We start from the raw sequence: 57,671 nt of genomic DNA on the forward strand, positions 1-57,671 counted from the left end.
TCCACGCAAGACACTAAACTTCGATACACCGGCTGAACGATTCCATCAAGCTGTTGCATCGACCGGTTGAATCCACCGTGCGCTCCGTACGCGCTCCGCCCTCTGCAGCCAATGGAAATCTCCTTCGGCTCCTCTGATATAGCGCCGCCTCCATCTCTTCCAGAAGCCGACGTGCCTCCGGATGATGAATGCCGTGTTTGTCAATGGCGCGCGACACTGACAGCACACCGGCCTCTATGCCTTCACGAACCGGACCATTGATCGCCGTTCGTTGCAGCATCAACCTCGGCTGTTCACCTCCGATGCCATGCTCGTCCGCAATCTTGTAGCAAGACTCCCCCGCCTTGACCCGCTCCCCTGCCCTGCCCATGACAGCGATGTTCTCCAAAACAAAGAGACTTTCACTCTCGCGAATGCCATATTGACTCGCCACCTTATCGCAACGGTCTCCGTGCCTCACGCGCATGCCTGCGAGGCCACCGATCGACATGCGTTCAAGCAAGAGACGGGACGACTGCTGACGCAGCCCAAATTTCTGCGCAATTGTCTCGCAATTCTGGCCGCGACGGGCTTGCTTCCCTGCTGAACCTAGCGCAACTGATCGACGCTCGAGTTCGGCCACGGCCTCAGTCATTGTCACTTGATGCTGGCGAGCAACCAATTCGCACGATTCATTTTCTTCCACGCGCCTTCCTGCATGGCCCGGAATCGCCTCCCATTCCAATGCCAGCCGCGCGTCCTGGCTCTTGATTTGGTACTGCTGCGCTACGTCGCCGCACGGCGTTCCGTCTCTCACCGCCGTTGACGCCGGGCCATTGCAGGCGACAAGAATTTCCACATATTCCAACACTTCCGGGTCACGCAGTCCGAGTTCGCCTGCAATGTCGTGTGTCGCGTCACCTGCCGCCACGCGACGCGCTACGTCGGCACTTTCCGCAGCGATAATTTCCAGCTTGAGCCCTGCCAAACGCGATCCAACACCAAATCTACGCCTGATCTCATCGCATGAATCACCTTGCCTGACTCGCTCCCCCGCAGGCCCTTCTACAGAAAGCAGTTCCAAATCCACCCGATCAGCCTCCTGGCGAATGCCACAATCTTCCGCCACAACCTCGCATGATGCACCCTCTTTGACGCGTCGCGCCGCTTCGTTCCATCGAGGATTGGCAGACACCCTTTCATCACGCGTTCCGCACGACGATGTGCCAGTCTGGGTCATTGGCATTGCCATCCTACGCCTCGGAATGGCAATTGCTAACTCGCTGGCCCCGGCAGATCCGAAATCCGGGAATGACAAAGCTCGAATAGGTGCATTCACAACCCTCTTGAGCCTCAACGGGATTTCGACTGCTCCGGCACTCGAATGACCTTGCACGGCTTCATTCGAAGTCCGCGAAGAGATGAGTGAGCATTTTCTAGTGAAACGATTAACGGGTATCATTTCCATCACCTCAGAATGAGGAAAGGTATACTACATGCGAATATCCAGGCTACTTCAAAAAACCGTCTTACCCTATCGCGATCACCCCTACAACTACAGCGCATATTTTTAAGCACATCTATCATGTTTCGCCCTCATTTCACGAGTACCTCCAAAGCCTGACCTGGGGTTTTCCCTGCAAGGCGGGACACTTTGGCACTGTTAAATTAATGATGCGGCGGCCCACCGGAACTCCCGAGGCGAGCGGTATTTCAGTGCTTTATGTGAGTTGCCCCGAGAGCCCACCAGTTTGGAAACGCCAATCAACCCATTTGCACCAACGCTCAAACCCACAAGCCGGCATGCGCTTAAGCAAATGTAAAACTTCTACAAATTGGCTTCAAAGGGGTTGCGTGGTCCGACAAAGGTATTACGGCAGCAGCCGATTTTGTGGCATGGGCATGGAAATTATCCACCAGCGTGCGGCGGAAGCCCTGAGGGATGGTATGAAAGTCGCCTCCTCGCCGGCGGGATCGAAGTAACCTTGTCCTCGCCAGGCATCCCTTGCGGCTCGCCGCTCAGCGCGCCATTCCTTTTCGAATACCGCGGGACCGAGATACACGAGCGTAGAATGCAACAAATGAGCACCGCAGAAGTGCAACCAATCAAATACTGTGCGCGCCGTCGATGCACACAAATCAATGTCTCCAAAAAAGCAGAAATATTAAAGCCTCACCGAGACGAACATGTCTCAATGTAAAATATTCTCGCGATTTCATGCCTTCACCTGCCCGTCCGGAGTGGACCATGATCTTTCTAGATAATCAAAAAACGACATACCGAGTATCAAAAATCAGTCAATCAACCTATTTAAGGATTGCGAATGAACCCCGCATGTGCGAGCGCAACGATCCCCCAATCGCTCCTGATCCAACGCGAGGCCAAACCAGCAGGCACGGATATCGTGTCGCTATTGCGAGCAAACATGACAAATATCACTAACGCGCCCGCCCAGTTTGGTACAAAAGAGAACGCTCGGCCCGACGTCGTGACTCAGATCGTTTCGAGACCAAATGCCGTGCCCTCGCCCAAGATAGACGAGCATACGTCCAGGATGCTTGACGCACTGCTTGTAGATCCTGCCGATCGCGCGCAAGAGGATACCGGACAGAGCATCGGCCGGATTTCGGGCACTTTTCTCGGCACGCCGTATGGCCCCGGCACGCTAATTGGTTCGGCTACATTGCCAGAAGAACTGGTAGTCAATTTCTTGAGCATGGACTGTTTTACTTTTCTCGAGTATGTAGAGGCACTCCGGAGATCCATCACAAAGGAGAGCTTCATCTTGAGACTTATCGAAACCCGCTACGTTAGAAACGAAGTCAATTTTCTGCGCCGCAAGCACTTCTTCACCGATTGGGCTCACGTGACACACCCGATTGCGGACGACGTCGCCGGTAATGTGAGTAAACATTCACAAACGACCGAAAAAAAACTCAACCAGAAAGACATCGACGAAACATACATCCCGGGATTACCCGTGGTGGAACGCCCTGTCACATACATCCCTGCCAGGTTCATCGACCTTGACGTCGTCGAGCGACTGCAAACCGGGGATTACATCGGAATTTATGCACCACAGGCCGGGCTGGACGTTTCCCACGTCGGAATTTTCGTCGTGACTGATCACGGGCCAATGCTACGCCACACGTCCTCGATTGAGCATCGGGTCTCCGATTCACCTTTTATCGAGTACGTAGAGAAAAAAACCGGCATCGTGGTACTTCGCCCCCACCACGATTTCGCTTTAAGGCGAGGATATTCACAAACCTGAGGCGTCATGTGGGTGTTAGGTGACATTGCACTCCTGGAAAAAGAATCCCATGCTGACCTACATACGCATGGATCATTTTGCCGATCTTCTCGACCACATTCCCCCTAGCATGGCAATCGAAGCCATCGGTGGCGATGGCACCTGCGACACCAGGCCGTGCCATGCGCAGATTACAGCGAGCGGCGCTGTCCGGTCGATTCCACAGTGTGAAGGTCCCGACGTCGTGGCTAGACAAACGCCTGGCGCAGCTTGACGCAATGCCGCAATCAACGCTATCTCAAAAAGCATCAGCCGTACATGGAGGCAAGCGAGAGGCTACCACCAGCGCTCGCTAGCCGAGACCTCAATGTGACGGCTCAAGATCTTCACGAGCGCCTTCGTATGGGCTCGCGTGAGCGGCTCTCAAGCGACGACCGAAGTATCGATTCGTGCAGGTGTGCTCAATCGCATGGCGGCACACCCTCGAGAGCAATCCGTCCATATCGCCTGAGATCGAAAACGTGAGGTTCACCCTGCCCTCAGGAGCGATTTATGCAAAACCACCGATTAACCCGCCGATGCTCCCCTTCAATTGAAAAATTTTACAAATCGGCACCAAATACACCTTCGCTCATAGAAATCAATCAAGAAACATCACGCAGTTGGATATTTTTCGACACCATATTCCGATTCCGAAGGCTATTTCACCACCATTCAGCATATTCATTCGCTCACTCATCAACTCGAACATCTCAACGATCGCGACCATCACCCGAAATAGTTTATTGACACCTCGATCTCATGCCACTAGCCTTTCCGTACTCCAGCCGCTTGTCTAACAAACATTACTGCATAACCAAGATGCACCTCCAACACAAAGGAAGACTTATGCCAATCAATAACAAAATTTCAATTATCTTTGGTGGCAAATCCCCCGAACACAAAGCGTCACTCGAATCATTTCGACATGTCCGGGATGTCATTCAGTCCAGTCCTTCACTCGATATAGATTGCATTTACTACGTCAACCGAGACAACAAGGTAGTCATTGCACCCTATCGCGCCGAAGAAACGGTCGAGGACTATGCGTGGAAGACAGGCGCAGTACCCTACTGGAGAGCTTTGGAACAAATGGCCGCCAGGAAGACATACGTTTTAAATCTCCTGCATGGCAACTATGGCGAGGATGGACATATTCAAGGCGCGGCCTCCATGATGTCCATCCCCGGCAGCTTCGGCCCGGTCTTGCCAGCCAGCCTTTCCATGAGCAAAGCTCATATGAGCCAGTATGTGGCCAAAGTTCACCCTTTGGCAAAGATGCCACGAACCCTGATCCTGTCCGAAGAAGATCAAACCCCTGCCAGCAACCAGATCGAGGAAACATTTCACGGGTGTAACATCGTGTTGAAGCCTAATTCGCTGGGAGCATCGTTATTCACGAATCGCTATCAGGTGGATAATTACAGCATCAGCGAGATACAGGATAACCTCGACACAATCTTCGAATTCGATCGCCATGCATTGGCTCAAGATTATATTGCAGGAGACGAATATTCGGTAGGATGCATCCAGTTCAACGGGGTCGTGACGGCATTACCCGTGGTGAAAATCAAGACCGCTGGCAACTTCTTTGGTCATGAGCAAAAGCATCGACTCGGAAAAGCCAAGAAGACAGTCATTACGGATGACGTAGAGATCACACGAACAATGAAACAACTATCCCGCGACATTTTTGAAAGCGTCGGATTCAAAAATATGTGCCGCTTTGACTTTATCGTCACACCTCACGGCGATATCGTTTTTCTTGAGGCGAATCCGATCCCAGGATTGATGCGGAACAGTATTTTCCCAAAAATGCTCGAGGCCGCCAATATCTCGCTGGACGATGTGATTTTACAATTTCGCGAAAATTACTTCAGCGAACCAGGGAAAAAGAGCTACGCCAATTATTACATCGAGTAAAGGAGGTACGTACATGAATCGACTCGGATTGATCGGAGGGGTGAGCTGGGTATCGACCATGGAGTATTATCGCCGGCTGAATTTGCGCGTCCAGCAGGGCGACGGGTCACACACATCGGCCGACCTGGTAATGGTCAGCCTCAACTTCAAGGCTATCCTGACCTGTCAGAAGACCGGTGATGAAGATGGCGAGTATGCGATCCTCGCAGACGCCGCCCACATCATCGAACAAGCCGGCGCAAGCAAACTGCTCATCTGCTCGAATACAACTAGCCGTACTTGCGACCGTCTGCAGACGCATTTCAATCTCGAGGTCGTCAACATCATCGATTCGACCTTGGCACACATCCGGCGATGTGGCTACACGCGGGTGGGTCTGCTAGGAACAAGGTATGTCATGGAGGACACCTTTTATCGAAAGCGACTCGAGGATGCCGGCATCGAAGTCGTCACCCCCAAATGCGTTGACCGCAACGCGATTCATAACATTATTTATCAGGAACTGTGCCGTGGAATATTTTCGCCGATCTCGCGAGAGATTTTTGAGAATGTCATCAAGCAATTCGCGCAATCTGGCATGGATGCCGTGATTTTGGGCTGCACCGAGATTCCGCTCGTTTTTCCGCATCTTCCCTCTCATGGCGGCATCGCCATCATTGACTCGATCGACGCGCACCTCGACGCGGCGGTAGGTATCTCATCCCAATACATCCCGCACAAGGAACCCGACTTTGGACTGGCGTCAAACTCTGTGTTTCCTGGCGATCCTCGCGCTCGTCACTGTCCGGACCCTATTGCTCAAACGGGCGGTTGACTATGTTTCCCCCGACACAACAGCCTTCCTGGCCGGCGCTGGCACCCTTGTCAGTATTGCCGCGTGGGGCGGGGGGTATGTTGCATTTCACCACGTGCCGGTGTTCTCGTTCGATCGTGTCGGCGTACTTGTCGGTTTGCTAAAGGGGATATTGCTGGCATGCCTGATGCTCACTCACCAGCGATTGATTGGCCGAAGTCTGTCCGTCACCATCTATGCCTTTCCTATCGCGGTCGGTCTCATCGCCGTAATCGAAGCACGTTGCTTCGACACCTCGTTGTCGCCCGGCGCAATTGGCGCAATCGGCATACTGTTTGTTTCCGGGCTTGCGTTTTGCCACTATGGTCACTTGTCCACCATGACGCTGACCGACAAGCGGCGCTTCGCCCAGCTGATCCTGCTCATCGTCGCCTTTGGCGTATGCGACAAGATCGGCATCCCGAAAATAGGCTGGCCGTCGTACTTGCTTTTCACCGGAGTCGGAACCATCGCCGTCACATGGCCCGCACGGTATCGTCTGGCAGATCAATCGGTCCGCACAGCACTGTTCATTGGTGGGGTTTGGGCATTACCGGAACTGTTTTTCAACTATGCGCTTCAGGCATGGTTGCCGGTCGCCTACGGCTATTTGGCCATCGCCCTTCGCGTTCCCGTCCTGATGGTCATATCAGCACGAACCTACGGTGAGGGAAAAATGCGAGAACAACTTGTATTTGGTCTGATGGCGATGGCTGGCGTGGCCATGCTTTTCGTACGGTGAACAAAATGATAAAAATCGTCCCATATTTTTCGCAGTGGGAATCCAGATCCCTCGTCGGCAAGTTTCTTACGCGTGATATCTTGCCCGAAGACGACCCGCTATGGTATCAATCCGGCGCAGCAAGCGCCGCCGAGTATGCCCGGTGGAGTCCGAACATCTGCGGCATGGCATGCCTCAAAATGCTCCTGGCTTACCGCCTCAATATCACCGTGCCCCTGCTATACCTCGTCCGAGAAGCAGTCAAATTCGGCGTCTATCGCCCCGAACTTGGGGACAGCGGCATGCGGCTACTATACGCCCCCTTCGTCAACTGGGTGAACACACGCTACGCGCTAAATGCCGAAGTAGTCGAACGCACCCGCGCGATAGCAGTCGAGCCGTTGCTACGGACCGGCCACGTGCTAATCGCCTCGGTCCATCCGTCGATTCGACATGCGCCGACCATCACACCATCGGCGCGGGGTGGCCATCTGGTTCTAGCATTCGATGTCGATCGTCAATCCGACGAATGGGTATTTCACAATCCGTCCGGACTATCTGTCGAAACGCAGGAAAACGTCCGCTTGCCTCGACTTATATTTGAGCAATTCTTTGCCAATCGAGGCATTTTGATCGCCCCATAGCAAATGCCACCACGGGGCGATCCCCCCGCCAATGGCAGACTTGATCGCGCCGCGTAGCGAATTCTGACCTGATCTGTCGCATCGGTCAGGCGGTACCTATGGTGCCCAATCCTTCGCAAGAATGTACCCAACGCGATCGACGACTTGGCATTCCGCGTAGTCACAGGGGACGACCAGGTAGCGTCTGACAATTCATGGAGTCTAAACCATGATTCGTATAACTACATTTTTCAATCTTATCGTGGCAAGTGTCGTGGCTGCGATCCCATTCTTTTCGGGATGCGGCGGATCAGACGATCCCGGCCCAATCAGCGTACCTCAATGCAGCGGCGGGAATTGCCCGCCAAGCGGAGACGACACGACACCGCCGGTTCAGACGAGCCTATGTCCCGAAGCCCTTGACTACACAACGGAGTACACAGGTGGTTCGGGAAGTGGTGAGTATGTGAAGGTGCGATTCGATACTACAAAAAACACCTATCGGATGCAGTTTGTCGCGTCATCGGTGCCGACATCGCCCGGCCAGATCAATGCAACACGGGCCGGCCTCACCATCGAAGGCGCGTTCCATCATCCGACCAATCTGCCGACTGCCGAACAGAACCGATGCGCCTTTGTGCTTGACAGCGGCGCAACGCAAGATGGGCTCTACGCTGCTCACATCGATCATCGTGATCCTCCCATGCTGTTCGTCGGCCAAGGTGTGGTGGGAGGTGGCATACCCGGTGCGTCGATCCAGTTCAACGGTATCGAAATCCAACCTGATGTCATGATCGGTGCCGTGCCCATGCGGACATTTGACTTCTTCCCTTTCATTGGGTTCTCGGAAACCGAAACGGATTTTGCAAAGATTGCAGGAACTTACAACGAAGTCGGCTTGCATCTGTCGCCGACCGGCACCAGCTACCAAACCGCACAGCCGCAAGGCTGGCAGCCCGATGTTGTGAACTGGATCGAAACGTTCACCCCAGACGGAACGTGCACGCCCACGCCTGGCAGCGACTACTCGTGCCGAACGACCGGTACCGCATGGACCCTGCGTCGACGTATCGACGGCTCGGCTGATAACGTGTTTGTCAGTGAGGCCCAGCCAGGCCAACCATACGCTCTAGCCGGCCAGGGTCAACCGCTCGTCGTGAATAGCCCGAGCCAGGCGCACGGGATCATGATTGTCGGAAAATTGAAAGGCATGCGGATACCCATTGTCATTCGTGTCGGCTACTCGCATGTCCAACCGAATGACCCGCTCGGTTCCGTGGCAGATGCTGAAGTGGGTCTCTCGCTGCTGACGCCGGCACAGACCGTCGCACCCGGCGCGCTCAAAGGCGGCTTTATCGGTGCGACGAGCGCCTCGGCATGCGGCGTAGTCGCATACGACGGAGTGAGCGGCGCCCCAGCGCAAAGCGGTACAGCGTTTGACGGCACGAAACCACATCCGAATTTGCCGGGCAACTACAACGGCACATTCTTCCTGCCCGCTGCCGGCAATTGCACGGACGGCTCGGCCGTCTCGACATTGGAGACGAACTATACGTCGACGCTGTTTCAGGGTACGACAGCTGCGTTCATCGATCCGCAAACGTCAACCGAAACAGGCATGTTCTCGCTTGACTACTCGCAGTTGACACCGGGCAAGATCAAGGTGACGGCAATGCGTGACTTCAATGCCAAGAACGCCAACGGCAATGTATCGATCATCCATCAGGGTGATACCGGTTGGGCGGTCGAAATCGGCAGCGTCTATGCCATGGTCGTCAATGACAACCACGTCAACCCGTTCTTCACCGTCGGAGCATTCGTTCAGTAACGATCCGACATGATGTGTGACACGACATGTCCCCCACCTCCCAGTCAAAAGGATCTCCATGATCAAAAGACAATGGATTGCCGCAAGCCTATTCGCGCCGATGCTTGCGTCTTGTGGTGGTGCGGACGATCCACCTCCGACGCCGAGCGTCCCGCTTTGCGCGCAGCAAATCGATTACGGTACCGCATTCTTCGGCGGCTCGGGCTCGGGCGAACTCGTCAAGGTCCAGCTCGACACCACGAAGTTGACCTATCGGATCACCTACCTCGCGTCACCGGTGCCAGCGACGACGGGTACCGTGTCACCGACTCGCGACACCACACCCAATAATGTGTTGAGCGGCACGTTGACTGATGAGACCGCACTGCCTACGCAAAAGCTGAATCAATGCACGTTCCGACTCAATGCTGCCAGCCTCGATCCCGCACGACCAGCGCGTTTGTTTCTCGGGAAGGGCGTGCTGGGCGGTACGATTCCAGGCGCGACGATCCAATTCGACGGTGTCATTGGTGTCGGCCAAATCCCGAAGACAACATTCCCGTACTATCCGTTCATCAGTTTCTCACAACTAGAAACCGACCCATCAAAAATCGCAGGTTCATACAACCAGCTCGGCTACCACCAAGTGCCGTCACAGCGCTTCGCCTCGGTACCCGTCGATCAGTCTATGACGATTCACGCTGATGGCAGCTATGTCGAGACCGATAACCTCGGAATTAAGAACGGAGGCGTACCGCTCGCATCGTCGGCGACGGTCAACCAAAAGTTCGTACTGCGCGTCGACGCGCCCGTATTTCAGTCGCTGAACTACCAGCCGCAGATTCCTGCGACGCTCGTATCGGTGGCCCCAATCAAGGCCGGGCGCGCCATCCTGATCGTCGGCAAGCTGCACAATCAGCTCGTGCCGGTCTTCATCCGCACCGGCTCCGCCAACGCAGACCTCACTCAAGGGGCACCATTCTCGGACGATGAATCGGGCATCTCGATTCTGAGTCCGCGCAATGCGATCGCACCAGGCTCTCAAGACGGCGAGTACACAGGCGTCGACAGTCAGTTCGACTATCGCGCAACCGCTCTCGTTGGCGCACAGGCAACGCTGCTTGATCCATTCCATGCTTCGCAGGCCGGGCTCGCTCTGGCGCTTGATCTCGACTTCACGCAACAGGTACCGGGCCTGGTCACGTCTAGGCACGCGGATGCACCGGGTCCGTCGACCGGCAAGTTCGTGTTCACGGGGGGTGTATTCGGCTTCCTCGACACGAGCATCGCTGGCAATCCATATTTCACGATCGGTGCATTCGTGCAGTAACGCCTGCAAACGCAACCTGCGAGAATATTTCATGAAGAAACTGTTTGCCGCCGGTATCTCCGCTACGATTCCGATGCTTGCATCCGCTCAGCAGGCGGGCGACAACGTCGCGACACTTGGCTGGCTGCACGTGATGCCGCAGGGATCCGGCGGGCCATTCACGACCGATGTCGTGAACGCACCGATCAACGGTCCGCTACGGCTGCCGGGTTCATTCACGTCGCCCGGTACCGGCCTGGCCGTCAACAATGCGGACACGGTGGGTCTCACGCTCACGCGTTTCTTGACCGATCACATCGCGGTAACGTCGGTGCTCGGTCTGCCGCCGGAATTCGCGCTGACCGGGCATGGTGTCATTCGGCCATTCGGGCCGAGCGGCTCGCTCGGTAATGTCGACCTCGACAAACTGTCGAATCAACCAGCAGTAAAGAACGTGCGGCAGTGGAGTCCGGCGGTAATTCTGCAGTATTACTTCAACGCGCCAAATGCGCGTTTCAGACCATTCGTCGGGATTGGCGTTGCCTACAGCTGGTTCACGAACATCGAACTGAACAGCAACTTCGCGCACGACGTAGCCGAGAATCTCGGCAGCGTATTGGCCGCAGGCGCTGGCAAATCGGGACCAACGTCAGTCGAGGCGAAGGCGAAACCATCATTCACACCGGTTTACAACATCGGTGCGAGCTATGCGATCAATAACCACTGGGCGCTGACTGCAACACTATCGTACATGCCGCTCAAGACCTATGCATCGACGATCATCAAGGCGGCGGACGGCTCGACGCTCGCGACCACGCGAACCAAGCTCAGGGCGGATCCGCTGATCACGTTTATTGGCGTTTCCTACAAATTCTGACCCTCCGGGTGCCCGACGCCTGCTCTGTTGAGTTCCTCGCAGCCAGCAAACTTATTCGTTTTGCACGCTGCCCTTACGGCAATTCGCCGCCATTCATCAAAAGAGGCTAGTACTATGAAGACTCGCAAGCTCGTTTCACTTGTCACTGTGCTCGCACTGTCGCCCGCACTTGCCACACCTGCATCCGCCGTGGTTGTCACTCGTGCAGACGGTCAGCCGATGAATCCCAATGGTGAACCTTTTTCTGCATCTGGGATATCAACCCTCAGCAAGTCGACGATCAGCGCAAACTGCACGGCAACGTTCAATGGCACGATCACGGCAACTGGCATCGTAACGATCACGTCGACGCAGTTCACCGGCGACGGAACTTGTAAGTTGATCTCGGGCACCGCATCAAGTACATCTCCATGGACGGGACAAGCTGACAGTGCGAGGCAATTGTCAATCAATAACGCCAATGTAAATGTGGAACTGCTTGGGCCCTGTGGGCCGAGCAAGGTTGTGACGGAGTGGAGCAATCCGAACTCGTCACTGACATTCAACAACGCGGTGCTGACACCAGATTGCAAGGTGAGCGGCACGATATCGACATCACCCAAGTTCCACGTGCAATAACGATCCACACTCGCTCTACGCGTTACGGTGCCGGGCGTGTTCAAGCACGCCCCGGTACCGTCCTTGGGACCGTGCAAGGACGGGCCGACATGAGCCCATGTTAGGACACGTCCGTGTCATCACGTCTGCAAGCTCGACCGGATCATTTGATTCATCACGCACACCGTATGAAGTACGGCAAACGTCTGCGCCTGCGTGACCTTGGATGTCATCGCTCGATGCTGCATTCTAGGCGATTTCGTTAGAACGGGGAGGCGCCCTCCTGCCCATCGATATGCTGCCGGACTAGAATCATCCACGCGCGACATGTAACCCTCATCGATCAGCGCGCTTATCCTGCCACGTATCGCGCGCTCGGACATCTCCAGTGCCGATGCGATATCCGCTACCGTCATGCCATTTTTTCCCGCTCTTTGCTTCACGAAATCGCAAATATCCCAGTTCTGTTGGTTCATGTTCTTTCTCCATTTTTGCAGAATCACATCACGAATAGACTCGTAAATATCGGGAAACGTTCCGCAAACCACGATGACATATATGCAACTGACACCCGCAAAGACAGATCGCGCAACAAGCCCTGCCACCGCGAGAGCCATGCCCCAATCAGCCGACAAACCGGCACCTCACGAATCCTCCACGTTGACAGGCGACACTAGTCTCGCATTGATTCGCACTACTAAATGAAGCAACGTCATTCATCGGCGGGTCGATGCATCCCATGCGCACGGTAGTCGAACCGAAAACGTATGCATGATACTTACTCTCTCGATTAACGAAAGTCGGGCGCTCCATCAGCTGCGCCTCTTTCATTCTCGCTAGCGGCCTTGCGGTATGTCGGCTCAGACAGCCTCGACGTTCATATTTAACCTCTAAGATCCACTGACTGACGAGCTTCAGATCGGAGGCTAAAGAATTTAAACCGTTTCCACACCACTCGAGGCAGCGATCATGTTCCTCGTTCAATGGATCGTTGATTGTGACAAGAAAATCGACATAACAAAAATGCACCACCAACCTCCTCTGGCTTGCTGGCGCCCTGTCCGTCCAGGCATACGAGCCAACACAGTTCCGGATGGGACGCGAGCGCATTCTCGATCTTGATCCGATGCTACCAATTGCACCGTAATCGCATATGAAGGTGAACGATTTCAGCATCCCCAGCGTCTTCGCCAGCCTGATCAAAACCTCGTCCGCCATCGGTGGATCACTCAAGAGGTCAAACTCATCCGGGTCACCGTAGTTGGTATCGTCGCAGATGAATTCACGCGCACGACCGCCTTCCCGGCACATCGCCAGCAACAGCACGACGCACAGCCTATCTGAAATTCTGCATGCCCGCGCCGTGCGTTCCCACTGCCCACTCAAGCCCGCCAACAATTCGGCGAGTTCCAAATACGATGTTCCGGAACTCGACAACGGCGTTCGAGCGAGTGTTAGATCTGACGCAGAAGGCGCAACTTCGTGAAAGCCAGAATCGGAATTGCGTGCAGCATTTTCGGCACGCATCAGAATTTCCGCCGACTGACGAAAGGGCACTGCATTCCTTGATGCCGTGCCTGCACGCGCTACTTTTACGCGAAAATGAAAACCACAAAAATGCATTCCTGATTCGTGACAATTGGGAGCGTATTCTTCGCGACGCGGACGTGGAAGACTTTGGCGGCTTTATGATCTGAAGTATCCCGATACGACCGCTGCTTTCACGGGCTACTGCTGGCATAGCGCTCCCTTATCCAACCTCATGCTCCGTTACGGAACCTGAATTGTCGCGCGCCACGTTGCATCTCGCTTGCCGAGAACGCTCAATTGAGACTTCGCTCACGTGCTACCGACCGTTTGTACGCGGCACCCAACGGGCCAGCGCGAAGCGCTAGAAGTTCTGACTCGGCGGGGTCCCTCGCAACGTAAGGCATGTTGCTAACTGCGGCTGGGGCGCCGGGCGGCCACCTATACGCTCAAGCAACCAAAGAGGGGGCGGAGCCTGGGCGAGCAGCTGATGTCGGCCTCGTAGGAAGTGCCGCACTTCGGTTACGGGCGAATGTCGACCTGGCTGGCGATGGGCAAATCGCGCGTGTGGCGCATGTGGCAGGCCTTGCAGCTCAACATTCCGCGACGGCACCCTCGCCGTCGTCGTTGTGACAACGACATTCGCCAACCCGGTGCGACACAGCCCAATTCGGTATGGAGCTACGACTTTGTGCACGACCAGTTGGTGGATGAGCGGGCATTGAAGATGCTTTGCGTGATCGATGAATACACCCGCGAGTGCCTGGCGATCGAAGTCGGCGCCGGCTTACAGTCGCAGGATGTGATCTTGACGCTGTCGCGACTGATGCGGTTGTACGGCAAACCCGCGTTCGTTAGGTCTAGCTACGGCGCTCAATTTACCGCTGCCAAGGTCATGCGCTGGCTGCGATACGCTGCAATCGGTCCGGCCTTCATCGCGGCTGGCAGTCCGTGGCAAAACGGGTTCGTCGAGAGCTTCAACGGCAAGCTGCGTGACGAATTGCTGAACCGGGAATGGTTCCGCAGTCGTGCCGACGCAAAGGTGCTCATCGAACGCTAGCGGCAGTTCCACAACGAGCGCCGGCCCCATAGCGCGCATTACTATCAACCTCCCGCCACGGTCCGTCAAGCCTGGCTGGATTCCGATAATATCGACGCGAGACTCACTGCCTGATTGATCACAGAATTTCGCCGCAGGTCAAGGTCACGCTGAACCGCATGACTTACATCTATCCCGAAGTATCGTCCAAGGAGCGCATCGTTGTTCGCATATCGGCGCTGGCGAACCAGTCCACCCGCCCCATGCGTTGCCACGCCGCACGATCGATTGTGGCATCGTCACCCTCGGGGGGGCGATTACCCGGATCGTCGAATCCCCCCCAAAAATCAGCCGAGTCCGATCAAACTTTATCGACATTCCGATTCAAACGAACTCGGGCCGCTGCCAATATTCGTTCGCGGGCGGCCATTCTCGACTGCCCGCTCTTCTGGCCCTCCTGATCGCCCGCCTGTCGGGCAGTGTTTTTTCGCCAGCTTTTGGGTCCTCCCTTCTTGCACCTCCAGGACCGCAACGCACGGAAGGCCGTGGATGACCTCCACGGAGGGCCCACCCACATGATGGCGATACATGTCTCGGCACGACACCACCGGTTTCGCGGCGCCTGGCGGCCCGCATCGGAGATGGCATACCTCCATCTGAGGCTGCCGACGCGGGAAAGCAGCCCGTTGAGGGTATCGGACACCTGGATGGCTGGCGTTATTGACTCGAGGAAATCATGCGGCATGCTGGCGATGTCTGCCCAAAGATCTCTCGTGCCCAACTGTGCGCCGCTTTGCATGGCGTGCTCGGTGGCGGATTGGCGGCCTTCCTGGTGCACACGGTCTTGTCATGGAGACCCTCCCTCGCGATCGGCAGCCTCGCATTGATCGCCTTCATGGCAGGCTTAATGCTTCGCGGCTCGGCCGATACACCGCCAGCTGATGCCGGACATCGTCCTTCGGATGACCTGCACGCTCTGAAAGCGCGCGTGCCCCAATGGTTCGTGCCCATCGTCCTCGTCTTCTGCCTGACTACCGATCTCGCCATTGACACAGCGGCCGGGAATTGGAGTCCGCTGATCGCCGGCATCCAGGCCGTCTATCGCCTATTCGATGCGCTGCCGATCGACCATGGCGCCCCAAGCCCGGCGCCGCCGATTTCAATCCCGGTCGCATGAACGATGTGGGTAGGGCCCCAAGGCGCCTGTTCTGCCTCAGGCTACGCACCAAATCAGCCAATTCCGACGCCGAATACTCGAATTTCCGATGTTCGACACCCGGCTCGCCGCACATCATACGCCTGCGGGTCGCTCCTTTTCCGGCCTGCGAGTCGTAACTACGTTGGGGGATCTGCCGCCCGGAACATCGGGCGGCGCTACTACCCCCGGTCACGGACTCTCGATCTCGGCTCGGAATGACTGCTCTCCGTTTCCCATTGGTGGGCAATCTCTGCCAATGGCCCTCTCTCTTCCCGAAATTCCGCCTTGTAAACGGCAAAATTGCGCACACCGTCACTTTCCTGAAAAAGGTCACAAAATGGCATTTCAGCGTTCGGACGGAAAAAGCTTTGACTTCCTCACTGACTCCACCAATCCCCGAATACGGCGCAGCATGCGGAAAGGCCAGCCACATCATCTCGTCCTTGGTCTCTAGCAGGTGTTTGGAAGATAAGCTTTACTTACGCCTCGACCCGTTCACAGTGTTCAGAACAGCGATCATGGTGACAGATAGAAGAGCTTCAAGTCCTCCTTCCGGGCCATTACGAAATCCCGGATCCGTTTGTCTTTAAATGAGGGCTTATCCGCAGCGAGCCTCGAGCGACAGATAAAATCCAGAAACACGTCGGCAGTGACGGCTCATCGATCTCGAAGTTGTCAGCGAATGCGGCGACAGGCCAATACCTGTGCACACCTGGATCGTCACGTCGGACGCGCGCCGCAAACGAAAAAAGCAACGAGGCGTAAAGTTGAAAGTGAAATTCCGATCGTACTACTGAGGCCGAATGGCCCAGTTTGCGCCCATTGCGCGCGCGTTTGGATCGTGAACATCGAATTCTTGAGTGACCGTATCACACAACTCGCCGTTTATCACACGCTGTACCGCAATGCTGCTTTGGTCTTCAACGACAGCTTATCCCAAGTGAAATCGAGGTAAGCGAGCAACAAACCTGGCGTGCGGCGCGGCCTCCACAGATAGCGGATCCGCCGGAATGCGATGGTTCTCGGCAACCGCGTCCCAAACGGCCCCACGCATCACGCGTGCCCTCTCTATCAACATCGCGAGCTCAAGTTATGAATTCTCCGTCGTTGCATTGCGCAAATTGTCTGCCGCTGAAAACACAAGTGCGCGCTTTTCGTCGACAGGCCTCTCACTCTCATCAATCAAAGTCGCGATCCGGGTAAGATCGTCTGCCACCCGCATCTTGACGTGATTCATATCCTCAACGGAAAGCCACGGGGTTTCGGGGCGCTGCGCTTGCGGCGCTTCGGACGCGCATGCAATTTCGACGATGTCTGCGCGCATCCGATCCACTCCGGTTACGCTCTCGTCTACCGCACGGGCCAACTGTGCGGCAGTTTCGAAGTTGAAGGTGGGCGGTGAAGCGCGCGAAACACCGGGTGTGACCAACGTGATCCCTCTTCTTTGAGAGATTTCCCTCTTTCCCGGCTGCGCTTGTCGCGCTGCCAATTTTTAATCACATCGGCAATCACCGACTCAGCTGTCGCCTCACAACGACCGGCGTCTCGAGCAGTGTGGCCGACAGACACACCAACTCGAATAGCCAGATCACTCAGACGCACGGGGCAGAAATATCCTTGAACCTGAGATGCCATTCGTTACCCCCCCCAGCAGCGTTCGAGCGATGCGAGCGTTACCGTGAAATCAATGTCCGACTGGCTCGCGATTGCCGACGAACCGAAGGCCACCCGCACGTCGCATACTTGACGAAGTGCCCTTCTAGAAATACATCATACCCAAACAATCGCTCGCCCCAATTCCCTCCTTTTGAGTCCTCCGTATCACCCGGGTTTTGCCCAATGCGCTGCTTGCCAGGTGCGAATTGCTACATCTGCGATTAACCCATCGTACGATGCCGCGGACCAAAATACTCACGCGTACCCACCACGAGAACGCATGCCTTGACCTATCGCTCTGACAAAAAGATGTATCTCGCGAGCATTTTTTGAAAGTATCGATTCGACGGAGTTTTCATAATCCTCAATATGATTTTCGCGGCCTGTCCGGACTGACCAACAGACGGGGCCGCGCGCCGATCAACATGCCAGAAATCACTCAAGCGATGAACGACTACGAACAACTCCGAGCTCAAGCCGAAGCCCTTGCGCAAGAAGTAGAACGCGTGCGGCAGCAAGAACGAGATATCGCACTGAATGACGTGCGCGCCAAAATCGAACAGTACAGCCTGTGCGTCACGGAAATCTATGATCCGGGCCAACTACACGCTCTGCGCCACCGGTTGAATCCCCGCAAGATCGAACCGAAATATCGCGACCCGCTGACCGGTGCCACTTGGACGGGGCGCGGACTTGAGCCTCGTTGGATTCGCGGGCGCAATCGGCAAGAATTCCTGATCGGGTTAAGTCAGCATTTTGCTGCAGCATCCGGCAAGTGAACAACAAGGCGACACACCTCTCCTGCAACTTGGCGAGCGATACGTTCCGTACGCCGCGATCCAATCTGTCGCCCCGCAACCGCAAACGCGCCGTTCGCATCCACGGAGGAGCACATGAAACCTGACAACCGATTCTCGGTTATGGGCCGCGCATTTGCCGCAAGCATCCTATTGCTCACCTTGCAAGCCGCTCACGCAAACGGCATCTATGCCCCCTACGTCGATGTCTCGCTCTACCCAACACCGCAAATCGACCGGATCGGCATGACCCAAGGCATCCAGCAGTTCACCCTCGCCTTTGTTGTCTCAAACGGTCGTTGTACGCCATCTTGGGGCGGCGTACAACCGATCGGCAATGGCGCAACCAGCGATCTCCTGACCATTCTGACCCAATCCATCGCAAATTATCGGGCCCATGGCGGCGAAATTGCGATCTCGTTCGGCGGCGCAGGAGGAGTTTCCTTGATGCAGACGTGCACGACGGTCTCAGCATTGAAAGCGGCCTACCAGACCGTAATTGATACCTATCACCTGACCCATCTCGATTTTGACATCGAAGGCCCTGCGCTGACGGATGCGCCAGCACTTGAGCGCAATTTCCAGGCCACCGCCCAACTAGAAGCTGACTACGCGGCGCGGGGTGAATGGCTACATGTCTCGATTACGCTGCCCGCGATGCCGACCGGACTGACGCCCGCCGGGCTGAAGGCACTGAATATGGCCATCGCAAATCACACCACACTGGACACCATCAATGCCATGGCGATGGACCATGTTTGGCCGCACCTCGACATGGGCACGGCAACGATCAGCGCCGCCCAGGCCCTGTATGCCGAACTCTATACCGCTTACCGGTCTGCCGGCCAAGCCAAAACCGATCCCGAGCTGTGGCAACTCGTCGGCGTGACCCCTATGATCGGCAGAAACGACGCAGTTGCCGAATTTTTCACGATCGATAATGCTCAACACCTTCAAAAAGTGGCCATGGACAATCACTACGGTTTCGCCTCCAGCTGGTCGGTGAGTCGAGATCGCTCATGTCCAGATCACGCGACATACACTTCCCCAACCTGCTCGGGTATCGTCCAGGAACCCTATGCGTTCGCATCGATTTTCACCGCCATTAATGGCCATTGGGGAAACGGGGTTGTCCGTGATCCCGGTTATCGAGGCTCTGCGCCCACTGACACTTCAACGCGTGGTCTTTCAATCGGTGCGATACCGCAGTCACCCTAATCACCCATCTCGCGCAAACCGATCCAATCCGATGAAAGCTCAACGACGAACTTGGTCGGATGGATGCCCGACTCGCGATCACGTGGCCGAAGTGATATTCACTCACCGCACTTACTCCATCGTGACATACGACTTGATGACCTGTTATGCATCTCATATACCGGAGCGATGACCATCCGGCCGACATATTCACACCCGACAGACCCCTGCTCACTCAACTGGAGATCATTATGCCGCTCACCGCATTTGGCAAAGCCATCCGACGCGCCAGATTCGACACCGGGCATACGCAAATGTCCATGGCTGCCCAACTGGGTACCTCGCCCTCTTACCTGAGCGCCATGGAGAACGGCGCCAAGGTCATCACTACCAATTGGCTCCAGAGAATTGAGCGCTTCTTTGCAAAGCAAGGGCTGTACGACCTCAATCTGCCGAAACTCGCCGCGATTTCAAACCCATCCTTGCCACTCGATGGGTTGCCCACGTGTCAGCGGATGCTTGTTGTCGAACTCGCGCTGTACTTTTTTACCGAGGGCGAAATCAACGAGATCGGCCAGTTCGTCGAACAGATTCAAATCCGCCGGCTTGTATCAATGCCTGCTTCCCCGGCAGTCCATCTGTCAACCATCGGGAACGCCCCCTCCGCCCCAACTCAACAGCCTGTCCGGGAAGCCTCGTCGCGACCAGTAAATCACGCACAAGGTGACTGCGCATCCACAATCCCGATATCCCGTGAGGTTCCGGTCGTGAAGCCCGTTTCCGCGGCAATCGCAACACAAGCTCGAACACCCCGTCGTGACACGTCAGATCCATTTGTCATCCGCCGCCCTCAGGATCCCAAGGAGGTCGCGTAAGGCATTGGACTGCAACAGTTAACCAGATAGGCAATCTCCTTGGTCGCGCTCACGCAGCGTGCCGGCGCCGCGATCCGAAGGTAACACACGTCTACCAACGGATACGGCGCCCCACCATTAGATCCAGCCATGCACTTGTCGGAATGAAATTCGTCGATGTGGCCGACGGGCAGGCCGTGCAACCCATATTACCGCGCTTGATGACAATTCCGATACGATCAGCTCTCATACGGCACGCATGCGATTATGATGCTTGCAAGCTCGTCTCGACATGTCCGCCGATTTCCACCGAGGTATCGAATGGTCGACCGCAGCCTCAGCACACACCCGATAACCGAGCGCTTCAGCGCGACCCACTGAGTGAAGTCGGCGCTCATTGTACAAACATTATCCGTCGCTGCATCCCGCACCGCGGACCTTCCGATGCGTGCGTGGGCGAAAATCACTGCCGCACTTCTGTGAAATCGGACAAGCACAAGAACGCTAGACGGCAGCACTATCCGGGCGAGCGGATTAAGCCACACTCCGAAGTAGAGCGTGCCCCACCCATGAACAAATTTTGAAAGCACGGCACCATCAAGCATCCGAGATTTTTATCTTAAATTCTCATTAATCCACTTTACAAAAAGAAAATCCGCCCCTCGATGCTTTAATCGCCACCGCTTTAAATACAAAATACTTTAGGAGCTATGTGTCGCAATCCATCTCAAGCTTCCGCATGATCACGGACGGTTCGAGTCCGTGCGTCAGAAACTGAAGCCACGTGGGTGCCCGTACAAAATGCAGCACGTATATCGCGCGATCTCCAACCAATTCCCAACCAGAAGGCCGCTCCAGTTGCCGGTGATTTTTTGGATCACTTGGGATATGAACAAGGTGGTCGACGGACATGACAACGCACTCAGGTGATGACCGTCCTACTGTCGTCGAAGCAGCGCCGACAACGATGAATGGCAATTCAATGTCGCCGCATATCAAACCTCCCGTCGAAGGATGGCGCTTCGGAATTTTATCGAGGCGGCTTGGGAATTCGTCAAAAAGGCATTCTAAAATGTGAATGACAGCATGCAGTGATGTGCGGATACCCGCGCTCGGCGCGAGCGGTCGAACTGCTGATACACATGTAGCGTTCCGAAGGCTGCGGGCAGGCCAGTGAGAAATCGCACCGCCTGCCGCAGCGCTAACCGCTATTACCGCACCCCATCCACGCCACTGCCGAGCCGCCTACCGGCGCGCGGCTCGACATACACGGTTTCGCCTGCCCCCAAAACTCCCGGCACGCTCGCCATCCCGAGCCTGCTTGCCTGACTGGTTCGACAATGTGCGTCGATATCTTGTCATCGTCAACAAGCTCGGCACGGCGACCCACGCATCTTGTGCGACTCGTCGGCGCCTCCCATGTCCTCACTACCCGTATGATTCTCCATGCGCATGATCCCAAAGCAACGACGCAACAACCCAGAATGCGCGGCTATTCACTTTCCCCGGTCACGGGCAAATTAATGTAGCAGCACTGTCAATGGCAAAGTCATCACGCAGATCACTTTGCCGAAGACATTCACAACACCGTCTACACACAACTCATTTTTACAACCAACGAAAATCTGTCAACGACCAACACAAATCAACCAATTTTCAAAAAAACACCCCATCAAAGAAAACCAAATTAATAGATGCGTCGTCATCGAGCAATTCCACTATTCCAATTTTTGATCGCCTGCATTATGATGCACCCACTCGGCACCAGTCGCTTTCAGAAAACCCGAATCAACTCCCATGATCAAAATATGAATGAAACTTAACGCCCTGCCAGTTTATAACCAACTCGCCTCCACCCTAGCATCACTCATGCCCTCGAAGTATGGCCACTCACCCCGCGGGGGTCACAACGAAAATACTCGGCGACCGTGCGGTCATTTTTTTGAAAAAGAATTCCAACCTCACTTTGGAACAGCACATCGCCAATCACTCAAATATTGAGAATTTCTTATATTTTAGAATATTCACCTACGACGACGATTCAAATCACCTCCATGATTTCATGTACGGGCATTCGCCCCTGCACATATTCACCCGTATAACTTCCCCACTCGAGCCAGCATGTGCGGCCGCTCGCCCATCTCACGAGGCCTTCAATCATGAAATACTACCGACGTATCCCCTTCATCATCCGCCTTGCCTTGAGCGCAACGCATGTTTTCGCGGCCGATGGCACAATCACGTTTACAGGCACGATCAATAGTGAAACCTGCCAAGTGACCGTTAGCAATGTGCAAGTCGTATTACCAGCAGTTCAAGCGGCCACCCTGAAAGCTGATGGCGCGACAGCAGGCGACACGCGTTTCGATATTCAGTTGACGGGCTGCGATCCTCAAGCCAGCAATAGTGTGCGCGCAGCATTTGCGAGCGATACCCACATGGATCCTCAGACGGGGAATCTCATCGTCGATCATGGCGATGGAGATGCCAAGAATATCGAGATCGGGTTGCGCAACCTCGATCATTCGCCGATTCACGTGGGAGATCCAGCCGCCGCCCATGCGTTCCCGATCAATCAGGACGGGAACGCAAGGCTCACGTATATTGCCCAATACGTGGCGACCGGCGGCGCGGCAGAATCAGGCACGGTCAAGAGCGACGCCACCTTCACGTTGAACTATCAGTGACGCCGGGCGCGGAAGGTACGCTTGCTCTGTTTGCCAGTTCCAATACCCTATCCGCGCCCGATGGTCATTCCCAAACCAGCAATGTCAATGCCGCGCGTTTAGTCATTGTGCCTCGCACGAAAGAGATAACTAGCCCCCGTCGTCGGTTAACCATCTGATTGGTGCGTTCGCTTGCAAAATAGGCTCACACGCCTATCGTCGGCGCGTCCACCGACCACCTTTCCTTCGAGGACCGAACCTTAACCCTATGTGACTTGCTGGCCTCATCGCGACCACAGCCACAAGCGATCGTCGCACACGCACACCCCACGCTCGCCTCGCCAAAACAGGCTATTTTTTTGCGGAAAACAAGCACTATCCGATTTCTTTCCGCATATTCACCCCCTTTAATAGAATTGGCCGTGGCGAGTTCCACCCTCTCTTGTCACGACTTGGCCCGAGAGAGTAAATTTATTTGCCGCCCCCGACGGGCGGCATTTTTTATGCGCTGAACACGTGCAACATATTCGGGAGGTAAGCCGCCTGTCTAACCTGACAGTGGTGAATGAAACTTGTCAGGACAAACATAAGGGCGCCGGGCGCGGGCAACATGACGGCAGCGGCAGAGCTTTGCATGCGGACGTTTCCGGGATTCGCCTTCGGGCCCAGGGTGCCTAAGGCGTTACCTCTCATGAAGCAGATTCGGGAGGTGCCCAAGGCGATATAACCCAAGCGCTGACTTAGCGTCGCGCGGCCGCTCCCTTTAGGCAAACGTCCAGCTTGCCCCCGGACACTGCAAATTCAGCCATTGCCTCGCCAATTTCAGAAACATCCGATAGCACCCAACTCGATAGACGAACATACTTTGTATGTGGGCACTGCATGCTCACTACTCTAGACGCCCTCTAGATCTCTCAAGGCTATTGGCCGCCCCGTTGGGGCGGCATTTTTTTGTCCCGTCGACACGCGGCAACAGATCGCTCAACCAGCATCTAAATCATGCGAACCTTTCCCTCCTGAGTGCCACCTACTGGTCACATTCGGACCGCACCGAGCGACCCCAGCCCATCAAGCGAAATTCAACGGCTTCGCCTGACCTGCCCGGCATCCGTATCAGCTCCGCCAATACCGATTCAGACCACCTCGATCGGCGGCAGCGAGCATTTTTCAGGCAAAGCCGATGCCGGTGACGACATGGAATCAGACTTTTCCACCCGCCAATCCGAAACGGCTGATTTTTGCGCGCATTACAAATTTATAACATTGATCGACGGGGAAGGCTTGCTTGCAAGGTACAGCGCTCGATTCGGCGCCCAATCTCATTTTTCGACCAATCATATCGCAAAGTAGTCTCGCGTTTACCCTGACACCCTCAATCCCAATTGGGCTCATCATCGTTTATATAATCAAGGAATATTATGGAGACCGATAATCAGCCGAAGTTGCGCAGCCGCGATTGGACTAATCACTTGAGCGTGATGCGAACTATCCCATCGCTGGTTGCAATTGTAGGTGCACTTACCATTGCCGCCGTGATACCGGACAAACGGTCCGCGGATTCACCACCCAAGCTATACACGATCCAGGGCGACGTGTTTCCGATCGGCTGCACCACGCAACAAGCGCTGCAGCGTCTTGTCACATCCAGCAATCCGCAACATTCCGATATGACTCTGGGCGATGCGCGTGCGACCGCAAATTCCGGTCACTGCGTCGCATTCTCCGCGGGCGAGCGGGTTCGTCTGGTGGACGAGCGGCCAGGTGTCGGATTTGTCAAGCTTCAACGCAACGCCAACTCCCAGGCTTACTGGGTGATGAAGGAGTTAGTGGGCAAACCACAGCGGAGCTAAATCCCGCCCGTCATCCGGACAAGCGTGGCAGATCTCGGCAAAACGCCACAAACCTGAGCAATCGAATCAGGCTGGATTGGGCCCGCGAATCAGCGCGAGGCCCATCCAGATCGCGAATACCGCCACCTTGGCCACCCACGTGGGCGCTGCGTCGATCAACAACCAGAACGCCCCGTGCCAAATCAGCGGCATGTCATTCATCGATTTCCCCTTCCGATTTCCCTGTCGGCCAGCATCGCGTTACGAACCGCTGGTGCTGGCAACCGAGGTCGTGGATGCAGGCTGCGCCCCCCCCGGCACGGGCGTGTGATCGGCCTGCATCGCAGGCATTGCACACACCTGCGCCGTACCATGCCCCTTGCCGTCGGTGGTGAAACCAAAGCGGCACTGATCACCCGGTTTGTTCGACCAACGCACGGTCAGCGGGTCCTTCGGCGACACGCCACGCACATACACCGTGCCGCCCTGGCCGACCACCCCCACCTTGTTGCCCTTCACATCCAGCACATCCGCACCCATCGGCACCGGCTCGCCGTTGGCGCGCTTCACGCGCATCACCACCGGTGCCCCTATCTTAGTCGCGAACTTCGCCTCCACCACTGCCCCGGCACGTGGCACCACGTCCTCACTGGTTTCTTCCAGTTCGGCGTTGTCCGACATCTGGCTCGGATCCAGCACCAGCGTGTTCTCCCGGTACGGCGTCAGGAATGGCACGATTGCATAGCCCGAGCCATCGACCGTCACACCCGGCGTATTCGTGACCTCCGCGCCCTTGGCGCCGTCGGCCCTGACCAGGCCGATCGCGTCGTCGGCGCCCACGGCCTGCCCGAAGGTGATGCCGCCCTTGTGTACCACGGCCGAGCCTGACATACCGAAGGACAGCTGGCTGTTGCCGTCGCTTGCCGACGCCGATGCGTTGACGGTACCCTTGGCACCGTTGTACGTACCGTACGCGCCCACCGACTTCGACTGCTGGTCACCCGCCGAGTAGCCCGCGTTCAGACCGTAACTCCACTCGTTATTGTGACCTGCCGTGCCGCTCGCACTCGTATTGAACGTCGTGCTCTTCTTGCCTTGCGACACAGACATATCCAGATCCGAGAACAACGGATGGCTATCCATGCGGTGGCCGCCCAGCGGAATCGACACACTCGCGTAGATCTGGTTGTTCACGTTGCCGAATGCATCCCGCACGCGCTGCAGCGACAGACTGTAGCCACCCCAGTGCGTCGTGCCCGAGTAGCCGATCTGCATCTGCAGGTCATTGCCCGGACGATTCCAGTAGTCGGTGAGGCTGCCCATCGCGTAGAGCGATCCCGTTCCGATCGGCTGGTTGATGTTCAGTTGCACCCGGCTGCGCGAACGGTACAGATCCTGCGCCGGGTAAGACCCGAGGCTGGCGGCATTGCGGGCATTGACCGCGTCCTGCAGGCTATAAAAACCTGCCGTCGAGTAGCGATACGCGGCCACTGTCAGGTTCGTGTCCGTCTTCGGCAGGCTCTTCGCGTAGCTCAGCCGCCAACTCATCCCGGTCTGCGTCGGACCGTACGGGATCGACGTACGTGCTCCTGTCACGTCCAGCGCGAATGCGCCGTACGGAGTGTTCAGCGCCGCGCCCAGCAGGGCGGCCATATACCCCTCTGACGCCTGCACGCCCCCGTAGCCAGTGATCAGATTGTTGAGGCCCCGCCGATAGATGCCTTGGAATATGTATGGATGCGAATGCGGGCCTTCGCCGTAACCGCGATACTGACCCGCCGCAAAGCTGTACCGGCTTGCGCCGGCACGCAGCAGCTGTGGCACCGTCGCATAGGGCACCGAATACGTGCGTTTGGTACCGTCCGCCTCGGTGATCGTCACCCGCAGGTCGCCACCGTAGCCGGTCGGGTTCAGGTCGCGAATCGCGAACGGGCCCGGCGCGACTGTAGTCTGATAGATCACATACCCATTCTGGCGGATCTCGACCTTGGCGTTGCTGTGGGCAACACCCCGCACGACCGGAGCATAGCCCAGTTCCGAATCCGGCAGCATTCGCTCGTCACTGCCAAGTTGGATCCCGCGCAACGCAAAACTGTCGAACGTGTCGCCGGTCGTCGAACTGTCGCCCAGCGTCAGCGTCGACTTCCACTTGGTCAGGTCGCGCTGTGCATACGCATCCAGTTGTTGCCACTGCATCCCGCCATGTTCGTCGTAGTTCAGCGTTGAACGTTCACGGAACCGCCACGCGCCGACGTTGACGCCCGCCATCAGACCCAGATACATGCTGTCGTTCGGCGCGCCGTTGCCCATCGAGCGATAGGCGTTGAAGTCGTACTTCAGGATGCCGGCCGTAATCCCCGAGTCCCAACGAGACGGCGGAATCCATCCGCGGTCGGTGTGGCGCAGCGCAATCTGCGGAATGCTCAGTTCCAGATGCTGGTCGGACGCATCATAGTGAAGGGACGCGCCAGGAATCCGCTCCGCCAGGTTCACGCACTGCTGCGCGTCGCCCTTGGCGGACGACCACTGGCTCATATCGACACCGGCCGCCTCGAGCAGCTCGCGTGTCACGCACGGCTGCGCACTTCCCTTGCCATGCGCCGTAAAATCCACCGCTCGATGGCCGATCAATTCGCCGTTGACGTACAAATCCACCATGTAGGTGCCCGGCATCACCGGGTTGTCGTGCTCAAAACGCGTCACATCGACCGCCTGACCCGACAGAAAGCTCGGATCGAACTGCACGTTTTGCGCATCCTGATCTGCTGTTGCCGGCTGAGACGTCTCCGCGTGCGCGGTCGCCGTCAACCCCAGCAGCAAGATCGCCCATCCATAGTGATTCCGCACGTCCCTATTCCCCTATGTCTTGCGCGCGACGCGCGCGATTCATTTACTGTGCCGTTGCCTTGCCCTGCGTCGTCGCACCGTAGTCATTGATCCACGAGTAATCGACCTGCATCGGTCCGGTCGGCCGTTGCTTGACCTTCGCTAACGGGAAATCCATCGACGTCATCGGCTTAACCATGCCCTGACCGGCATCGACCGCTTGTCCGCCCGCCTGGAGCTTGATCGAGTCGTACGACACAGAGAACGGCGTCGGGTTGTCGGCGTGAAGCGCAAAACCGCCCTTGGCGCCTGGCACCACCGACCATTTGATTTGCTGCGGACTGTCAGCCGGCGAACCCTTCAACCCATTCGGCCGGAAAAACAGCTTGATGCGAGTGCGATAAGCCAGTTGCAGCGCATTACTGCCATCGGCGTTTTTCGATTTCGGCGGGATTTCCAATGCGTTAAGCCAGTAAACCGATTCGCGGTCCTGGGCCACGGCTTCGTGCGTGTATGACAGTCGCAGCGTCTGCCCTTTATTCGGATTCAACCGGAAAATTGGCGGCATCAGCGTAAATGGCACCTGGATATCCTGCGGATTCGCCTTTGCATCGCCGTTATCGATCCACGCCTGAATCAGTTCGGGCTGCGTGCCCTCGTTGGTCACGCGCACGTCGACTTCCTTGCTTGCCTCGGGATACACGACGCGCGTGCCCGACAGGACAATACCGGCGTGCGCGGACGTCATCAGGCAGCACGCCAGCATGCCAGCCAGACTCAATACTCGTTTTTTCATGGTGATCTCCTGATTCAAAGGCCGGAGATCCGTTTCCAGCGGATCTCCGCACCTGCGCTCATTACTGGTAGGTCAACGTGAAAGTCGCGTTGGCATTGACATCACCCTTTCCTGCCGCACCGGTTGCGTAGTACTGCGCATAAAACGGCATCGTCGCACTGCCACCATCGTCAATCGCAATCGGAGTCGACGACGATCCGTCGCCAACCTTGATCACTGAATAGTCCCCGTTCAGCAGTTGAACATTCACGTTTTGTGCACCAGCACTGGTACTGGTCAGCGTTCCAGTGTTCGGATCAAAATACTGGCTCGAGAACGAGGTGGCGACCTTCTTGGCGGCGTCGGCACCATGATCACAGCCCGTCACGTGAATCGCGAAATATTGTTGACCGGAAGTATCCCCGGCAGCATTCAACGTCTGAGCCTGGACGGTCGGCAACGTCACGGTCTTGGTTTTGTCAGCGTCGCTGACCTGGCACGTTTGCGCGTTCACCGAGCCTTTAAATGTCAGCGTGCCGTCACCTGCAGTTGTATCCGCAAACGCATGCGTGGCGCACATGCCAAGTGCAATCATCAGCGGAAGTTGTCGAGCAAATTTCAAAATAGGGACCTCACAAATAAAAAAACATCTGCTCCGGAAGGAGCTCACCGGCCTGCGAACTGGCCGACCTTTCAGGCATGCGCCCGGATATACTCGCCGCCAGGAAGACCCAACAGCGAACACAACACTGCATCTCTCGTGTCAACTGTGCGTTAAATGCATCAATTACTACATAGGACTACTATTTATTTTTGTACTGAACGTGACGATGTCACGATAAATATACAGATTTTTAGAACAAGATATCCTTCAGAATTATTCGTACGATAACGTCAGGGTCGCCTGGGCGTCCGCTTCGCCGCCTTTGATTTTGTCTTCAGTTTGGTAGTAAATCGCTCCGAACTTCAGATCGATGGCTTGATTGTCTTGGTTCGGTTGATACTTATTGATCGGAACATTTTGGCCAAGCGGGATGGAGGCGTTAGTGTCACTATCCAAAACCCGGACCCCCACTCCCGACGCACCGTCCGCATTCGACAATGTCATAACGCCGTTATTCGCATCATAGATACTCGAACCACCTGATGGGTTTAATTGATACGATAACGCCTTGATCCCCGCCGGGCACGTCATCGACACCGTAAAAGCAGCCTGATGCGCGTCATCCGTTCCCTTTCCGTGGAATGCCGATATCGGAATATTCGTGCCCATGTCCACTGGAGCTACCGTGTTAATCGTGCAAGGCGGGACCTTGATCGAACCCTTAAAATTGATTGTCGCCGAGTCCCCGCCATCGGCAAATGCATGAGTTGCACACAATCCCAGTGCAGTCGTCAGCAAAATCTGTTGGATAATTTTCAAACTGAACTCCTCAAAAAATAGAGGGATAAAAACGCGACTCCATTCAATGAAGGAGCATTATCATGCTACACACCGGAACAGATCCGGATATCCAGTCCGGTCAGCTCCCCCGATACCGACTCCATGCATCTCGGCTTGCTTACGTGGCTCCATCATCAAACAACGGGGCTCGATACAGATCCTATTTTGATGGAAAACACTAACCGACCTGCCCTGTCTTGGCGAAACTTGTCGCCCCAAGTGCGTTGGGGTTTGCGGCGACGAGCCACACACCCACACTATCGGCTACCCAAGGGACGCATGGAACACCCAAGCCAATTCACCCAGGAAATCCCTGCAACTCTGAACCGTAGTTTGAACGCCCTTCTTTCCCGCTCAATAAATGACACCGAACGAATGAAAGCGACATCACCCATTATGCCGAACTGCCCAGCTTTCAAAAATCGGGTATCAGACGAACGCCGACAGGAAAATTCTCAATCCAATACAGGAAAAATCCCATTCTGTTTTGCGCGGCAGCCAAGTACACATACTGCGAATGGGACTGAACCCTACCCGGCAAAATATTTAATTCTGGCGTGGCAACTGGGCATGACCCACCTATTCCGGTCACAATGACAAGGCAGCCTTATCTTCGCGTCGCTTAGTCGGCTCAAAACTCGCTTGCCCCTAACGCCCTTGCCGGGAAGTCGCTTATCCCCGGTCAAACATGGTGTTCACGATGGCATTGCGGAGCCCACGCTCAACTTTCACATACTTTAATAAGAAGAAAAATGGCGGAATGTGTCACTGCGCCCTAGTCATATGCATCGTAAGGACTGCTTGTGCATCCGCCGCTCCGCCTCCTTTGACTTGAGTGTCGGCCTGGATATCGCGAGCCTTGAAATCAACCTGAATCTGTCGATTATCTTTCCACGGATCGCACTGGATTACCTGATCGCTTTTCCAAAGCGGCATCGACGCATCAGGCGAACAGTTTGTAATTTTCACACCGGCTCCCGATGCGCCACTTTAATTCAACTAAATTGCTCCATTTTTTGGTCACCGACTACCTCCGAACCACCAACCTGATTAAATTAATAATACGCATCACTGAAACCCGCCGGACACGTCATCGACACTTCAAATAGCGCAGGAGTGGACATCGACCCCACGCCGCGAAAGGTCGCCGAAGGGACATCGCCCAAGCTCACTGATGGTACTGGATCAATTTTTCATAATGGGATCCGCTATCCAGCGAATCTGACGACAGAAGATCAGCAACAACGAGACCCATTTTCCAATAAGTCGAAGCTACAAAAAATCGGCCACCGCATGAGTTGAACTCAGAATAATCCGAAACATGTTTAAGGATAGTTATATTTTCAGCATCCCAGACCAAGATGCGCGCCTCCTTCGACACGACACCGCATTCGCAGGCATCATGATCTGTCGAGCCATAACGCTACGATGACCGACCATTCCGAGACCGTCGCTCCTATCACGCCGCCCCACCCCTAAAGCGAATTTCATCCGCGACGCAACCGACTGTTAAGTCAGTCGCTTCAGAATAACAACGTATGACCGTGCCGCCCGGCATGCCATTTTCCTGAAGTCCTTTCCACGGAGCAGCCCCATATGCTCAAAATCGTCCGGCTTGCCCTGGCACGACCCTATACGTTTATCGTGCTCGCGATGCTGATTCTCGTCGCAGGGCTCCTGGCCGCGTTGCGCACCCCCACCGACATCTTCCCGGACATCCGCATTCCAGTCATCAGCGTGGTCTGGAGCTACGCCGGCTTGCCACCGGACGACATGGCCGGACGCATCGTGACGCTCTATGAGCGTACCCTCGGCACCACCGTCAACGATGTGCAGCACATCGAGTCGCAATCGTTTCGTGGCTATGGGATCGTCAAGATCTTCTTCCAGCCGACCGTTGATATCCGCACCGCCACCGCGCAAGTCACGTCGATCTCGCAAACGATCCTCAAGCAGATGCCCCCCGGCACCACCCCCCCGCAAATCCTCAACTACAATGCGTCGACGGTGCCCGTGCTGCAGATTGCGCTGACCAGCAACACGCTCGACGAGCAGCAGCTCGCCGACTATGCGAGCAACATCATCCGCCCGCAGTTGCTGAGCGTTCCCGGCATCGCCATTCCGACGCCCTACGGCGGCAAGACGCGTGAAGTCCAGATCGATCTGGACCCGCAAGCACTGCTCGCGAAACATCTGTCTGCCGAGGACGTGGGGACCGCCCTCGCGCAACAGAATCAGATCATCCCCGCCGGCACGGTCAAGCTCGGCCGCTTCGAGTACAACATCAAGCTGAACAACAGCCCGCATGCGATCGCGCAGCTAAACGCGCTACCAATCAGGTCGGTCGACGGCACGACAATCACGATCGGCGACGTGGCGCACGTGCGCGACGGCTATCCGCCGCAAACGAACATCGTGCGCGTGGATGGCCATCGCGCGGTGCTGATGAGCATCCTCAAGAACGGTTCCGCGTCGACACTCGACATCATTGCCGGCGTCAAGTCCAGGTTGCCGCGCATCGAGCAAACCCTGCCCGCCAGCCTGAAACTCGTCACGATGGGTGATCAGTCGACCTTCGTCAAAGGCGCCGTCAGCGGCGTCGTGCGGGAGGGCGCAATCGCCGCCGCGTTGACGTCGCTGATGATCCTGTTGTTTCTCGGCAGCTGGCGCTCGACGGTCGTCATCGCTGCGTCGATTCCGCTCGCAGTGCTCGCAGCGGTGGCTGGACTGGCCGCGTCCGGCGAAACGCTCAACGTCATGACGCTCGGCGGCCTGGCGCTCGCGATCGGGATTCTAGTTGACGACGCCACGGTCACCATCGAGAACGTCAACTGGCATCTCGAGCAAGGCAAGGACGTTCGCACGGCGATCCTGGACGGTGCGCTGCAGATCGTCACGCCTGCCGTTGTGTCGCTGTTATGCATTTGCATCGTGTTCGTGCCGATGCTGCTGCTCGACGGCGTCGCCCGCTTTCTGTTTGTACCGATGGCCAAGGCAGTCATATTCGCGATGATCGCGTCGTTCGCGCTGTCGCGCACCTTCGTGCCGATGCTCGCGCAATACCTGTTGCGGCCTCACGCTTCGCAAGGCCATGCGTCGGGTCAACTGGCCGCCCTGATGACGCCTCGCCACGCGAGCCCCAGCGGATTCCCGTCGCACAATCCGCTGGTGCGGTTTCAGCGCGCCTTCGAGCGTCGCTTCGAAAGCACGCGCGCCGTATACCGGATCGCCCTCGGTCTCGCGCTGACTCATCGCAAACGATTCCTGGTTGTGTTCGGCATCGTGGTGGCCTCATCGTTTGCGCTGGCGCCTTGGCTGGGCCGGAATTTCTTTCCGGACATCGACGCCGGAGAGATCGCGCTGCACGTGCGTGCGCCAATCGGCACCCGGATCGAGGAAACGGCCGCCGAGTTCGACCGTGTCGAGGCCATCGTGCGCCGCGTCATTCCACCCGGCCAACTGAAGGAGGTCATCGACAACATCGGGCTGCCCAACAGCGGGATCAACCTGACATATAACAATAGCGGCACGACCGGTGCCCAGGATGGCGACATTCTCATTTCGCTGGCGGCACATCACGCGCCCACCGCGCGCTACGTGCGCGAGCTTCGCCAGATACTGCCGCGTGCCCTGCCGGGATCGACGGTTTCGTTCCTGCCGGCCGACATCGTCAGCCAGATTCTGAATTTCGGCGCACCTGCGCCGATCGATGTGCAGATTGCCGGTCCCGACCGAGCCGGCAACCGCCGCTACGCCGAAGAGCTGTACCGCCGGATGCGGCTTGTCGCCGGGATCGCCGATACACGCATCCAGCAGGCCGCCACCTATCCGGAGATGACGATCGCCGTCAACCGCACCCGCGCGGACGAGCTCGGCATTACCGAGCAGGACGTCACGAATTCGATCGTCGCGAGCCTGTCGGGCACCAGTCAGGTCGCCCCCACGTATTGGCTCAATCCCCAGAACGGTGTCTCCTATCCGATCGTCGCCCAGATCCCGCAATACTGGATCACCTCGCTGGCGAACCTGCGCAACCTGCCCGTCACCGGACACCTGGGCCAATCCCAGATCCTCGGCGGCCTGGCGACGATCCAGCGCAGCGTTGGCGACGCGATCGTCACGCATTACAACATCGAACCGGTCGTCGACATCTATGCGACGCCCCAAGGACAGGATCTGGGCGCCGTGGCAGGTCGAATTCGCACGCTCATGCACGCCACCGCCAAAGACGTCCCCAAAGGCTCGGTGGTCACCCTGCGCGGTCAGGTGCAGACGATGAATCAGGCATTCACCGGGCTGCTGCTCGGCCTGGCCGGCGCGATTGCGCTGATCTATCTGCTCATCGTCGTGAATTTTCATTCGTGGCGGGATGCGTTCGTGATCGTGAGCGGCCTGCCCGCCGCGCTGGCCGGGATCGTCTGGATGTTGTTTGCGACGCACACCCCACTATCCGTGCCGGCACTCACCGGCGCCATCCTGTGCATGGGCGTGGCCACCGCCAACAGCATTCTGGTTGTCAGCTTCGCGCGCGAGCGTCTCGCGGCGTCCGGCAACGCGCTCGTCGCCGCACTGGAAGCTGGGTTCTCGCGCTTTCGGCCCGTGCTGATGACGGCCCTGGCGATGATCATCGGCATGGCGCCGATGGCGCTCGGGCTCGGCGACGGCGGCGAACAAAATGCGCCGCTCGGGCGCGCCGTGATCGGCGGTCTGCTGTGCGCGACGGTTGCCACACTGGTCCTCGTACCGGTTGTCTTCAGTCTCGTGCATCGTCGCGACACCACCACGTCCTCGCAGCAACCGTCTTCTTCCGAGTTTGGAGCCAACCATGTCCAATGAGATCACCGTCCAGTCGCCCAAGCGCCTACGCCATCTGAAAACCCTCGGCCTGGCCGCCACCCTCATCGCAGTCGGGATCGCAACCCTCGGGATCGCCGACCGGGTCCATGCCAGGCAGCACACCGCCCAATGGTCAGCCGCGCAGGCCATCCCAACCGTCGTGGCACGACGGCCCGCGACCGGCCCGGCCGATCAGGCGCTGGTGCTGCCCGGTCACCTGGCCGCGTTCGTCAACGCGCCGATTCACGCCCGCGTGTCCGGCTATCTGCACAACTGGTATGCGGACATCGGCACGCACGTCAAAGCCGGCCAGCTGCTGGGGCTGATCGATACCCCCGATCTGGATGCGCAGCTCAGTCAGGCACGCGCGGACCTGCAAGATGCCCGCGCCAACGAACAACTGGCGGCGACCACCGCGGCCCGTTGGACCCACATGCTGCAGGACGATTCGGTCTCACAACAGGAGGCCGACGAAAAAACCAGCGACCTGGCCGCGAAGCGGGCAATCGTCGCGGCGCGCACGGCGAATGTCGGACGCCTCACAGCCCTCGAATCCTTCAAGCGCATCGTTGCTCCGTTCGATGGCGTGGTGACCGCCCGCAAAACGGATGTCGGCGCGCTCATCAGCGCCGGCGACGGCGCGGGCCCGGAATTGTTCGCCGTTTCCGACATTCGGCGCCTGCGCGTGTACGTCAGCGTGCCCCAAAGCGACGCGGCCGCCATCCAGCCCGGCATGAACGCAACCCTGACGGTGCCCGAATATCCCGGCATGCGGTTTTCCGCGCAATTGCTGGGCACCGACCAATCGATTGCCGCATCGTCCGGCACCCTGCTCGTCCAGTTGACGGTCGACAATCCGACGGGACGGCTGATGCCAGGCGAATTCACCGAGGTCCATTTTTCGTTTCCCGCCGCACCTGACGCGCTGCGGATACCGGCGAGCGCACTGATTTTCCGGCACGACGGGCTGCAGGTAGCGGTGGTCGGCCCGCACGGACACGCTCGGCTCAAGCCGGTCCGCATCGCCACCGATCTAGGCACCGAAGTCGCGATTGCATCCGGACTCAGCACCGACGATCGGGTGATCGACAATCCGCCCGACTCGCTGGCTGCCGGTGACCCCGTACGGGTCGACTCGCCTGCCGACACACCGGCGACGCGCGATGGAGAGGCGTCCCATGGCTGAACGTCGCCTGAGTGCCGTGCTAATCGGAATCGTATTCATGAGCGGCTGCTCGTTTGCACCGGTCTATCGGCCTCCTGCAGTCGACGTACCGCCGACCTTCAAGGAAGCCGGCGCATGGCAGCCGGCCACGCCGGCCGACCGATTGAGCCGCGACGGGTGGTGGACCGTCTATCGCGACCCGACGCTCGATCGTCTCGAAACCAGGCTGGATCACGCCAATCCGGACATTGCACTCGCACTGGCCCGTCACGACGAGGCAGCGGCAGACCTCAATGCCGTGCGGGCTGGACGCTACCCGGCCTTCGGGCTAGACGTCGATGCCTCTCGCAATCGTGCATCGGCACATTCACCATTGCGCGCCGCACCGAGTGCCTCCACCTATCAAAGCTATACAATCGACGCCGACCTCGACTACGGTCTCGATCTCTGGGGCAAGGTCCGCAATGCCGTCCAGGCGGGGCGTGACCTCGTTCAGGCGAATACCGACGATCTGGCGTCGGTTCGCCTGAGCCTGCAGGCCAGTCTCGCCAACACCTACTTCACGCTGCGGGGGCTAGATACCGAACGCCAGCTGCTCGACCAGACGATCAGCACCTATCAGCGCGCCGTGGCCTTGACCCGGAGCCGTCATGCAGGTGGCATCGCATCGGGCCTGGACGTGACACGCGCCGAAACCCAGCTTGACACCGCACGCGCCCAGGCCGCCGATCTCGACGCGCAGCGGGCGCGGGCGGAGCACGCGATCGCGTCACTGATGGGGGTGCCCGCGTCCTCCTTTACGCTGGCGCCAACGCTCGCGCCCGCGCACCTACCGTCCATTCCGGCCGGACTGCCCGTTTCGCTGCTGGAACGCCGGCCGGACATCGCCGCGGCCGAACGGCGCGTCGCGTCCGCGAACGCACAAATCGGAGTGGCCCGGGCCGCATACTTCCCGGACCTGACGATCGGACTCGACGGCGGGTTCCTAAGCGACACGCTCGCGCCGTGGGTTGCCGCCCCCAACGCGATCTGGTCGCTCGGACCGAGCCTGGCCATGACCCTATTCGATGGCGGCCGCCGCCACGCCGTCACGCAAGCCGCGCGCGCCAAGCTCGCGGAGCAGGGCGCGCAATACAAAGCCGTCGTGCTGCGAGCGTTTCAGCAGGTCGAAGACAATCTTGCACGCCTGCATCATTTCGGCGACGAGGCAGCCGACGAGGGCCAGGCGCTGACTGCGGCGCGCCAGACGCTCAAGCTGGCGATGTCGCGCTATCGTGATGGCGTCGTCAGCTATCTTGATGTCGTCGCGTCACAGACCACTGAACTCAACACCGATATCGCCGCCCAACAGCTTGCAACACAACGCCTGCGCGCCTCCGTGCGGTTGATCGAGGCACTTGGGGGCGGGTGGCGTCGGCCGGCGTGTGCGCACGCTGACGCGACCTCGGGCACGAACGCCACGTGAGCGGCACTGGACGCCGGGGAGCCGGTTATCGAACAGGTCCGATTCCAGCAAAGGGACATGGGAGAGGCATTGCCTGCTCTTGCCGTCCCGGCATGGAGAGTGTGAAACTAAAGGAGCGTGTTGCCCACCAGTGGCAGGCAACACATGGCTTTGGGTCTCGACGAAACTTCGCCAACTCGCCGGCGCGTCCGACGCAGCAGTCCGCTACACACAAAAATCAGCAAAGTCCGAGCAAGCTTTGTCGGAACTCCGATTCACAGGATCCCGTGCGACTGCGAATATAACTTCGCGGGTGAGCACGTTCCTTTTATTACCCGCGCCTCCCAGCCTGGATGACCGCCCGCCCATCGGGCGGTCCTTTTTTCGTCAGCTTATGGGCCCTCCCTTCTTGCGCCTCCAGGTCGCTGCGTTCGGAAGACAGTGGATGACCTCCACGGAGGGCCCACCCACCTGCTCGCGATTTCGCGTCTCAGCTCTGAATAGAGTAAGCGTCCGGTCAGTACCCTCTAGTCATTGAAGTATCGATAAGCACAATAGGTCCCCACCAACGATAGGTGGGGACTCAGCGATGTGCCGAGTTCCGTCTCTGCGCAGATTCATGCCCGTTGACGCCGATCGCACCCTCTACGTGGCAACGGGTTTCTCCGGGCGGGGTTTATAAAGTATGCTCTGCGGGCAGGCAATGCCGTGGCGGTCGACCTGTGCGGCGAGCGCACGGGCGCGTCGGGCCGCTTGATCGATCTGTCCGCGTATCGGCTGCCGGATGAAGCCTTGTTCGACCGGTAATCATGTCATCCTCCTATCCCGAACATCTCGCGGGATTTCGCTTAATGAGAGAGCCTTCAAATGACCGGTTTCAAGGAGCCTGAATTCAATGTGGTGACCTGCACCTCCGGTGCGCGCACCTTTCTCACCAACGCGTTCCTGGTCGAACTGCCGAACGGTGTCGTGGCCATCGACGCCATGATGACCGTATCGGATGCGCGCCAGGTGCGTGACCGGCTAGATGCGCTGCGCAAACCCTTGCTCGCGGTGCTGATCACGCACGGGCATCCCGATCACTACAACGGTGTCGGCGAGCTGATCCGTCGTCTCGACTATGTACCGATCATCGCCACGCAGGGCGTCGACGAGGCGATGCGCCGTACCGACGATGCCAAGGCCGTCAAGTGGCAGCCGGTGTTCGGCGACGATTGACCGACACGACGCACGTTCCCGAATCGCCTCGTGCACGACGGCGACGTGCTGCATTTCGATGGCGTGCCGTTCGAGGTCAGGGAGTTCGGCCCGGGCGAATCGAACTGGGATCTCATCTGGACCGTGGGACGCCACCCGCGTGTCGCCTTCGTCGGCGACATGGTTTTCAACAACGTCCATTCCTTCATGAACGACGGCCATTCGGCGGACTGGCTGCGCAGCCTCGACGCGCTCGAACGTCTGTCCGGCGACATCGCGCTGTTCTACACGGGGCACGGGCAGGCGGACAAGCCACTCGACATGATTGCCGCGCAGCGTGCCTATATCGGGTGCTATCGCGCGGCGGTGGCCCGGCTCGCCAACGGCAATCGCAGCCTGGACGATGCAGGGAAGGCCGAGCTGGAGGCCATCATGAAGCGCGTCCTGCCCACGTCTGACCTCGACGTCTTCATCAAGGCGGGGGCTGATGCCGTAGCTGCCGAACTGGCGTTGCAGGTATCGGACCAGGCCATTTCCGCCGGCCAGCAGGCTCACTTCGAAACTTGAGGTTCATCTCATCCAGTGCGCCGCGGCTCAGTTCAGTATCGGCCAGTAAATTGCGCCAATAGCGGTAAGCGCCTGAGCAGTACCGTAGTTCAGGTTGTTGACGGCTGAGGTTCGCGGCGCTATCGGATGGGCTCGACGCGAGCAGTAGGCGACAGCGACGGTGCGACGTTCCACTGGAGTAGTTCGTCGACGCGGTTGGCCGGATGGTCGGCGATGCGCTCGAGCACGTAGGCGAGATACGCTTCGGGATCGAGGCCGTTCAGGCGTGCCGTGCCGATCAGGCTGTACATCACGGCGGCACGTTCGCCACCGCGAGTCGGCGCCGGCGAACAGATAGTTCCGTCTGTTATGCCGTGTCAAAGCCATTCTCAAATGTCCGCCTCTCGGCTAAGTTGAAATGTCCGGGCTTACGGGCTTGATGTTTGTTTCTCTTGGGTTACAGATCACGCAGTGTCGAAGAGCGGATCCTGAACGGGCAGGGTGCTTACGTGCGGTGGACTAGACTAAATCTGACAGTGGTTGGTTTTTCATGCTGGCGCGCATTGGCGCGAAGGGCGTAGCCCGTAGCGGCAATGCGCGCCGCGAACAGCAAGGAGTCCGCCATGACTCAGGAGCAGAAGGTAATTCGTGCCAAGGTCGGCATACTCGAGTTGGCCCGGCAACTCGGCAACGTCAGCCAGGCCTGTCGCGTGATGGGTTACTCGCGCGACAGCTTCTACCGATTTAAGGAACTGTACGATCGAGGCGGCGAAGCTGCGCTGCAGGAGATTTCCCATCGCCGGCCGCTGCTCAAGAACCGCGTGGACCCGCAGGTCGAGGCCGCCGTTGTCGAACTGGCCCTCGAATTGCCAGCCTACGGCCAGGTGCGTATCGCCAACGAAGTCCTCAAACGGCATGCCTTGTCCGTCTCGCCCCAAGGCGTCCGTAGCATCTGGTTGCGCCACGATCTGGAGACCATGCCGAAGCGCCTGAAGGCCTTGGAAGCCAAATCCGCCCAGGAGGGGTGGGTGCTGACCGAGGCGCAGCTCGTCGCGCTCGAACGCGCCAAGCACGAGAAGGAAGTGCACGGCGAATTCGAGTCCGAATGTCCGGGCTACTGCGGCGCGCAGGATACGTTCTATGTCGGCAGCCTCAAGGGCGTCGGCCGTGTCTACCAGCAGACTTTCGTCGATACCTACTCGAAGGTTGCGTTCGCCAAGCTCTACGATCGCAAGACGCCCTTGCCGGCGGCTGACCTGCTCAACGATCGCGTTGTCCCGTTCTTCGATGGCTTCGGCATTCCATTGCTGCGCGTGCTGACAGACCGCGGCACCGAATACTGCGGCAACCCCGAGCATCATGAATACGAGCTGTATCTGGCCTTGGAGGACATCGACCATACCCGCACAAAGGCCAAATCGCCGCAAACCAACGGGATCGTCGAACGGCTGCACAAGACTATGCTCAACGAGTTCTATCGCATCGTCTTTCGCAAGAAGATCTACGACTCGATCGCCACCTTGCAGGCAGACCTTGATGCGTGGCTCGACCAGTACAACAATGAACGAGAACATCAGGGGCGCTGGTGTTATGGCAAGACGCCGATGCGTACTTTCCTCGATTCGCTCGAACTCGCCAAGGAGAAACTCATCCCCCATTGATGACTCGTTCTTTGTCGGTCCGACTACCTGTCAGATCAAGTCCCGGCTAATACAGCTTACGCTTGCGTCACTGCCCCTTGCAGACCGGCGGCCAGGTTTGCGCGCAGGCTGTTGGACCTGTCTGCGTTCGGCGAGATCCACGATCACTTTCTCGACATCGGCTTGCGTGAACTCACGCTGCTTCTTTTTGTTCGGCTGAGTGGTGTTGCGATTCGTCTTGGTCGAGTCGCCTCGATGCGTTCGAGACGGTGCCTTACCGATTCGGCTGTTATCGCGCTGCGCCTGAAGCGCTTGCGCGATCTGCAGCACGTGACTCAGACGCTTGTGTTCGACGATGGCGCCTTGATCGATTTCGGCCAGCCGGTCGTACTGCCTGCACGGCAACACGCGACCCTCTGTTCGGAGTTCGATCCGCCCATCCGGGTACTCCCACACCTCGATCTGCCGGTCGATCAACTTTCGATTCTCCGGCGTGTCCTCCAGCAAGTACATTACCCGGTCGTACTGCACCGTGAGCGACCTCGTCACTTTTCGCGGCTCGCGCCACGTCAGCACCAAGTCAAGATTCTCATCGGCGCGCAACGGTCGGTGCGCATTGAAATCGCTCTTCGGCGGCTTCGCAAAACGTGCGTTGTAAGCGGCCATGAAGGAGGGCGCATACGCATTGGCGTCAGCCACCGTGTTGATCCCGCGCAATCGCATCTCCTTGACCAAGCGATCCTGCAACGTCAGATGTGCTCGCTCGACTCGCCCCTTGGCCGGACTGCTGTTCGCGCAAAACGTGTCGATGTTCAGCTCGTACATCGCGCGGCCGAAGTGCGTCACCCGATTACCAGTCTTACCTGGCGTTACGTTGCGGAACACGCTGTACTTGTCGCTATAGAACGCCCCCGGCTTGCCGTGGCAGTCGATGTACGCGCGCGTCGCCTCGAAGTAGCTGAAGGTCGATTCGGTCTGCGTGAAGTGCAGCATCATCAACCGGCTCGTCGCGTCGTCGACGTACACCAGCAGCGTGCAGGCCGGCGCCCGATCCTCGAACCATCGATGGTCACTGCCATCGATCTGGATCAGTTCCCCCAGGCACGCGCGTCGCGCCCGCGGTTGATAAACCTTCGGTGGCCGCTGCCGGCGCGGCACCCACAGGCCAGCGTCGGACATCAGCTTCCGGACCGTCTCCTTGGCCAGCCGAATGCCGTGACATTCCCAGAGCTTCTCGCAGGCCAGCGTCGGGCCAAAATCGGCGTAGCGATCACGGATGATCGACTGCACCCGGTCAGCCGTCGTGCTGTCCAATCGATTGTTGCTGGGCTTCGCGCGTCGTTGAGACACGAGACCTTGCGGCCCGTGCTCACGCAATCGGCCGACCAGTCGCCGAATCTGCCGCGTTGTCAGCCCGAGTCGCTCGGCCGCGCGCCACGGCTGAAGCTTGCCGTCCGCGACGTCCTGAATGACCTTGAATCTGTCCAGCTCGCGCATCGTCATCGTGATCCGTTCCGTTCCAGCCATCAAAGCCTCCGGCGCTGGATTCCCAGCGGCCGATCAGCTTACGATGGGTCGAAAAGCGGACATTTGAACTTGGCTAGAAGCGGACATTACAACTTAGCCATTACATGCCGATCTCGGCATAATCGAAATTATGTCCGGTCCACGATTATGTTGAGTGATCGTGGCGAGCCCCCGCTGTCAGGGCGACTCGCCCCTTTCAACTACACATAATCAAAGCGCTTGCAGAAACTTCAGCAGCGCGTCCGTCGGCTGGTAACGAGTGCCTCGGATATTGAGCGGCGTGATTGCGGCCAGGGCACGCTCCTTCATGGCCAGATCAGCTTCAATGTAGCCGTGGGTCGTCACCGGACTCTCGTGCCCGAGCCAAAGCGCAATGACCGTGAGGTCAACCCCGGACTGCAACAAGTGCATCGCTGTCGTATGGCGCAGCGTATGTGGTGAGATCGTCCGTCCGCGCAGCGAAGCACATTGGGCCGTTGCAGTGCTCACAGCCCGTGCGATTCGTTCGGCTACGTTCGATCGGGTCATCGGCTTTCCCCAGCGGTTAGGCAGCAGAGGTTGAGTCTCTTGCAAGCCGGCGAATTCGATCCAGCGGCGAATCTCGACGGCAGTTTCCTTCCACAGTGGTACGGTTCGCTGCTTCCGCCCCTTGCCGTGCAGGCGTACCGATGGTGTGATGTCGAGTTCCAGGTCGTCAACGTGTATGCCGATCAGCTCAGAAACACGAGCGCCGGTGTTGTAGAGCATCTTGAGAAGCACCCGATCCCGGCGGCCGTACCATGTCGTTGAGTCGGGTGCATCGACGAGCGCCTGAGCTTCGTTTCTGGACAGGAACCCGAGCAATGGCTTGTCGAAGCGTTTCATCGGAATCGCGAGAATCTGCTGGGCGAGTAACAGCGCCGGAGGGCATTGGTGGGTGGCGACGTATCGCGCGAAGGCCCGTATTGCCGCGAGCCTCGCATTTCGGGTCCGTACGGTGTTGTGCCGTGCAACTTCGACATGCGCGAGGAAGCCGAGAATCAGCTCCGCATCGAAGTCGCCCAGCGTCAGTTTGGCCGGTGGCTTTCCGAGTTTGCGCTCGGCATAGGCCAGCACCAGCCGGAAGGCATCCCGGTAAGCAGCTACCGTTCTCGGACTGGCGGCCTGCTGTTGAAGCATGCGTTCGGCAAAGAAGCGCTGAAGCAATGCCGCGAACTCAGTTGGTTCGGCGAGCAGCGGGTTCATGTCGATGCTCCTTCGGTATAGCGGTGGAAACGCTCGCCAGCGACGGCCATCAGTTCCGGGATGCCTGTGAAGTACCAGTACGTATCGACTACCTTCGCGTGGCCCACATAAATCGATAAGGCCGATAGACACCGCGCGATGTCCTCTTCCTGTTGATGGAAGCGCAACGCGCTGCGTACGATAAAGGTATGGCGCAGATCGTGTAGCCGGTGATGCATGTAATCTCCACGAGGCTGCCAGCCAAGCTGTCTGCAAAGCGAATGCAGCACATACAGCACCCTCCGCCGATCAACAGGTCGACCGTCGTCGCGCACGAAGAAGTGATCGGAGCCGGGACGCAAGACGAGGCGGTCACGTAATTCCGCGTATGCCTGCAAATGTGGCGGGACGGTCGCATGCAAGGGAACGAAACGACGCTGATGACACTTGGCGTCGCGGATATCAAGTACTCCAACCTCGAGATCCACATCGGCTCGGGTCAGTGCCAGCGCTTCGGAGATACGCAGTCCGGTTGCCGCCAGTAACCCGAACAGCGTGCGGTAAGTGGCCGGACGTAAGCTTCCGGGCGGCCCAAGGCGGTCAGTCTCTACCAGGAGGGTTCGCAGTTCTACGTCGGTATAGATATGTGGCACAAGCCTCGGTGTCCGGGGCCGAAGAGATTCCGCGGGGGTATGATCGTTTCCGCGTCCGTGCGCAAGCAGAATCTGGCAAAGCTGCGCAGCACCTCTATGCGCCGTGCCCAACTGATCCGGTTTGGACGCTTCGACGCCCGCGCCCATTCAGCTGCGAGTTCCAGAGTGAACGTCTCCGCGCCGCATTGATCGGCGAAGCGGGCAAACGATTCAAGCTGTCGGCCATCGATTATTAGCTCGAAGCCAAAGCTGCGGCGATAGGCAAGATATGCGGCCACGCGAGCCGTCCAGGTTACAGTGGCGCTCATGATGTGCTCCCCGGCCACGGCAGTGCGACGCTGCGCAAGCCTTCCAAATCGACACGCGCATACACCCTGGCTGTGTTCAAGCTCCGATGTCGCAGCAGGTCCGAGATCTCTTTGAGCGACACGCCGGCCTTCTGCAGCCGCGTCGCTGTCGAACGCCGAAGCACATGCGTACTGCAGAACTGATCCGCCAGGCCGCAGCGTGCTGCAAACGCACGATTCATTGCATTGCGGATGGCCGCTACGCTGAGGGGGACACCAAAGGGCGCACGGTGGCGCACGAATATGGCGCGACTATCGGTTCGGGGACGACCTTCCCGAAGATAACGAGTGAGGGCTTCGCCGGTCTGTACCGGCAGGGGCAGATGTTGCGTGCGCTGGCTCTTGGTGCGATGAAGCGTCACAATCCCGTTTCGCCAATCTACGCAGTCCAGCGTCAAGTGAGCGGCTTCATCTCCCCGCAGGCCGAGGTCGAGTATGCAGCGGGCGATGGCGTAGTCTCGTAGACCAACTGGATAGCTTACGTCGAACGCTTGCAGGAAGTGTCCGAGCTGAACGTCCGAGAGCACCTTCGGAGGACTCCGACGCGGCCAGTTTGCAATAGCTGGTAGTGTCGCTGCGAGTATCCGGGTATCGTCACCTGCATCGCACGAAAGCGTAAATAGCTGCGCAGGCTCGTGCAAATGACACCGCGCGAACTGGGTTTCCAGTGGGCTGCAAGGTCGTGCAGGAATGAGTCGATATCTCCAGTAGTCAGCCGTTCAATACTGGGAACGTTGCCCTCGAAGCGACTGGTAAAGAATGCCTCCAGGTGTCGCACACGGTAGGTGCACGTCGACGATGTCAAGCCACAGGTGTTCTGCAAATGATCGTGGAAACGCTGGAGCTCGACGGCCATCGGGCTCATCGTTTTAGTGGTCGTCGCGCCCGCATTGGGCAACAGCGCAAGCAGATGATGGAGCGCCGCCCGCGTCTCCGATACGACAGACCGGCACGGTGCCGGACAGCTGCAGGTGGGGAAGTGAAGTCGAATGAAGCGTTCGATAAGCGCGTGGTCAATGCTCGTGACAGCCAACCGCTCAGACATCATCCAGTAGCTGAAATGTGCGAGGCAGCGAAGATAGGCCCCGATAGTACCCCTTGCATAGCGTCGGTTCTGCAGGGCCTCAATGTATGAAGTGATGAAGTTGCTCAGTGGGCCGTTCAACAGCCAATCTCGGCGAGCAAGGTGCGCCAAGCATGCGTCGGTGGACATGGTGATCTCCCGCGTCAGGTTTGCGGAATACCATGAAACCACCGATTATTATGCTCAGTTCTGGCCGACCATGATCGGGTTGTTGGTGCGTTGGCGATGCCGCGAGACAACACTCCCTCGCTCAGGCCTCGGCATAATCGTGGACCGGACATAACGCCTTCCGAGAGCCAACACGCGTTTCAGTGCCAGCAGACCACCGGTCTCGCACCGCCTCAAAAAAATGGTTGAATCCGATAAAGATTTTCCGACACTCTGCTTCAATCGATTCCGAACAACGGGCCGATATAAATCGGCGGGCGGTTACATATTCCGACTCTGACGGAGCGCCGCTTTTTCGCTGGAACGCCTGACGCGCTACAGTGGGCACGAACGCACAGATGCCGCCCAGCATCATCTTGACCGACATTTCGCCAACCACTAGGGGACGTCGGCTATCAGACGATGTGCACACCCTGGATAGCCGAACCATGATGCCCCACGCCGGCGCCGCGAGGTCCAGCGGCACGCCCGTCACGCAACCACGACCGCGGGTCTCTAGTGGTGCACCTTTGACTCTCACATCGACGTCATCTGGCCCTGCTTGATCCCGCCCTCAACCACGGCGAGGCTCCGACACAAAGGCTCCGCCGTTGCACCTCATCGTCTTCATATAGCTTTCGGTCAGCCTCGGTCAAATTGGCGGTACGAATTTCCCCGCAAATTGAGATAGCCTCGTATTTCACATCCATTCATTTCGGCTCATTCAAAATTTCCTTCGCTCGATTGTAATACACTAAACGCTTGCGCTCGACTGAGTTCGAGTATGATCGACCATCTCGCTCTACCCGATAACGCTCGCCGCGACTCGCGACGCTTTCTCGCTGCCGGTTCACAGGCGTCGTTTCCAATGTACCGAGTGTGGAGAGTGAATGCGCATGCTTATGGAGATTAGCGGGTAATACGACGCCCAATTTCTTGTCCTTCTGTAGAATATGGCGTGCACCGGACTTATCATAGAAGTACACAAGATTTTTGCCATCCATTTTCATGCGCTCAACCAAGCCAGCGGAGACCTCCGGTTGCTTGGCACTTGCTAGCGCAGTGCTTAATGCAAAAATCGCGCAATCGCCCGGAGATTTCTGTATGGCCAACTCTACAAAGCCGATGCGGGGTGGCGCATCATTTTTATTGCGGCCGGCGACCCGCATGGCATCAAGCAAGCTCTTGAGACCATGGTTCGAACCTGTGCTCTCTTCGCCCTGCAGAAAGGCTGACTCATAGACGACGAGAAAGCGCGAGCCATCCTCTTCGACCCGCAGGTCAATAGCTGCAAAATGTGACTCATTGCTTTCTGATCCCCGCGCCATCTTAACCACCGCCTGGCCTTGCCACGGTCCTTTCTTTTCCATGACAAACGATGCCAATTCATCAGTATTGCGCATGACATGCAATTCCATACCAGGCCGACGCTTTCGCTCCGCATCGACCATCGCCGACATCAATGCATCGTCCGCAATGTTGGTCACGCCACCCGGTTGACGGTTGAATTTCAGATCCTCATTCGCGTGATCGATCGCCAAATCGACGAGGCTGCGCGAAAGAAATTTCTTGATTATTCCCATACCGGGAGTTTGATGCGACGACCCCGCCACCTCCGACGCCCTTCCAATTTCGACGATTTGATTTTTCAAACTCGCCGCGGCGTTGAACTTTGTAGATGTACGCGTGGACGCCACCTTGATCGGCCAACCCTGACACCTCGCGTTACCGATCGATCGGATTTTCTCTCCAAGCTTATCAAGTGTTTTCTGAGAAATGCATTTTTGATTCAGCTTAATTGAGACCGCTTGACTCAAAGAATGCTTTGACGAAATTCGATTAAACAACCCCATACCCAACAACCTCACAATGCCTCACCAATGTCAATGATCGGCCACGCAAAACATAGATCAAACCATCCCCAAGCGCAGCCACTCAATGACTCAGCTTACCAATTTCAATCGGCAAGTCGACCGCACCAAGATGGGAAAGTACCGCCTCCGCATCCTTCGCAGCCTCTATCTATTTGATCGCAATATCGAGCACCGATCTCCTGATAAAAGCTCTTGCTCCAAGAAATTTCCAATTTTCCCAAACCACCAACGAGCAACGGGGCACGGCGACACATGGAGCAAGTTGGTGCCACCATTGAACGCACCGCCCTCAATTTACAGAATCTGATTCAACAGAAATATGAAATCATGCCGCAACATCGGTTAACTTTCACAACTCTGATGCAAATCACTTTGCGTCGCAATCAGCATTTTCATAAATCCCACACAGAATTTACTGATTTCGTGATGCCATCATCCGGCCCGTCGGTCACGCCGCCCCTCCCGGATCAAATGTTCAAAACAAACTTGGCAAATTCATCGAAGTTGAGTCGACACAGTCAATCATGCACCACTCATAAGAATGAATTGAATAAATTATTCTTCATATTGGCATCACGGATGATTTACATCGCAAACATTATCCTAGGACTCAGCCGAAGTGCCCGAGAAAGCTCGGCGCCGCCGGCCAATTTACGTGAATTTCAACTGAGGTTAACGGAAATGAAATATCTGCTTATCGCAGTGACTGCTGTATGCGCAATGCTGACCGAGCCTGTCTTTGCCCAATCAACACCGAAACCCACGCTGTCCGCGCCGGCGCAAACCGCGCGGGATAACTCGTATGCGGATACGGTGGGCCAGTGGGTTCCGCCATATGGCGAGCCTGTTGCCCAGAAAACGCGCGCACAGGTTTACCGGGAACTGGTACAGGCAGAAAACGACGGCCAGCTCGCATACTTGAATTCCACAATCTACGCACACTGATGGACTCTGTGCGCCATCGTCACCGACCGCTTCCCTCAACAAGATGGCGCACTACTTTTTCTCGGACCGGCACCCAATGCCAAGCCGATTATTGCGGCCACAACGCACAAGACGTTCCACTCTCTGTTAAGCCGCCAGGAACGTAAGCCGGTAGCCGTACCGGCTGATCGTCTCGATGCGCGCATTCGGCATGTGCACTGCAAGCTTGCGCCGTAGGCGAGAAACCAAAATGGTTACAGTCGACCGATCGACATCGTCCTTATCCTGCCAGCAGTAACGAATCAAGCGCTCACGCGATACTGGTAAATCGACCTCACGCATCAGACATTCCAACATCAACGTTTCCCGTTGTGTCACGACAAGTCTCAATCCCGTTGGCATCGACTTTGGTTCGTGCGTCCTCTTGTCGTTCGGCTTTCCGTCGGAACTCCAACACACCAGATTCCCGAGCGCCGTCCGATGGTAGGCTCGCAAACACTCATTGATCTCAAGAAACGAGTAAGGATGATCGAAGCACGCATCGGCTCCCATGCGCAGCGCACTCACACGATCCTGTGTCGTCGCAGCGCCTAGAACAGTAATGAGCACGGCCCCGCCACGACTCGATGAGAGCCGACGCAACATATCGAATAGCCCCGCATAGTCCGCCCGCTCAGCACACATGACGATGATTGCGTCAAACGCTTCTTGCTCCGCGACAAACACACCATCGCGCCAATCAGTGACATGCTGCACACTATGCCTGCACTCACGCAGCGCCTTGTGGAGCCATACTGCCCCTGGATGCTGCCCGGCCATAAACAGAATACGCAAACCTCACTCCGAATCCCGATGCGGCGTCGCAGACGCTCACGCCAACGTTCGCGACCAACAATCAATCGACACACGTGTACCCGGATCCGCGTCACCGATATGCAGCGCGAAATCATGAACGTTTACGACCGCTGCTACGATGCTCAAACCCAACCCACCTCCGGTCAAGTGACGCGTCCGCTCACTACGATAGCCAGGCGCCAGTACCGCCTCACGCTCCTTCGGAGCAATTCCTATGCCGTTATCGACCACGTCAACCTGCGGGCCGAACGCGGTCTGCCGCAATTCGAGGCAGACCGCGCCTCCTGCGTGTGTGTACTTGAATGCATTGTCGAGCAAATTACTAATCGCCTCAAAAAGCAAAGCACGGTCTCCGTGAATCCGCGCAGACCGTTCGACCAGCACATCGAAGCGGATCAAACAACTCTCCGCCAACGGCTCAAACAATTGCCCCAGCTCCGCCACGAGCGCCCCAAGATCCAGCACATCAAAGCCACCACGTCGCTGAAACGCACCGATTTCGGCGATACGCAGCATCGCACGAAATCGCCCCAGCAGATCGCCCGTCTCGCGGCGCGCCCGATCGACCAGTTCTCGCAGTACGGCATCGTCATACAAGACCGCACGATCAACAGCACGCGTCAGCAACGATTGCACGTGAAACAGGGGTGTACGCAGATCGTGCGCAATGCCATCGCACACGCCCTTTACCTCGCGCATCAACCGCTCGACTTCCGTCAGCATGTGATTGACGAGATGCGCCAACATGTCGAGTTCGTCTCGACCGCCAATCGGCAAACGTTGCCCCAGATCACCCTGCGCAATGCGGGACGTCACCTGGCGGATAACCTTCAGGCGCTGCATTTGACGGAGGCTAAGCACCAGCCCGCCCGCGATCCCCGCGATGAGACTGAGAAAGCCCCCTGCCAACAATGTGTCGATGATCATTTCACGAATGCGCAATATGTGCGTCAGATCGCGGGCTAAGACGAGCCTGTCGCCATTCGGGCGCCGAACGGCAATTGCGCGCACGACCGGCGCCATCTCGCCAGCCGTAAGCGTCAGCGAACGATCCAGCGTGAGACCCGATCGATCGAGTTTCAGGTGATCCGGAAATGCTAGAATGTCGCCCGCAATATGCTGGCCGTCTGGCGCAAATAACCCGTAGTAGTTCGCATGCATACGCTCCCGCTCGAGCCGATTACGAATGACAGCGGCAAGTGTGCTGTCGGGCAATGAATCGAAATAGACTACCTCCCAATGCATCACGACATCGGTTTCGTTTTCCATGACGTGTGTGATCATGCTGGCCACGAAGCCAAGCAGCACCATGACGGACATTGCAAAAACGACCGCATAAACCGCGACGAAGCGAAACGCCGACGAACACCAGCGCTGCGCCAATGGGTGAGTGCGCCATATCGAAAATTCTCTCATTCGCCCTCCGCTCACTCGAGCAAATACCCCGCCCCACGAACCGTCTTAATCATCGGTTTTTTCCCGGGTGAATCGACCTTCTTGCGCAAACGCCCCATGTGCACATCGATTAAATTCGTTCCGGGATCGAAATGGTATCCCCATACCGCCTCGAACAACATGGTGCGAGTAATCGTCTGTCCGGCGTGCCGCATCAGGTATTCGAGAATCCGATATTCAGTCGGCAAGAGTGGGATTTCCTCGCCGTCTCGGCTTAACTTACGGGAAATTAGATCAAGCGTGAGTGGTCCGACCATCAATGTCGTCTGCACCTGGCGGGGTACCGCACTGCTACGTCGCACCAGCGCCTCGAAACGCAAAGCCATCTCTTCGAGATCGAACGGCTTTGTAAGATAGTCGTCGCCGCCCGCGCGCAAGCCGCGGATACGCTCGTCGACATCGCTCAACGCACTGAGCATCAGCACTGGTGTGCGAATTCCGATACCACGCATCGTCGTCAGGATGGATAAGCCGTCAACACCCGGCAACATTCGGTCGAGCGTGATCACATCGTGTTCGCCACTGACTGCGCGGGCCACGCCATCACGCCCATTGTCGATCCACTCGACCACGTAGCCGCGGCCAGTGAGTTCAGCGACAATCTCGTTTGCGGTGATTTCGTCATCTTCGATCGTCAATACACGAACCATAGCATTCCCCTCCCCCGCAACCCTGATAACAAGGTTGCTCAGCATCCATAATTCGGATACCAAACCATTACTTAAAAATAATCGGAACGTCGTTCCAAACCGGCATCGCGCTCTTGTGCGAAAACATCGCAGACCTAGCTACTGCCGGCATAGCTACTGCCGGCAGGGTACATGTAAGCCATCCCGCACCGACCATCGTTAACATGAAAAATATTTCAGGGGACCATTCCTTGCGCCCCTCAGGCCGTCATCCTGACCTTCCTTCTTGGCAATAGCTCCGCGTCCCGCGCCCTCAGGCGTACCCTCCCGCCCGTCATCCCCGTGGAACGGTACGACGCCGCCCGGTCACCATCCTCACTCCACTAAAACTTGCTTCATCAAAATGCCACCGCTTTGACGATCAAAGAGCCTTAACTTGAATGACCACCCTAGGTTCTTGCCTCCCCTGTCTAACCATATCTTCATTAAGGAATTTCAAATGAGACGCCTGTCACAATGGCTCGTTTGTTCAGTTTTGGCTTCCGCTTGCACCGGGGCCTTTGCCGCTTCAGCACTCACGCCCCAGCAGTGCAGAGCCTATCCATTCGTTCGTCCCAAGGGACCGCTTACACACAAAATGCTCATGGATGAATTGTCCGAACTCGAGTCGGTCGGTTACGAGCCGTCGGCCGGAGACGAGGGAAACTATCCGGACGACATCGACACTGCGCAGGCCAAGCTAATGCAGAAATACCGGCATGATTGTCTTGGCGCGTCCCAAACCACGACGGCAAACCAACCGTAACCCAACCACGGTGCCCGCGTGAGACATGCCGCGCTGAACGACCTTCACAAGCAGTCGATTGTCCTGCATGCACCGCTATGCAGGACACATTCGACAGTCCGCTGACGGGCAGGAACCGTCCGGGAACCGGGGTCGCGAAACGGGTGTATGACACATAATGGTATCGCACCCATCTCCGGGTTCAGGGCCGCGTCAACCGCTCAAAATACGAATATTCCTATCCACCCCCAGCCCCCCCTCCGATTGGCACGGACCTGCACGCTTGAGTTCATGCAGGAGCGCGTGCTCTGCACGATAGAAACCATCGCCTTAGTTTGAGCGTACTTTTTCGACAGACGAGCACATATTTCGTGATCCCGGGGACAAAGCGAAGCGAGTGTAAATGGCATTCGCCGCGATGAACCAATCGTCCACGTGCAGCAGTTCGTCCTACCTTTAGGACACTGTACAAGGCCATCAGGCGGTGCGTGGCGTTTGCATAGGTTGGCGAAGCGTATTGAACACAAACGTGCTCGTTCTGCGGCACCAATCCGTTCAGTAGTCGGAAATGTATGGCCGGACTTGGAATAAGGCAGTAGATGTGCAGCGATTGCGGGACGGTACACGACCGCGACACAAACGCCGCCCGGAATATTGCCCGCCAGGGACTTCAAGCGCTTGCCGAAGGATTCCCTAGGGTTTAGCCCGAAGAGGAAATCAAACTCCGCCACGATCAGCCAGACATCTCTTTCTTATCCGCTGGATCGCTCTGCACAGAAAACGCAAAGCAACATTTTGTTTTCCCGCTGACAAACAGCCGTGCCTACCTATCTAACCGCTACCGCCACCACCGAAGCCTCGTAGGACGCGTTACCCGGGGCGCAAACCGCTCGACGATCGCGCAATATCGACCGGTAGCATTCCGCCCGCGGTGATCCTCACTCGCGCCAACCGTAACGACGCCCCCTCTCATCGAGGCCATTCCACCCATTCAGGGACGGCCGCTGTCGAAGCCTATCGTCACACTAGCCAATCGCGGCCACGACCACGCAAATATCGCAGGCCACTTCAAGCCGCCAGCATTTCCACGCATTACACTCGTCGTTGTGAGCCGAGCGGCATCAAACACACCTTTGCATGTGTCGCCCCGCTTCAGCCCCCGCTGCGCATCCAGCTCGAACGCCTCACTGCCACCCATGATGGCGCCCATGGAATCGACGCCTGCATCATCTGCTCGTGGTGGCCTCGAGACTCATTGTGTTAGTGCTTCCTAGCGAACAACATTCCTGAAGCGTTTGCGGTCTGACCAATCAACCGCTCACGCATCAATGCGCTCAAGGCGAACACGCATACCGCCTAACACCCTCTCCGAAACGCACGCGAGAACGCACTGACCCCACACCCGACGTCACAATAACCAAGACTGGCATCTACGTGATGCTCACGCGAACACGGAAGGAAAGCTGCTGCTCAAGTACAAGAACCCGGAAACGAGTGCGCCGCTCACCAAGAGCGGCGCATACCAAGGTTCCCACAACCACCAACTCGCGCCAAGTATCGAACAGCAAACCCGACAACGAGCAAGACGAATGTTAGGCGATCAGCCAAGTTGACAAAAGCGGATTCGGATGAATAGTGATACGAAATATCCGATTCCAGTGAAGTCGTCAAAAGTATGCTGCAGGACCGCCCCGCCTCGCAACGACCAAGAAGATGGCTTCTTGACACCGGGCAATGCCGCGCAAATCCCCGGCCTTGTCCACGTGGCCACAAACAGAGCAGCGCCCCAACGCACCGGGCACGCTATACACTCCTGGCTAAACAATGTTTCACCTATATCCCCCCAGAGATTACCCAATCACAATCAATTACAATATACTATTTTCAGGATTCGGCCAGTCTGGCCCCGCTTGTATGGAGACGTGACTCATGATGGTTTTCCCCTTCCTTCTTTTTTTCGCTGGAATCGTTTCCTTGATGGCCGGCCAACGGCGCCTGTCGATCATCTTTTGGGCAATCGCCATGATCGCAACGGGCGTACTTTTCCACCTTCATGCCACCGATCCCCTGCACCTTGCTTTTTAGACGCCTCACCGAATCGACCAAGCCACAGATCAGCCAAGAAAATGGCAAGCCGTGGCCGCCATGACGCGGCGCCCCATGCCAGCCGCCCCAGCCACACGTGCCAATAGGGCGGACCATCACACTGACCGCACTCCGGGTTCGCTCCTTCGATGCCGGCACGGGCGCCGCTCAATGAGCCTGCCGCCCTGCCCCCCCATGGGCTACGAACGTCCTCGACGCTCGCAGCGCCCGTCGCGCGCCGATCTACACTCAATTCGGCCCCGATACCTGTTCACACATGACATGCGATCTGGCAAACGAAGCTGAATTTCGGAATTGTCCCAGCATATATCAGCCATATCTCATGGACGGAACTTCAGCGCAGATCAATACTAGAAATGTGCACATGGCTGTTCGGTGTCATGCCTCGACTTGGCGCATGATTCGTTGCCGCGCGCTTCAACAAGTCACGTTTCGTAGCAGGCCGGTTCCAGCGTGCACGTGAGCATCGGCACGAATTTGTCACTGAATGGAGATACACCTTTGACCCCGGCACATTTGCTCACCTGTCGCGTTAGCATCCCGATTGACGGCGTCACGTGCAGTTCCGACGGCCGCTATCGCATTACGCTGGATGGGCAATCCCGTGTGGTGGCATACCATGTCGACACAAATCACTGGTTTCTGCTTGAGTCGTCAAATCAGGCGCCATACGGTCGGGTCATGACGGTGCCGGTGCGACGAACATCTTCCGGCGCTTGGGAACGAGGCAGAGGTACTGCCCCGCCCCTTGCAGGTGCGCATCATGAAATATGCTTGCCGTCACTCATTGAGGCGCCACAACATACCCGCCCGGTACCGAGGATTTTGCATTTCATTTGGATTGGCGACGCCCCGCTCCCGGACGCACTCGCGAGCCGCATCACCCAAAACGCCGAACGATGTCCTGGATTTCAATGTCGGCTGTATCTGGATACCCATGATCGCACGGCACGTGAGCGCATGATTGGGCAATTTCAAACGACGCCGCGCATGACGCTAGTCGACCTGCAACACGACCTACGCTTCCAGGCCTTCCGGCGGTCGCCGCTTGGCCAGTTCTATCGGCATTTCGCCAGCTCGACGGGAAACAACTACAGCGCCGCTTCGGATATTCTGCGAGCGTACCTTCTCCATCGCGACGGTGGACTATATCTGGACGTGGACGATGTTGTCTCCTACCCTGTACCCGCCCTTCGTGACTTGCTGGCCGGGCCACGCGATGTCTTGCTCAATCGCATGGTGACGGCAGAAGAGTATGGCTTCAGCGGTTACCCGAGTTCAAACTTTGCTTGTCACCCGGGCAACCCAGTGCTCGCCGCATGGCTTGACGAAATGACCCATCGCCTGATGGGCGCATCCCGGTTCCTGCAGCAGCCGCGGCCATGGAAAACAAAATCCCAAGCCGACCACGGCGCCCTGCTCGAATACATTTCGACGATCTTCCGGCTGGTCGGTCCGGGTGCATTCAACGATGCCCTTCGCGCCAGCCGCCCCGACTATTACTACATCGAGCGGGATCTGGTCAGCGCATATCGCATCGCGACCGTATCGCCTGCGGAACCACGCTTCGTGTTTGACCGCTACTTCGATGCCATGCATGTGGCCAAGGCCTTTTATTTACCTTTTGCCGAACCGGAATTCGATGTCGCGATCGGAAGTGCTCATAGCTGGAATCCAACCGTGGCGACAAGAGGGGAACACAATGCCCCCCTTCATCAATCAACCTTAAGCGGCGTTACCTGAACACCATTCGCCGCAAGGCGCGACTCCGGATCCTGGCGACATGGTTTCAGCCATGGTCGTGCCAGGTAGATCTGGTGGACAGCATGAGCATATTCACTACCCAAGGATGGCGTGCGTGAATGATAGGCCCCGACCGCACGCCATGTTGGCCCATATTGGTTGACTGCATCACGAAGCAACGCCGCCCCGACGTCCGCATTGACGGCTGGATCCTGAAGCTGCTTCAAATCAATCCCCTCGCGACGTAAGGTCGGAAAGTGGATCGAATTAATCTGCATGATCCCAACATCGACCGTTCCATTTGCATCGTGATTCAATGCATCCGGGTTAAGGTGAGATTCGTAATACGCAATCGCCCTTAGTACATCCGGATTCACGTGATACCGTTGTGCTGCATCCGTGATGCAGTCCGCATGCGCCTGGCCAGCCATGCACAATCCGATCACCAATGATACCCCTACCACACGCCATTTGATGCAACGCTTGTATCGATTTACAGCCACGCCCCACCTCTATTGGTAAAATATTGCACAAACCAATTTGACGAACCCATCATTAGAAAGTTCATCATTTGCGTGATGATCGAATAGCGACGCGAGCACCACCCCCTCTCACGTATCGCGCCGTCGAAGAACATGCATTTCCTCAATTTTGATATCAGAATGTCTTGGATGTCGGGCCGGAAAACACTGAATCATTGCCACCACGCATCCGTACCGCGATTCTCCCGCATTCCCCATTGAACAGGCGCCACAACGATCGAACCAACCGCCTCATCGCTGCCACGCGGTTCGCAAATTACACATCGCCCTGTCCTCGACAATGAATTGACCAGGCGCACCGCCCACATGAGGTGAAGACTCGCTCATGGGTTAAATATGCATGGATAATTCATCTTTTTTGTTTTACAATCCATTTCATGGAGATCACTTATAATGCAACCCTAAACAAACGAAATATTGCCGCGCATGGCATTCCTCTCGTCCATGCAAGACTTCTCGAATGGGAAACGCTCCGATGCAAACGTGATGAGCGACACGGTACCGAGGAAGTACACTATATCGGCTACGCTTACATTGGCCCACGACTCTTCTGCGTTGCTTTCATCGAATCAGCACGCCATCGATATGTGGTGAGCCTGCGAAAGGCATATTGCCGAGAGACGCTTCACTATGGCGATGTTAAACCGATAACCATCACACCGACACCAGAGGAGGAAATCGCAATCCGCCATGGAATTTCCGTGGATCCAGACACCTACGAACTGTGTGAAACCGAGTTCGAACTATTGCAATCGCGAGGATTTTGGATCGGGAATCGTGCAGCAGAGCCACAAGAGGCAACTCCCAATGCACAAATCGATCCGGACCTACTTGATCGATTTAAAGCCAGTGGCCCCGACTGGCAAACACGGATCAATGCCGTCTTGGCCGAATGGTTGAACGCACACTCCCCACAAAAATCTGCAAATGACATTGCCATTTAATATATAACTTATATTTTCATGTTCATCCATGCCGACACTAAAGAAATCACGAGATGCGCACGCCCGGCACCACGAGTGCTCATCGCCTTCGCCGGCACGAACCAGCCCCCCATCCCGATCATGGACGACCCGAGATCGGGCATGCCATATGCGATGAGGTCAATGGGCCCAAATGCTTGGTCTGCTAGTTGCTGCTCCGGTCATTTCACATCCGTATCGCTTAGAAGACCCGTGTCAGGATGCGACTGTGGCACATG

General features: G+C 57.2%; 48 protein-coding genes and 4 pseudogenes (1 of these 52 running past the window's edge). 30 read left to right on the top strand and 22 right to left on the bottom strand.

The genetic code is table 11. From position 1 onward, the window contains the following. Positions 1–13 precede the first annotated feature (13 nt). Positions 14–1,219, bottom strand: coding sequence for a LysM peptidoglycan-binding domain-containing protein (locus WS45_RS27710; RefSeq protein ID WP_179950398.1), 1,206 nt, complete (start codon positions 1,217–1,219; stop codon positions 14–16). 1,084 nt (positions 1,220–2,303) lie between these two features. Here WS45_RS27710 and WS45_RS27715 point away from each other — a divergent pair. The 10 genes and pseudogenes from WS45_RS27715 (at position 2,304) to WS45_RS35780 (ending at position 11,982) form a co-directional block, all read left to right on the top strand. After that, complete coding sequence (locus tag WS45_RS27715; protein WP_156437294.1) at positions 2,304–3,254, top strand: N-acetylmuramoyl-L-alanine amidase-like domain-containing protein; 951 nt, start codon at positions 2,304–2,306, stop codon at positions 3,252–3,254. A gap of 82 nt (positions 3,255–3,336) precedes the next feature. Beyond that, positions 3,337–3,744, top strand: a pseudogene (locus WS45_RS36275) (IS5/IS1182 family transposase); the annotation flags it as partial. A gap of 377 nt (positions 3,745–4,121) precedes the next feature. Next, positions 4,122–5,195 carry a D-alanine--D-alanine ligase family protein gene (locus WS45_RS27720; RefSeq protein WP_059531025.1) on the top strand — a complete coding sequence of 358 codons (1,074 nt, stop codon included), beginning with the start codon at positions 4,122–4,124 and terminating at the stop codon, positions 5,193–5,195. A gap of 13 nt (positions 5,196–5,208) precedes the next feature. Next, complete coding sequence (locus WS45_RS27725; protein ID WP_059530920.1) at positions 5,209–6,009, top strand: aspartate/glutamate racemase family protein; 801 nt, start codon at positions 5,209–5,211, stop codon at positions 6,007–6,009. Beyond that, complete coding sequence (locus WS45_RS27730) at positions 5,927–6,769, top strand: hypothetical protein (RefSeq protein ID WP_156437295.1); 843 nt, start codon at positions 5,927–5,929, stop codon at positions 6,767–6,769. The genes WS45_RS27725 and WS45_RS27730 overlap by 83 nt, the downstream gene beginning before the upstream one ends. A 5-nt stretch (positions 6,770–6,774) precedes the next feature. After that, positions 6,775–7,392, top strand: a complete 618-nt coding sequence (locus tag WS45_RS27735) for a C39 family peptidase (RefSeq protein WP_063888599.1) — start codon at positions 6,775–6,777, stop codon at positions 7,390–7,392. A gap of 208 nt (positions 7,393–7,600) precedes the next feature. Further along, positions 7,601–9,199 (top strand): DUF2957 domain-containing protein, encoded by a 1,599-nt coding sequence (locus WS45_RS27740; protein WP_059530926.1) that lies wholly within the window; start codon positions 7,601–7,603, stop codon positions 9,197–9,199. Between the two features lie 58 nt (positions 9,200–9,257). Then, positions 9,258–10,508 carry a DUF2957 domain-containing protein gene (locus WS45_RS27745; protein ID WP_059530929.1) on the top strand — a complete coding sequence of 417 codons (1,251 nt, stop codon included), beginning with the start codon at positions 9,258–9,260 and terminating at the stop codon, positions 10,506–10,508. 31 nt (positions 10,509–10,539) lie between these two features. Beyond that, complete coding sequence (locus WS45_RS27750) at positions 10,540–11,364, top strand: OmpW/AlkL family protein (protein WP_059530932.1); 825 nt, start codon at positions 10,540–10,542, stop codon at positions 11,362–11,364. A gap of 114 nt (positions 11,365–11,478) precedes the next feature. After that, entirely contained in the window at positions 11,479–11,982 is a 504-nt protein-coding gene (locus tag WS45_RS35780) for an activator protein (RefSeq protein WP_082722038.1), read from the top strand. A gap of 119 nt (positions 11,983–12,101) precedes the next feature. Here the strand turns inward: WS45_RS35780 and WS45_RS27760 are convergent, their stop codons facing one another. After that, positions 12,102–12,437, bottom strand: coding sequence for a hypothetical protein (locus WS45_RS27760; protein WP_179949198.1), 336 nt, complete (start codon positions 12,435–12,437; stop codon positions 12,102–12,104). 148 nt (positions 12,438–12,585) lie between these two features. Next, positions 12,586–13,488, bottom strand: a complete 903-nt coding sequence (locus tag WS45_RS35320) for a hypothetical protein (RefSeq protein WP_156437296.1) — start codon at positions 13,486–13,488, stop codon at positions 12,586–12,588. A gap of 343 nt (positions 13,489–13,831) precedes the next feature. Here WS45_RS35320 and WS45_RS27770 point away from each other — a divergent pair. Next, a pseudogene (locus tag WS45_RS27770) lies at positions 13,832–14,662 on the top strand (IS3 family transposase); the annotation flags it as partial. A gap of 601 nt (positions 14,663–15,263) precedes the next feature. Then, entirely contained in the window at positions 15,264–15,704 is a 441-nt protein-coding gene (locus tag WS45_RS27775) for a hypothetical protein (protein ID WP_059702652.1), read from the top strand. Positions 15,705–16,815: 1,111 nt separating this feature from the next. Here WS45_RS27775 and WS45_RS27780 read toward each other — a convergent pair. Further along, positions 16,816–17,049: a hypothetical protein gene (locus WS45_RS27780; RefSeq protein WP_059596263.1), complete on the bottom strand. Its 234-nt coding sequence runs from the start codon at positions 17,047–17,049 to the stop codon at positions 16,816–16,818. Positions 17,050–17,710: 661 nt separating this feature from the next. Between WS45_RS27780 and WS45_RS34185 the strand changes: the two genes are divergently transcribed. The 5 genes from WS45_RS34185 (at position 17,711) to WS45_RS27805 (ending at position 24,745) form a co-directional block, all read left to right on the top strand. Beyond that, positions 17,711–18,160, top strand: a complete 450-nt coding sequence (locus WS45_RS34185; RefSeq protein WP_244139229.1) for an H-NS histone family protein — start codon at positions 17,711–17,713, stop codon at positions 18,158–18,160. Between the two features lie 114 nt (positions 18,161–18,274). Beyond that, on the top strand, positions 18,275–19,396 hold the full coding sequence (locus WS45_RS27790) for a chitinase (protein ID WP_059530949.1): 1,122 nt from the start codon (positions 18,275–18,277) through the stop codon (positions 19,394–19,396). A gap of 230 nt (positions 19,397–19,626) precedes the next feature. Then, the gene (locus WS45_RS27795) at positions 19,627–20,250 is read left to right on the top strand and encodes a helix-turn-helix domain-containing protein (protein ID WP_156437297.1); all 624 of its coding nucleotides are present in this window, start codon (positions 19,627–19,629) and stop codon (positions 20,248–20,250) included. Between the two features lie 2,138 nt (positions 20,251–22,388). Beyond that, positions 22,389–22,916, top strand: coding sequence for a fimbrial protein (locus WS45_RS27800; RefSeq protein WP_059702654.1), 528 nt, complete (start codon positions 22,389–22,391; stop codon positions 22,914–22,916). A gap of 1,397 nt (positions 22,917–24,313) precedes the next feature. Then, positions 24,314–24,745 carry a hypothetical protein gene (locus WS45_RS27805; protein WP_059530958.1) on the top strand — a complete coding sequence of 144 codons (432 nt, stop codon included), beginning with the start codon at positions 24,314–24,316 and terminating at the stop codon, positions 24,743–24,745. A 66-nt stretch (positions 24,746–24,811) separates the two neighbouring features. On the opposite strand, the gene WS45_RS36280 is transcribed toward WS45_RS27805, so the two are convergent. The 6 genes from WS45_RS36280 to WS45_RS35325 all read right to left on the bottom strand — a co-directional run bounded on the left by WS45_RS36280 (position 24,812) and on the right by WS45_RS35325 (position 30,738). Further along, the gene (locus WS45_RS36280; RefSeq protein WP_257127702.1) at positions 24,812–24,946 is read right to left on the bottom strand and encodes a hypothetical protein; all 135 of its coding nucleotides are present in this window, start codon (positions 24,944–24,946) and stop codon (positions 24,812–24,814) included. 39 nt (positions 24,947–24,985) lie between these two features. After that, positions 24,986–27,544 carry a fimbria/pilus outer membrane usher protein gene (locus WS45_RS27810; RefSeq protein ID WP_244139228.1) on the bottom strand — a complete coding sequence of 853 codons (2,559 nt, stop codon included), beginning with the start codon at positions 27,542–27,544 and terminating at the stop codon, positions 24,986–24,988. Between the two features lie 70 nt (positions 27,545–27,614). Next, a complete protein-coding gene (locus tag WS45_RS27815) occupies positions 27,615–28,346 on the bottom strand; it encodes a fimbrial biogenesis chaperone (RefSeq protein WP_059530965.1) in 732 nt (243 codons plus the stop codon). 61 nt (positions 28,347–28,407) lie between these two features. Further along, the gene (locus WS45_RS27820; RefSeq protein ID WP_059530968.1) at positions 28,408–28,920 is read right to left on the bottom strand and encodes a fimbrial protein; all 513 of its coding nucleotides are present in this window, start codon (positions 28,918–28,920) and stop codon (positions 28,408–28,410) included. Between the two features lie 282 nt (positions 28,921–29,202). Next, a complete protein-coding gene (locus WS45_RS34190; RefSeq protein ID WP_175981728.1) occupies positions 29,203–29,748 on the bottom strand; it encodes a fimbrial protein in 546 nt (181 codons plus the stop codon). A gap of 786 nt (positions 29,749–30,534) precedes the next feature. Then, entirely contained in the window at positions 30,535–30,738 is a 204-nt protein-coding gene (locus WS45_RS35325; protein ID WP_156437298.1) for a hypothetical protein, read from the bottom strand. A 627-nt stretch (positions 30,739–31,365) separates the two neighbouring features. On the opposite strand from WS45_RS35325, the gene WS45_RS27830 reads away from it, so the two are divergent. The 5 genes from WS45_RS27830 to WS45_RS27850 all read left to right on the top strand — a co-directional run bounded on the left by WS45_RS27830 (position 31,366) and on the right by WS45_RS27850 (position 38,978). Continuing rightward, positions 31,366–34,605, top strand: coding sequence for an efflux RND transporter permease subunit (locus WS45_RS27830; protein WP_059530974.1), 3,240 nt, complete (start codon positions 31,366–31,368; stop codon positions 34,603–34,605). Then, complete coding sequence (locus WS45_RS27835) at positions 34,595–35,791, top strand: efflux RND transporter periplasmic adaptor subunit (RefSeq protein ID WP_059530977.1); 1,197 nt, start codon at positions 34,595–34,597, stop codon at positions 35,789–35,791. Before WS45_RS27830 ends, WS45_RS27835 begins: the two co-directional genes overlap by 11 nt. Then, the gene (locus WS45_RS27840) at positions 35,784–37,235 is read left to right on the top strand and encodes an efflux transporter outer membrane subunit (RefSeq protein ID WP_059531032.1); all 1,452 of its coding nucleotides are present in this window, start codon (positions 35,784–35,786) and stop codon (positions 37,233–37,235) included. Before WS45_RS27835 ends, WS45_RS27840 begins: the two co-directional genes overlap by 8 nt. A gap of 846 nt (positions 37,236–38,081) precedes the next feature. Further along, positions 38,082–38,432, top strand: coding sequence for an MBL fold metallo-hydrolase (locus WS45_RS27845; protein WP_059530980.1), 351 nt, complete (start codon positions 38,082–38,084; stop codon positions 38,430–38,432). Between the two features lie 30 nt (positions 38,433–38,462). After that, entirely contained in the window at positions 38,463–38,978 is a 516-nt protein-coding gene (locus tag WS45_RS27850; RefSeq protein ID WP_059530982.1) for a hypothetical protein, read from the top strand. 119 nt (positions 38,979–39,097) lie between these two features. Here WS45_RS27850 and WS45_RS34195 read toward each other — a convergent pair. After that, positions 39,098–39,323, bottom strand: a pseudogene (locus WS45_RS34195) (transposase domain-containing protein); the annotation flags it as partial. Between the two features lie 257 nt (positions 39,324–39,580). Here WS45_RS34195 and WS45_RS27855 point away from each other — a divergent pair. Then, a complete protein-coding gene (locus WS45_RS27855; RefSeq protein WP_059702657.1) occupies positions 39,581–40,618 on the top strand; it encodes an IS481 family transposase in 1,038 nt (345 codons plus the stop codon). Positions 40,619–40,648: 30 nt separating this feature from the next. On the opposite strand, the gene WS45_RS27860 is transcribed toward WS45_RS27855, so the two are convergent. The 6 genes from WS45_RS27860 to WS45_RS27880 form a co-directional block, all read right to left on the bottom strand. Then, on the bottom strand, positions 40,649–42,124 hold the full coding sequence (locus WS45_RS27860) for an ISNCY family transposase (protein WP_059702655.1): 1,476 nt from the start codon (positions 42,122–42,124) through the stop codon (positions 40,649–40,651). Positions 42,125–42,334: 210 nt separating this feature from the next. After that, complete coding sequence (locus WS45_RS27865) at positions 42,335–43,348, bottom strand: site-specific integrase (protein WP_059530986.1); 1,014 nt, start codon at positions 43,346–43,348, stop codon at positions 42,335–42,337. Continuing rightward, positions 43,345–43,980, bottom strand: coding sequence for a tyrosine-type recombinase/integrase (locus tag WS45_RS27870; protein WP_218921269.1), 636 nt, complete (start codon positions 43,978–43,980; stop codon positions 43,345–43,347). Before WS45_RS27870 ends, WS45_RS27865 begins: the two co-directional genes overlap by 4 nt. A 304-nt stretch (positions 43,981–44,284) precedes the next feature. Next, positions 44,285–44,854, bottom strand: a complete 570-nt coding sequence (locus WS45_RS36585; protein WP_218921270.1) for a tyrosine-type recombinase/integrase — start codon at positions 44,852–44,854, stop codon at positions 44,285–44,287. Next, entirely contained in the window at positions 44,806–45,540 is a 735-nt protein-coding gene (locus tag WS45_RS35910) for a site-specific integrase (protein ID WP_208456503.1), read from the bottom strand. The genes WS45_RS36585 and WS45_RS35910 overlap by 49 nt, the downstream gene beginning before the upstream one ends. A 728-nt stretch (positions 45,541–46,268) precedes the next feature. Beyond that, a complete protein-coding gene (locus tag WS45_RS27880; RefSeq protein WP_082722041.1) occupies positions 46,269–47,411 on the bottom strand; it encodes a YopJ family acetyltransferase in 1,143 nt (380 codons plus the stop codon). Between the two features lie 273 nt (positions 47,412–47,684). Between WS45_RS27880 and WS45_RS36450 the strand changes: the two genes are divergently transcribed. After that, the gene (locus WS45_RS36450) at positions 47,685–48,377 is read left to right on the top strand and encodes a DUF4148 domain-containing protein (protein WP_306453758.1); all 693 of its coding nucleotides are present in this window, start codon (positions 47,685–47,687) and stop codon (positions 48,375–48,377) included. A gap of 126 nt (positions 48,378–48,503) precedes the next feature. Here WS45_RS36450 and WS45_RS27885 read toward each other — a convergent pair whose 3' ends face one another. The 3 genes from WS45_RS27885 to WS45_RS27895 are packed head-to-tail and all read right to left on the bottom strand — an operon-like array spanning position 48,504 to position 51,316. Next, positions 48,504–49,190, bottom strand: coding sequence for a response regulator transcription factor (locus WS45_RS27885; RefSeq protein ID WP_059530992.1), 687 nt, complete (start codon positions 49,188–49,190; stop codon positions 48,504–48,506). A gap of 36 nt (positions 49,191–49,226) precedes the next feature. Beyond that, positions 49,227–50,627 carry a sensor histidine kinase gene (locus WS45_RS27890; protein WP_059530995.1) on the bottom strand — a complete coding sequence of 467 codons (1,401 nt, stop codon included), beginning with the start codon at positions 50,625–50,627 and terminating at the stop codon, positions 49,227–49,229. 11 nt (positions 50,628–50,638) lie between these two features. Then, positions 50,639–51,316: a response regulator transcription factor gene (locus WS45_RS27895; RefSeq protein WP_059531035.1), complete on the bottom strand. Its 678-nt coding sequence runs from the start codon at positions 51,314–51,316 to the stop codon at positions 50,639–50,641. A 478-nt stretch (positions 51,317–51,794) separates the two neighbouring features. Between WS45_RS27895 and WS45_RS36590 the strand changes: the two genes are divergently transcribed. The 5 genes and pseudogenes from WS45_RS36590 (at position 51,795) to WS45_RS27905 (ending at position 55,928) form a co-directional block, all read left to right on the top strand. Further along, positions 51,795–52,100, top strand: coding sequence for a DUF4148 domain-containing protein (locus tag WS45_RS36590; RefSeq protein ID WP_059530998.1), 306 nt, complete (start codon positions 51,795–51,797; stop codon positions 52,098–52,100). 578 nt (positions 52,101–52,678) lie between these two features. After that, positions 52,679–52,783, top strand: a complete 105-nt coding sequence (locus tag WS45_RS36595) for a zinc ribbon domain-containing protein (protein ID WP_156437299.1) — start codon at positions 52,679–52,681, stop codon at positions 52,781–52,783. Between the two features lie 131 nt (positions 52,784–52,914). Next, positions 52,915–53,199: pseudogene (locus WS45_RS36600) on the top strand (hypothetical protein); the annotation flags it as partial. A gap of 809 nt (positions 53,200–54,008) precedes the next feature. Next, entirely contained in the window at positions 54,009–54,164 is a 156-nt protein-coding gene (locus tag WS45_RS35335; RefSeq protein ID WP_156437300.1) for a DUF5993 family protein, read from the top strand. Between the two features lie 795 nt (positions 54,165–54,959). Next, positions 54,960–55,928, top strand: coding sequence for a glycosyltransferase family 32 protein (locus WS45_RS27905; protein ID WP_175981867.1), 969 nt, complete (start codon positions 54,960–54,962; stop codon positions 55,926–55,928). Here the strand turns inward: WS45_RS27905 and WS45_RS34205 are convergent. Next, positions 55,901–56,359, bottom strand: a complete 459-nt coding sequence (locus WS45_RS34205) for a lytic transglycosylase domain-containing protein (protein ID WP_082722044.1) — start codon at positions 56,357–56,359, stop codon at positions 55,901–55,903. The two genes, WS45_RS27905 and WS45_RS34205, sit on opposite strands and share 28 nt — an antisense overlap. Positions 56,360–56,847: 488 nt before the next feature. On the opposite strand from WS45_RS34205, the gene WS45_RS34210 reads away from it, so the two are divergent. Further along, complete coding sequence (locus WS45_RS34210; RefSeq protein ID WP_082722045.1) at positions 56,848–57,414, top strand: BrnA antitoxin family protein; 567 nt, start codon at positions 56,848–56,850, stop codon at positions 57,412–57,414. Positions 57,415–57,614: 200 nt separating this feature from the next. Here WS45_RS34210 and WS45_RS35340 read toward each other — a convergent pair whose 3' ends face one another. Then, a protein-coding gene (locus WS45_RS35340; RefSeq protein WP_156437302.1) for a membrane-targeted effector domain-containing toxin crosses the window boundary here: on the bottom strand, positions 57,615–57,671 show its final stretch. 4,782 nt of this gene lie beyond the right edge of the window; 57 of the gene's 4,839 nt are visible here — the last part of the coding sequence; its start codon lies off the right edge, out of view; its stop codon occupies positions 57,615–57,617.

It is taken from the genome of Burkholderia sp. RF2-non_BP3, from assembly GCF_001522185.1.
Classification (GTDB): Bacteria; Pseudomonadota; Gammaproteobacteria; order Burkholderiales; family Burkholderiaceae; genus Burkholderia; species Burkholderia diffusa.

Excerpts from the sequence above, each read along its gene's own strand:
- WS45_RS27865 (WP_059530986.1), bottom strand. The coding sequence starts at position 43,348 with ATGAACCCGCTGCTCGCCGAACCAACTGAGTTCGCGGCATTGCTTCAG.
- WS45_RS27750 (WP_059530932.1), top strand. The coding sequence starts at position 10,540 with ATGAAGAAACTGTTTGCCGCCGGTATCTCCGCTACGATTCCGATGCTT.
- WS45_RS27845 (WP_059530980.1), top strand. The coding sequence starts at position 38,082 with ATGACCGGTTTCAAGGAGCCTGAATTCAATGTGGTGACCTGCACCTCC.
- WS45_RS36590 (WP_059530998.1), top strand. The coding sequence starts at position 51,795 with ATGAGACGCCTGTCACAATGGCTCGTTTGTTCAGTTTTGGCTTCCGCT.
- WS45_RS27800 (WP_059702654.1), top strand. The coding sequence starts at position 22,389 with ATGAAATACTACCGACGTATCCCCTTCATCATCCGCCTTGCCTTGAGC.
- WS45_RS27820 (WP_059530968.1), bottom strand. The coding sequence starts at position 28,920 with ATGATTGCACTTGGCATGTGCGCCACGCATGCGTTTGCGGATACAACT.
- WS45_RS27715 (WP_156437294.1), top strand. The coding sequence starts at position 2,304 with ATGAACCCCGCATGTGCGAGCGCAACGATCCCCCAATCGCTCCTGATC.
- WS45_RS27710 (WP_179950398.1), bottom strand. The coding sequence starts at position 1,219 with ATGACCCAGACTGGCACATCGTCGTGCGGAACGCGTGATGAAAGGGTG.
- WS45_RS35335 (WP_156437300.1), top strand. The coding sequence starts at position 54,009 with ATGATGGTTTTCCCCTTCCTTCTTTTTTTCGCTGGAATCGTTTCCTTG.
- WS45_RS27840 (WP_059531032.1), top strand. The coding sequence starts at position 35,784 with ATGGCTGAACGTCGCCTGAGTGCCGTGCTAATCGGAATCGTATTCATG.
- WS45_RS27815 (WP_059530965.1), bottom strand. The coding sequence starts at position 28,346 with ATGAAAAAACGAGTATTGAGTCTGGCTGGCATGCTGGCGTGCTGCCTG.
- WS45_RS27830 (WP_059530974.1), top strand. The coding sequence starts at position 31,366 with ATGCTCAAAATCGTCCGGCTTGCCCTGGCACGACCCTATACGTTTATC.
- WS45_RS27775 (WP_059702652.1), top strand. The coding sequence starts at position 15,264 with ATGCGGCATGCTGGCGATGTCTGCCCAAAGATCTCTCGTGCCCAACTG.
- WS45_RS27855 (WP_059702657.1), top strand. The coding sequence starts at position 39,581 with ATGACTCAGGAGCAGAAGGTAATTCGTGCCAAGGTCGGCATACTCGAG.
- WS45_RS27740 (WP_059530926.1), top strand. The coding sequence starts at position 7,601 with ATGATTCGTATAACTACATTTTTCAATCTTATCGTGGCAAGTGTCGTG.
- WS45_RS27760 (WP_179949198.1), bottom strand. The coding sequence starts at position 12,437 with ATGAACCAACAGAACTGGGATATTTGCGATTTCGTGAAGCAAAGAGCG.
- WS45_RS35320 (WP_156437296.1), bottom strand. The coding sequence starts at position 13,488 with ATGCGTGCCGAAAATGCTGCACGCAATTCCGATTCTGGCTTTCACGAA.
- WS45_RS27780 (WP_059596263.1), bottom strand. The coding sequence starts at position 17,049 with ATGCGCGCAGACATCGTCGAAATTGCATGCGCGTCCGAAGCGCCGCAA.
- WS45_RS36595 (WP_156437299.1), top strand. The coding sequence starts at position 52,679 with ATGTGCAGCGATTGCGGGACGGTACACGACCGCGACACAAACGCCGCC.
- WS45_RS27790 (WP_059530949.1), top strand. The coding sequence starts at position 18,275 with ATGAAACCTGACAACCGATTCTCGGTTATGGGCCGCGCATTTGCCGCA.
- WS45_RS35780 (WP_082722038.1), top strand. The coding sequence starts at position 11,479 with ATGAAGACTCGCAAGCTCGTTTCACTTGTCACTGTGCTCGCACTGTCG.
- WS45_RS35910 (WP_208456503.1), bottom strand. The coding sequence starts at position 45,540 with ATGTCCACCGACGCATGCTTGGCGCACCTTGCTCGCCGAGATTGGCTG.
- WS45_RS34205 (WP_082722044.1), bottom strand. The coding sequence starts at position 56,359 with ATGGCTGGCCAGGCGCATGCGGACTGCATCACGGATGCAGCACAACGG.
- WS45_RS27745 (WP_059530929.1), top strand. The coding sequence starts at position 9,258 with ATGATCAAAAGACAATGGATTGCCGCAAGCCTATTCGCGCCGATGCTT.
- WS45_RS34210 (WP_082722045.1), top strand. The coding sequence starts at position 56,848 with ATGGAGATCACTTATAATGCAACCCTAAACAAACGAAATATTGCCGCG.
- WS45_RS27860 (WP_059702655.1), bottom strand. The coding sequence starts at position 42,124 with ATGGCTGGAACGGAACGGATCACGATGACGATGCGCGAGCTGGACAGA.
- WS45_RS27835 (WP_059530977.1), top strand. The coding sequence starts at position 34,595 with ATGTCCAATGAGATCACCGTCCAGTCGCCCAAGCGCCTACGCCATCTG.
- WS45_RS27720 (WP_059531025.1), top strand. The coding sequence starts at position 4,122 with ATGCCAATCAATAACAAAATTTCAATTATCTTTGGTGGCAAATCCCCC.
- WS45_RS27795 (WP_156437297.1), top strand. The coding sequence starts at position 19,627 with ATGCCGCTCACCGCATTTGGCAAAGCCATCCGACGCGCCAGATTCGAC.
- WS45_RS27805 (WP_059530958.1), top strand. The coding sequence starts at position 24,314 with ATGGAGACCGATAATCAGCCGAAGTTGCGCAGCCGCGATTGGACTAAT.
- WS45_RS27725 (WP_059530920.1), top strand. The coding sequence starts at position 5,209 with ATGAATCGACTCGGATTGATCGGAGGGGTGAGCTGGGTATCGACCATG.
- WS45_RS27735 (WP_063888599.1), top strand. The coding sequence starts at position 6,775 with ATGATAAAAATCGTCCCATATTTTTCGCAGTGGGAATCCAGATCCCTC.
- WS45_RS27890 (WP_059530995.1), bottom strand. The coding sequence starts at position 50,627 with ATGAGAGAATTTTCGATATGGCGCACTCACCCATTGGCGCAGCGCTGG.
- WS45_RS27880 (WP_082722041.1), bottom strand. The coding sequence starts at position 47,411 with ATGGGGTTGTTTAATCGAATTTCGTCAAAGCATTCTTTGAGTCAAGCG.
- WS45_RS27895 (WP_059531035.1), bottom strand. The coding sequence starts at position 51,316 with ATGGTTCGTGTATTGACGATCGAAGATGACGAAATCACCGCAAACGAG.
- WS45_RS36450 (WP_306453758.1), top strand. The coding sequence starts at position 47,685 with ATGGAGCAAGTTGGTGCCACCATTGAACGCACCGCCCTCAATTTACAG.
- WS45_RS36280 (WP_257127702.1), bottom strand. The coding sequence starts at position 24,946 with ATGAATGACATGCCGCTGATTTGGCACGGGGCGTTCTGGTTGTTGATC.